This is a genomic window from Humitalea rosea (assembly GCF_003253705.1).
Lineage (GTDB): Bacteria > Pseudomonadota > Alphaproteobacteria > Acetobacterales > Acetobacteraceae > Humitalea > Humitalea rosea.
Window position 1 is genome coordinate 57,672 of the sequence record NZ_QKYU01000017.1, and the last position, 57,361, is coordinate 115,032.

The 57,361-nt window shown below is 72.3% G+C and carries 46 protein-coding genes (2 of these 46 only partly in view); 20 read left to right on the forward strand and 26 right to left on the reverse strand.

Going from position 1 to position 57,361, the window contains the following annotated elements:
• The 20 genes from flhA to C8P66_RS15235 all read right to left on the reverse strand — a co-directional run.
• On the reverse strand, positions 1–1,759 hold the 5' portion of the coding sequence (gene flhA / locus C8P66_RS15140; RefSeq protein ID WP_111399119.1) for a flagellar biosynthesis protein FlhA. Its footprint begins 305 nt before the window's first position; 1,759 of the gene's 2,064 nt are visible here — the first part of the coding sequence; its start codon is at positions 1,757–1,759; its stop codon lies off the left edge, out of view.
• Positions 1,756–3,138 (reverse strand): sigma-54 dependent transcriptional regulator, encoded by a 1,383-nt coding sequence (locus C8P66_RS15145; RefSeq protein ID WP_111399120.1) that lies wholly within the window; start codon positions 3,136–3,138, stop codon positions 1,756–1,758. The genes flhA and C8P66_RS15145 overlap by 4 nt, the downstream gene beginning before the upstream one ends.
• Positions 3,135–3,455 (reverse strand): flagellar motor switch protein FliN, encoded by a 321-nt coding sequence (fliN, locus tag C8P66_RS15150; protein ID WP_111399121.1) that lies wholly within the window; start codon positions 3,453–3,455, stop codon positions 3,135–3,137. Before fliN ends, C8P66_RS15145 begins: the two co-directional genes overlap by 4 nt.
• Complete coding sequence (locus C8P66_RS15155; RefSeq protein ID WP_158537262.1) at positions 3,452–4,084, reverse strand: FliH/SctL family protein; 633 nt, start codon at positions 4,082–4,084, stop codon at positions 3,452–3,454. Before C8P66_RS15155 ends, fliN begins: the two co-directional genes overlap by 4 nt.
• A 43-nt stretch (positions 4,085–4,127) precedes the next feature.
• Positions 4,128–5,126, reverse strand: a complete 999-nt coding sequence (gene fliG / locus C8P66_RS15160) for a flagellar motor switch protein FliG (protein WP_245903559.1) — start codon at positions 5,124–5,126, stop codon at positions 4,128–4,130.
• Positions 5,123–6,748, reverse strand: coding sequence for a flagellar basal-body MS-ring/collar protein FliF (gene fliF, locus C8P66_RS15165; RefSeq protein ID WP_245903562.1), 1,626 nt, complete (start codon positions 6,746–6,748; stop codon positions 5,123–5,125). The genes fliG and fliF overlap by 4 nt, the downstream gene beginning before the upstream one ends.
• A 139-nt stretch (positions 6,749–6,887) precedes the next feature.
• The gene (locus tag C8P66_RS15170; protein WP_111399124.1) at positions 6,888–7,598 is read right to left on the reverse strand and encodes a ribonuclease activity regulator RraA; all 711 of its coding nucleotides are present in this window, start codon (positions 7,596–7,598) and stop codon (positions 6,888–6,890) included.
• 52 nt (positions 7,599–7,650) lie between these two features.
• On the reverse strand, positions 7,651–8,973 hold the full coding sequence (gene cysG / locus C8P66_RS15175; RefSeq protein WP_111399125.1) for a siroheme synthase CysG: 1,323 nt from the start codon (positions 8,971–8,973) through the stop codon (positions 7,651–7,653).
• Between the two features lie 5 nt (positions 8,974–8,978).
• Positions 8,979–11,540: a molybdopterin oxidoreductase family protein gene (locus C8P66_RS15180; protein ID WP_111399126.1), complete on the reverse strand. Its 2,562-nt coding sequence runs from the start codon at positions 11,538–11,540 to the stop codon at positions 8,979–8,981.
• A gap of 1 nt (position 11,541) precedes the next feature.
• Complete coding sequence (locus C8P66_RS15185; protein WP_211314160.1) at positions 11,542–13,080, reverse strand: sulfite reductase subunit alpha; 1,539 nt, start codon at positions 13,078–13,080, stop codon at positions 11,542–11,544.
• Positions 13,077–14,792: a NirA family protein gene (locus tag C8P66_RS15190; RefSeq protein ID WP_111399127.1), complete on the reverse strand. Its 1,716-nt coding sequence runs from the start codon at positions 14,790–14,792 to the stop codon at positions 13,077–13,079. The genes C8P66_RS15185 and C8P66_RS15190 overlap by 4 nt, the downstream gene beginning before the upstream one ends.
• Positions 14,792–15,949 (reverse strand): NAD(P)/FAD-dependent oxidoreductase, encoded by a 1,158-nt coding sequence (locus C8P66_RS15195; RefSeq protein ID WP_111399128.1) that lies wholly within the window; start codon positions 15,947–15,949, stop codon positions 14,792–14,794. Before C8P66_RS15195 ends, C8P66_RS15190 begins: the two co-directional genes overlap by 1 nt.
• The gene (locus C8P66_RS15200) at positions 15,946–16,746 is read right to left on the reverse strand and encodes an ABC transporter ATP-binding protein (protein WP_111399129.1); all 801 of its coding nucleotides are present in this window, start codon (positions 16,744–16,746) and stop codon (positions 15,946–15,948) included. Before C8P66_RS15200 ends, C8P66_RS15195 begins: the two co-directional genes overlap by 4 nt.
• A 16-nt stretch (positions 16,747–16,762) precedes the next feature.
• On the reverse strand, positions 16,763–17,623 hold the full coding sequence (ntrB, locus tag C8P66_RS15205) for a nitrate ABC transporter permease (RefSeq protein ID WP_111399130.1): 861 nt from the start codon (positions 17,621–17,623) through the stop codon (positions 16,763–16,765).
• A gap of 4 nt (positions 17,624–17,627) precedes the next feature.
• On the reverse strand, positions 17,628–18,896 hold the full coding sequence (locus tag C8P66_RS15210) for a CmpA/NrtA family ABC transporter substrate-binding protein (protein WP_111399131.1): 1,269 nt from the start codon (positions 18,894–18,896) through the stop codon (positions 17,628–17,630).
• Positions 18,893–19,972, reverse strand: a complete 1,080-nt coding sequence (locus tag C8P66_RS15215; protein ID WP_158537263.1) for a CmpA/NrtA family ABC transporter substrate-binding protein — start codon at positions 19,970–19,972, stop codon at positions 18,893–18,895. The genes C8P66_RS15210 and C8P66_RS15215 overlap by 4 nt, the downstream gene beginning before the upstream one ends.
• 187 nt (positions 19,973–20,159) lie before the next feature.
• Entirely contained in the window at positions 20,160–20,753 is a 594-nt protein-coding gene (locus tag C8P66_RS15220) for an ANTAR domain-containing response regulator (protein WP_245903564.1), read from the reverse strand.
• Between the two features lie 165 nt (positions 20,754–20,918).
• On the reverse strand, positions 20,919–21,875 hold the full coding sequence (locus C8P66_RS15225; RefSeq protein ID WP_111399134.1) for a radical SAM protein: 957 nt from the start codon (positions 21,873–21,875) through the stop codon (positions 20,919–20,921).
• A gap of 19 nt (positions 21,876–21,894) precedes the next feature.
• Positions 21,895–22,380, reverse strand: a complete 486-nt coding sequence (locus tag C8P66_RS15230) for a MauE/DoxX family redox-associated membrane protein (RefSeq protein WP_111399135.1) — start codon at positions 22,378–22,380, stop codon at positions 21,895–21,897.
• A gap of 233 nt (positions 22,381–22,613) precedes the next feature.
• A complete protein-coding gene (locus C8P66_RS15235) occupies positions 22,614–23,345 on the reverse strand; it encodes a TVP38/TMEM64 family protein (RefSeq protein WP_111399136.1) in 732 nt (243 codons plus the stop codon).
• A gap of 107 nt (positions 23,346–23,452) precedes the next feature.
• On the opposite strand from C8P66_RS15235, the gene C8P66_RS15240 reads away from it, so the two are divergent.
• Both C8P66_RS15240 and C8P66_RS15245 read left to right on the forward strand, forming a co-directional pair.
• Positions 23,453–23,830, forward strand: coding sequence for a phosphotriesterase family protein (locus tag C8P66_RS15240; protein ID WP_111399137.1), 378 nt, complete (start codon positions 23,453–23,455; stop codon positions 23,828–23,830).
• Between the two features lie 45 nt (positions 23,831–23,875).
• Positions 23,876–24,601, forward strand: coding sequence for a sulfite exporter TauE/SafE family protein (locus tag C8P66_RS15245; protein ID WP_111399138.1), 726 nt, complete (start codon positions 23,876–23,878; stop codon positions 24,599–24,601).
• A 4-nt stretch (positions 24,602–24,605) separates the two neighbouring features.
• On the opposite strand, the gene C8P66_RS15250 is transcribed toward C8P66_RS15245, so the two are convergent.
• Positions 24,606–25,382: a DUF2189 domain-containing protein gene (locus tag C8P66_RS15250; protein WP_111399139.1), complete on the reverse strand. Its 777-nt coding sequence runs from the start codon at positions 25,380–25,382 to the stop codon at positions 24,606–24,608.
• 158 nt (positions 25,383–25,540) lie between these two features.
• Between C8P66_RS15250 and ccoN the strand changes: the two genes are divergently transcribed.
• Genes ccoN through C8P66_RS15295 form a run of 9 tightly spaced genes read left to right on the forward strand, consistent with a single transcriptional unit; the run spans position 25,541 to position 33,417 of the window.
• On the forward strand, positions 25,541–27,022 hold the full coding sequence (gene ccoN, locus C8P66_RS15255; protein ID WP_111399140.1) for a cytochrome-c oxidase, cbb3-type subunit I: 1,482 nt from the start codon (positions 25,541–25,543) through the stop codon (positions 27,020–27,022).
• A gap of 11 nt (positions 27,023–27,033) precedes the next feature.
• Positions 27,034–27,762, forward strand: a complete 729-nt coding sequence (gene ccoO / locus C8P66_RS15260) for a cytochrome-c oxidase, cbb3-type subunit II (protein ID WP_111399141.1) — start codon at positions 27,034–27,036, stop codon at positions 27,760–27,762.
• Between the two features lie 13 nt (positions 27,763–27,775).
• On the forward strand, positions 27,776–27,931 hold the full coding sequence (locus tag C8P66_RS15265) for a cbb3-type cytochrome oxidase subunit 3 (protein WP_211314161.1): 156 nt from the start codon (positions 27,776–27,778) through the stop codon (positions 27,929–27,931).
• Positions 27,932–27,943: 12 nt separating this feature from the next.
• A complete protein-coding gene (gene ccoP, locus C8P66_RS15270) occupies positions 27,944–28,807 on the forward strand; it encodes a cytochrome-c oxidase, cbb3-type subunit III (protein ID WP_111399143.1) in 864 nt (287 codons plus the stop codon).
• 9 nt (positions 28,808–28,816) lie between these two features.
• On the forward strand, positions 28,817–30,289 hold the full coding sequence (gene ccoG, locus C8P66_RS15275) for a cytochrome c oxidase accessory protein CcoG (RefSeq protein ID WP_111399144.1): 1,473 nt from the start codon (positions 28,817–28,819) through the stop codon (positions 30,287–30,289).
• Positions 30,286–30,753, forward strand: a complete 468-nt coding sequence (locus tag C8P66_RS15280; protein WP_111399145.1) for a FixH family protein — start codon at positions 30,286–30,288, stop codon at positions 30,751–30,753. The genes ccoG and C8P66_RS15280 overlap by 4 nt, the downstream gene beginning before the upstream one ends.
• A complete protein-coding gene (locus tag C8P66_RS15285; RefSeq protein ID WP_111399146.1) occupies positions 30,750–33,089 on the forward strand; it encodes a heavy metal translocating P-type ATPase in 2,340 nt (779 codons plus the stop codon). Before C8P66_RS15280 ends, C8P66_RS15285 begins: the two co-directional genes overlap by 4 nt.
• Positions 33,077–33,241, forward strand: a complete 165-nt coding sequence (gene ccoS / locus C8P66_RS15290; RefSeq protein WP_111399147.1) for a cbb3-type cytochrome oxidase assembly protein CcoS — start codon at positions 33,077–33,079, stop codon at positions 33,239–33,241. The genes C8P66_RS15285 and ccoS overlap by 13 nt, the downstream gene beginning before the upstream one ends.
• On the forward strand, positions 33,238–33,417 hold the full coding sequence (locus tag C8P66_RS15295) for a hypothetical protein (RefSeq protein ID WP_111399148.1): 180 nt from the start codon (positions 33,238–33,240) through the stop codon (positions 33,415–33,417). Before ccoS ends, C8P66_RS15295 begins: the two co-directional genes overlap by 4 nt.
• Before the next feature lie 41 nt (positions 33,418–33,458).
• Here the strand turns inward: C8P66_RS15295 and C8P66_RS15300 are convergent, their stop codons facing one another.
• Both C8P66_RS15300 and C8P66_RS15305 read right to left on the reverse strand, forming a co-directional pair.
• Positions 33,459–34,679, reverse strand: a complete 1,221-nt coding sequence (locus C8P66_RS15300; protein WP_111399149.1) for a DUF1501 domain-containing protein — start codon at positions 34,677–34,679, stop codon at positions 33,459–33,461.
• Positions 34,676–35,983, reverse strand: coding sequence for a DUF1800 domain-containing protein (locus tag C8P66_RS15305; protein WP_111399150.1), 1,308 nt, complete (start codon positions 35,981–35,983; stop codon positions 34,676–34,678). Before C8P66_RS15305 ends, C8P66_RS15300 begins: the two co-directional genes overlap by 4 nt.
• 199 nt (positions 35,984–36,182) lie before the next feature.
• On the opposite strand from C8P66_RS15305, the gene C8P66_RS15310 reads away from it, so the two are divergent.
• The 3 genes from C8P66_RS15310 to C8P66_RS15320 are packed head-to-tail and all read left to right on the forward strand — an operon-like array spanning position 36,183 to position 38,247.
• Positions 36,183–36,506 carry a hypothetical protein gene (locus tag C8P66_RS15310; protein WP_111399151.1) on the forward strand — a complete coding sequence of 108 codons (324 nt, stop codon included), beginning with the start codon at positions 36,183–36,185 and terminating at the stop codon, positions 36,504–36,506.
• Between the two features lie 43 nt (positions 36,507–36,549).
• A complete protein-coding gene (locus C8P66_RS15315; protein WP_111399152.1) occupies positions 36,550–37,887 on the forward strand; it encodes an aspartate aminotransferase family protein in 1,338 nt (445 codons plus the stop codon).
• Between the two features lie 48 nt (positions 37,888–37,935).
• Positions 37,936–38,247, forward strand: a complete 312-nt coding sequence (locus tag C8P66_RS15320; RefSeq protein WP_111399153.1) for a hypothetical protein — start codon at positions 37,936–37,938, stop codon at positions 38,245–38,247.
• 1 nt (position 38,248) lies between these two features.
• Here C8P66_RS15320 and C8P66_RS24725 read toward each other — a convergent pair whose 3' ends face one another.
• Positions 38,249–41,281 (reverse strand): AAA family ATPase, encoded by a 3,033-nt coding sequence (locus C8P66_RS24725; RefSeq protein ID WP_111399154.1) that lies wholly within the window; start codon positions 41,279–41,281, stop codon positions 38,249–38,251.
• A complete protein-coding gene (locus tag C8P66_RS15330) occupies positions 41,281–42,462 on the reverse strand; it encodes an exonuclease SbcCD subunit D (protein WP_111399155.1) in 1,182 nt (393 codons plus the stop codon). The genes C8P66_RS24725 and C8P66_RS15330 overlap by 1 nt, the downstream gene beginning before the upstream one ends.
• Before the next feature lie 83 nt (positions 42,463–42,545).
• Here C8P66_RS15330 and C8P66_RS15335 point away from each other — a divergent pair, with 83 nt between their 5' ends.
• The 6 genes from C8P66_RS15335 (at position 42,546) to coaA (ending at position 54,460) form a co-directional block, all read left to right on the forward strand.
• Positions 42,546–43,271, forward strand: coding sequence for a M48 family metallopeptidase (locus tag C8P66_RS15335; RefSeq protein WP_111399156.1), 726 nt, complete (start codon positions 42,546–42,548; stop codon positions 43,269–43,271).
• 61 nt (positions 43,272–43,332) lie between these two features.
• Positions 43,333–44,775 carry an FAD/NAD(P)-binding protein gene (locus tag C8P66_RS15340; protein ID WP_111399157.1) on the forward strand — a complete coding sequence of 481 codons (1,443 nt, stop codon included), beginning with the start codon at positions 43,333–43,335 and terminating at the stop codon, positions 44,773–44,775.
• Positions 44,775–45,659, forward strand: coding sequence for a polysaccharide deacetylase family protein (locus C8P66_RS15345; protein WP_111399158.1), 885 nt, complete (start codon positions 44,775–44,777; stop codon positions 45,657–45,659). The genes C8P66_RS15340 and C8P66_RS15345 overlap by 1 nt, the downstream gene beginning before the upstream one ends.
• Before the next feature lie 122 nt (positions 45,660–45,781).
• Positions 45,782–48,322 (forward strand): glycosyltransferase, encoded by a 2,541-nt coding sequence (locus tag C8P66_RS15350; protein WP_111399159.1) that lies wholly within the window; start codon positions 45,782–45,784, stop codon positions 48,320–48,322.
• Between the two features lie 40 nt (positions 48,323–48,362).
• Positions 48,363–53,405 (forward strand): glycosyltransferase, encoded by a 5,043-nt coding sequence (locus C8P66_RS15355; protein WP_111399160.1) that lies wholly within the window; start codon positions 48,363–48,365, stop codon positions 53,403–53,405.
• Positions 53,406–53,509: 104 nt separating this feature from the next.
• Positions 53,510–54,460 (forward strand): type I pantothenate kinase, encoded by a 951-nt coding sequence (coaA, locus tag C8P66_RS15360; RefSeq protein ID WP_211314162.1) that lies wholly within the window; start codon positions 53,510–53,512, stop codon positions 54,458–54,460.
• A gap of 9 nt (positions 54,461–54,469) precedes the next feature.
• On the opposite strand, the gene C8P66_RS15365 is transcribed toward coaA, so the two are convergent.
• On the reverse strand, positions 54,470–57,361 hold the 3' portion of the coding sequence (locus C8P66_RS15365; RefSeq protein ID WP_111399162.1) for a glycosyltransferase. The gene runs 429 nt beyond the window's last position; the window shows 2,892 of its 3,321 coding nt (coding positions 430–3,321); the start codon falls outside the window, past its right edge; the stop codon is at positions 54,470–54,472.

Here is a 57,361-nt window from a genome sequence, read left to right on the forward strand (position 1 = left end):
TGGGGCCGCGCGCGGAATCGCTGATCTGGCGCGCGAGGCGCGCGCGCACCGTCGCCGTCATCACCGACAGGCTGCGCCCGCCGGCCACCGAGGATTCCTGAATGCCCTCAAGGATCGTTGGCAGGTCACGGATCGAGACGCGTTCGGAGAGCAGCGCCTGCAACACCCGCTGCACCCCGCCGATGGTGACCTGGGAGGGGATGAGGTCGCCGACGATTTTCTGATGCTCGCGGGGGAGTTCGTCCAGCAGCTTCTGCGTCTCGGCGTAGGACAGGAGTTCGGCCATGTGCTCGCGCACGATCTCGGTCAGATGCGTCGCCAGCACGCCGGCGGCATCGACCACGGTGCAGCCGCGGGCCAGCGCCTCCTCGCGCTTCGCATCCTCGATCCACAACGCGGGCAGGCCAAAGGTCGGCTCCTGACAGCGTTCGCCCGGCATGTCGGGCGCGGTGCCGGAGGGGTCGATCGCCAGCAGCAGCGGCGGGCGCAAGCGGCCGCGCCCGGCCTCGATCTCCTTCACCCGGATCGCGTAATGGTCGGGCGGCAGTTCCAGATTGTCCTGGATGCGGACGGAGGGCAGCACGAAGCCCATCTCCTGCGCGATGGTGCGGCGCAGGCCCTTGATCTGTTCGGTGATGCGCGGCGCATCCCCCGCCGCCAGCGACAGCAAGCCATAGCCAAGCTCCAGCCGCAGCGGATCGGTGCGCAGCGTCTCGGCGATGGGCGCCTCGCCCGGGGCGACCGTGGGCGCCACCGCGGCGATCTCGGCGCGCTGCCCCGACTTGCGCGCGGCCCAGGACGCGGCCCCGGCGCCGCCGGCAATCGCCAGGAACACCAGCATCGGCATGCCCGGCATCAGCGCCAGCAGCACCGCGGCCCCGGCGGCGAGCATCAAGGGCTTCTCGCCCCCGCCCAACTGCGCCATCAGCACCTTGTCGGCGGTGCCCTCGGTGCCGCCCTTGGTGACCACGATGCCGGCGGCGATCGAGACCAGCAAAGCGGGGATCTGCGACACCAGCCCATCGCCGACGGTGAGGAAGGAGAAGGTGGACACGGCCTCGCTGAACGGCAGCCCATGCCGCAGCACACCGATGCCGATGCCGCCGACGAGGTTGATGCCGGTGGTGATCAGCCCCGCGATGGCATCGCCGCGCACGAATTTCGCGGCACCATCCATGCTGCCGTAGAAGCCGCTTTCATCCTCCAGCGCCTTGCGGCGGGCGCGGGCCTCATCCTCCTGGATGGTGCCGGCCGAGAGATCGGCGTCGATCGCCATCTGCTTGCCCGGCATGGCATCGAGGCTGAAGCGCGCCGCGACTTCGGCGATGCGGCCCGAACCTTTGGTGACCACCATGAAATTCACGATCAACAGGATCGCGAAGACGATCAGCCCGACCAGCACATCCCCACCCATGAGGAATCCGCCGAAGGCGGAGACGACATGCCCGGCCGATGACGTGCCCTCATGCCCCTGGGTCAGGATCGCCCGCGTGGTCGCGACATTCAGCGCGAGGCGCAACAGTGTGGACAGCAACAGGATGGTCGGGAAGGACGTGAAATCCAGCGGCCGCTTCAGGAACAGCGCGACCATCAGCACCAACACCGACAGCGTCACGGAAAACGCGAGCCCGGTATCCAGCAGGAACCCCGGCAACGGCACCACCAGCACCACCACCAGCCCGATGACGCCAAGCGCGAGCCCGACGTCGCTCCCCGGCAGCGCGCGCGAAACCCAGCCCGGCAGGGTGAAGGATCTCATGCGCCGCGCAAGGCATCCGACGGGAGGGCCGCGAACGGCCCCTGGCCCGGCACCGGCGGCACCGCGAGGCCGGCGGCGCGGTAGTCGTGCAGCTTGTTGCGCAGGGTGCGGATGGAGATGCCGAGGATCTCCGCCGCCCGCGTGCGATTCCCCAGACAATGCCCCAAGGTTTCGAGGATCAGGTCGCGTTCCACCGATTCCACCGTGCGCCCGACCAGGGCGGTGACCGGCGCCCCCGCCAGGACTGGCGCGGCCTCCCCCGCCACCGCATCCTGCCGCCGTGGCGGCGCGAGTTCCAGCGCCTCGGGGCCGATCTCATCCTCGCTGGCCAGCAGCACGGCGCGGTGCACGGCGTTTTCCAGCTCGCGCACATTGCCGGGCCAGGGATGCGTCAGCAGCGCCGCGCGGACCTGCGGCGCGAAGGGGCGCGCGGGGAGGCCGTTGGCTTCCGAATAACGGGCGGCGAAATGCTCGGCGAGCGGCAGGATGTCGCCCTGGCGCTCGCGCAAGGGCGGCAGCCGCAGCCCGATGACGTTGAGGCGGAAATACAGATCCTCGCGGAACCGCCCGGCCGCGACTTCCTCCACCAGGTCGCGGTGGCTGGCGCAGAGGATGCGCACGTCGATCTTCACCGGCGCCTGGCCGCCGAGCCGGTCCACCTCGCGTTCCTGGATGGTGCGCAGCAGCTTGGCCTGCAACCGCGGGTCCATCTCGCCGATCTCATCCAGCAGCAGGGTGCCGCCATCGGCCTGTTCGAATTTGCCGCGCCGTGCGGCGACCGCACCGCTGAAGGCGCCCTTCTCATGCCCGAACAGCTCGCTTTCCAGCAATGCTTCCGGCAAAGCGGCGCAGTTCAGCGCGACGAAGGGTCCGCGCGCGCGGCGCGAATGGCGATGGATGTAGCGCGCCAGCACCTCCTTGCCGGTGCCGCTCTCGCCGCCGATCAGAATGGAGGCATCGGCGCGCGCGACCATCGCCGCCCGCGCCAGCAGCGCGACCATCACGGGATCGGCGTGGATCGGCGCATCCGGCTCGCCGGCTGCCGCGGCCAGCATGGCGGCGATCAGATCGGCGTCGGGCGGCAGCGGCAGGAACTCCTTCGCCCCCGCCTCGATCGCGCGCACCGCCGCATCGCCATCGGCATCGCGCCCGCAGGCGACGACCGGGCAGGCGATGCGCTCGGCCGCAAGTGTGCGCACCAGCCAGGGCACATCATGCCGCAGGTCGCAGAGGATCAGGTCCGCCCCCTCACCGCGCGCGATCGCCATGCCGCCGGTCACCCCCTCGGCATGGCGCAGCCGCGCGCCGCGCGCGGTGGCGATGCGGGCGGCAATGCCCAACTCGCCTTCGAGGCCACCGATGATCAGCAACCGGGTCATGGCGCGCGATCCGCCTTGACGATCTCGGTCATGGTCACGCCGAGGCGGTTGTCCTCGACCAGCACGACCTCGCCCCGCGCGACCAGGCGGTTGTTGACGTAGATGTCCACCGCCTCGCCCAGCTTGCGGTCCAGCTCCACGACGGCGCCACGGCCGAGTTTCAGCAACTGGCTGACCTGCATCGTGGCGCGGCCGAGCACGGCGCTGACCTGCACCGGAATGTCATAAACCGCCTCCAGGTCGCGGTTGGGGCCGGCGGCGGGGCGTGGTGCCTCGGCCGCGCTGTCCACCGGCTGGAACCCGTCCGAACCGCTCATGCTGATTGCTCCTTGTCGTCGGCGAGCCCGAAGGCGGCCAGAATCTCGTGTATGGCGCGGCGGCGGTCGGCGAGGCGGGTTTCGACGCCGCCATCCTCCCAGACCAGCCGGGCATCGCCCGGGGCCAGGGCGGGATCGCCCTGCACCGGCGGCCCGTGCTCGCCGAGCAGATCCGTGACCGTTGCAACCAGCGCCGTCGCCACCAGGCAGCGCGGCTGCCGCCCGGCGGTCAGCGTCGCGGCCATGCGTGTCGCGGCCCGTGCGGCCTGCGCGGCGCCGTCATGCGCAGCGGCATAAGGCAAAGCCGCATCCAGGGCCGCCAACAGCAGCCCGGCGAGGGCCGCGGCATCTTCCTCGGCACGCGCGACGGCGGCGGTGGCGGCGGCCTCCAGCCCCTGCGCCAGCGCCGCCAGGCTGCGCGCGGCCTGGGCGGCGTCCTCCCCGCGCGCCTCGGCGAGGCCGGCGGCGCGCCCGGCGGAAAACCCGATCTCGCGCGCCGTCGCCCGCGCCTCGTCCAGCAGCGCGTCGAGGTCCTGTGCCGAAGTGTCCTCGGGCGGCGGCGGCGGGGGCGGCGCGTCGAGATCGGGCAGCAGCAGTCCGGTGCGCAAGGTGGCCGTGATCCGCGTCACTGGCTGGCCGGAGCCGAGCGGAGAGGAGATGAACGCCGCCATGCTATTCGACCAGCTCGTCGCGACCCTCGGCGAGGCGGATCTGCCCCTGCGCCGCGAGGTCCTTGGCCGAGGCGACGATGGAGACCTGCGCCTCATCCACATCCTTCAGCCGCACGGGGCCGAGCCCCGCGATATCGTCGCGCAGCATCTTGCCGGCGCGCTCGCTCATGTTGCGCAGGAACAGGTCGCGCAGATCCTGGCTCGCGCCCTTCAGCGCGATGGTCAGCCGGTCCTTCTCGACGCCGCGCATCAGGATCTGGATGCCCGCCGCATCCAGGCGTTGCAGATCGTCGAAGGTGAACATCAGCCCGCGGATGCGTTCGGCGGCATCGCGGTTGCGTTCCTCCAGCGCGCCCAGGATGCGGCTCTCCGAGGCGCGGTCGAGGTTGTTGAAGATCTCGGCCATCACCTCATGCGCATCGCGCCGGTTGGTGCGCGCGAGGTTGGACATGAACTCCATCTTCAAGGTGCGCTCGACCCCTTCCAGCGCCTCCTTCTGCACATTCTCCATCCGCAGCATCCGCATCACCACCTCCATGGCGAAGGATTCCGGCAGCAGCGACAGCACGCGCGCGGCGTGGTCGGGCTTCACCTTGGAGAGCACGACAGCGACGGTCTGCGGGTATTCGTTCTTCAGATAATTCGCCAGCACCGCCTCGCTGACATTGCCGAGCTTCTCCCACATGGTGCGGCCGGCGGGACCGCGGATCTCCTCCATGATCTGCGCCACCCGTTCCTTGGGCAGCGACTTCATCAACATGCGTTCCGTGGTCTCGAAGGAGCCGGTCAGGCTGCCGGCGCTGCCGAGGCTGCAGGCGAATTCCTCGCAGAGCTGCTCCACCGTATCGGCGGTGATGGTGCCGAGGCCGGACATCGCGATGGAGAGGTCGCGCACCTCATCCTCATGCAGCCGCCCAAGCAGGGTCACGGCATGCGCCTCGTCGATCGCGAGCAGAAGGGCCGCGGCCTTCTGCGGCCCGGTCATGCCGTTCAGGCTCATTGGGGTGTCTCCGCATGCAACCAGCCACGGATGACGCCGAGCGCCTCCTCTGGATGCGCATCAAGCAGTTTCGCCAGCCGGGCCAGTGAGGAGGCCCGCATCTGGCCGGCGATATTCGCCAGGCTGACCATGCCGTCCTCCCCTTCATCGGTCAGCGCCAGCATGGTGCCGGGGGCGCCCAGCGCGGCCGGGTTCGGCGTGCCATCGGGCAGCAGCGCCGGCACCGCGGCGCCCGCCTCGGCCGAGGCCAGAACGCTCCGCGTCGTCAGCGCCGCCACGAGCTTGCCCGCCACCGGCCGCGCCACGGCCAGCAGCGCGACCAGCGCGACCAAGGCAAAGACCGAACTTTCGATCAGCCGCGCGACGGTGGCCGGCGACAATCCAAGCAGCGCCGGCGCTTCCTCCATCCCGGCACCCGGCGGCTCGGCGAAGCGCAGCGACACCACCTCGACATGGTCGCCGCGCCGTTCGTCGAAGCCGACGGCGCCGCGCACCAGCGTGACCAGGCGTTGCAACTCCTCCGGGGTGCGTTCGCGGAAGGTGCGCGGCTGCCCCTCCCAGACCCCATCGACCAGCACCGCGACGGAGAGGCGCTTCATCACCGGATGCTCGCGCTGGACGTTGCGCGTGGTGCGGCCGATCTCGAAGTTGGTGGTCTCCTCCTGCCGGCTCTCCTGGGTCTGCGGCCCGGCGGCGGCCTCGGCGCCCGGCAGTTGCGTGGCGACCGAGGCGACGCCGCCTTCACCGCTGCGGTTTTGTTCATTCACGGTCTGGGTGCTGCGCGGAACCTGATTGTCGGGGTCGAAGCGTTCCTCGACTGTGGTGACACGCTCGAAATCCATCTCGGCCGAAACCTCGGCGCGGACCCGGCCCTGGCCGAGGCTGCGTTCGAGCATTTCCTCGACGGCACGCGCGAGGCGCATTTCCAGCGCGCGGCGCGCTTCCTCCTGGCTCGCCGCCCCGGCCGGCCCATTCAGCGCCTGCCCGCCGCGCGCCAACAACTCCCCCCGGCTGTCCACGATCGACACGCCCTGCGGCCGCAGCCCCGGCACCGCCATCGAGACGAGGTGCAGCACCGCCTGCACCCCCTCGCGATCCAGCCGCTGCGCGCCCTGCATGGTCAGCACCACGCTCGCCTGCGCCTCGCCCCGTTCGCGGGAAAAAGGTTCGCGGCGTGGCAGCACCAGATGCACCCGCGCCCCGCGCACGCCCGACAGGCCACGGATGGTGCGGGCCAGCTCACCCTCCAGCGCCCGCAGCCGGTTCACATCCTGCTGGAAGGGGGTGGTGGTCAGGGATTCGCCGCGATCGAAGATCTCGTAGCCGACGCTGCCGCCGGCCGGCAGGCCGTCACGGGCGAGGGCGAGGCGCAGCCGCGCCACCTGCTCCTCCGGCGCGAAGACCTGGGCGCCGCCGCCGCCCAGCCGATAGGGGACGTGCTGGCGTTCCAGCGCCGCCACCACCTGCCCCGCGTCCCGCGCGTCCAGATCGGCGTAAAGCAGCGCCATCGCCGGCTGCCCGGCGCGCAGCGCCAGCCAGAGCACCAGCCCCAGCACCGCAACACCCACCCCGGCCAGCCCGGCCAGCCGCGCGGTGCCAAGGCTGCGAAGCTGGTCGATCACGCCCCCTGCCTCGGGGGCGCCATCGGGCACTCATGCATCAGGCGCGTTCGTCGCATCGGCCACCCCCGTCACGGCGTTTTGCCGCGACCGTCGGCAGAAAATGCCGGGGTGGCCTTGCGAAAGAGTTAAGGTCGCCGGGTCAGCGGCCCTTCTCGGCCCGCCAGGCGGAGAAAACCTCCCGATTGGCGGGATCGGTCATCGGGTAGAGGCCGCGGATCGCATGCCCCGCCGCCACGCGCTCCAGCACGAAATCCTCGTAGATGGTCTGCTCGAAGCCTTCCTTCGCCACGTCATCGGCGATGCCGGCGGGGATCACGACCACGCCCTCGCCATCGCCGACCATGATGTCGCCCGGAAACACCGGCACGCCGCCGCAGGCGATGGGCAGGTTCAGGTCGATGCAGTGATGCAGGATCAGATTGGTCGGCGCACTCGGCCGGGAGTGATAGGCGGGCATGTCCATGGCCGCGATCTCCGGGCTGTCGCGGAAGCCGCCATCGGTCACGATGCCGGCGACCCCGCGCCGCATCAGCCGGGTGACGAGGATGCCGCCGGCGCTGGCCGCACGCGCATCGCCACGGCTGTCGATCACGAAGACGGCGCCGGGCGGGCAGGTCTCCACCCCCTTGCGCTGCGGGTGCTCGGGGTCCTTGAAGGCATCGAGCCCGTCCAGATCCTCACGCGCGGGGATGGTGCGCAGGGTGAAGGCGGGGCCGACCATGCGGGCCGCACCCGGGTTCAGCGGCAGCACACCCTGGAGGAACAGGTTCCGGTAGCCGCGCTTGAACAGCACCGTGGTCAGCGTCGCCGTGGATACGGTCGCGAGCTTGCGCCGGGTTTCCTCGTTCATTGTCCATGCTCCTCCTGGGGTGGAGCTGCATAACGCGGGCCGGCCAAAAGGGCTACGCGGCCGCCGCCGGCAGTCCTGGCCGGCTGCGGCGCCCGACCGCGGCCCCCACCAGCAGCAGCGCCGGGCCGCCGCCGGTCCAGTCGCGGCCCTCGGCGGCGACGCTGGCGAGGCTGCCCTCCAGCACCCGCTGATGCTGGGTGCCGCCGGATTCGATCAGCGCCGCCGGGGTCGTGGCCGGCATGCCCGCCGCGGCCAGCCCCGCGGCGATCCGGGCCAAGGTGGTCACGCCCATGTAGATCGCCAGCGTATGTCCAGGCCGGGCCAGGGCGGCGAAATCCAGATCGACCTCGCCATTCCGGGTGTGGCCGGTCGCCAGCACCAGCGCGCGGGCGGCATCGCGATGGGTCAGCGGGATGCCGGCGGCGGCGGCGCAGGCCAGGGCGGCGGTGACGCCTGGCACGACCTCGAAGCCGATGCCGGCCATGTGCAGGGCCTCGGCCTCCTCGCCGCCACGGCCGAAGACGAAGGGATCGCCGCCCTTCAGCCGCACCACCCGCTTGCCCTCGCCCGCGAGGCGAACGAGCAAGGCGTTGATCTCCTCCTGCGGCAGGCAGTGGTTGGCGCGGGACTTGCCGACAAAAATGCGCTCGGCGTCGCGGCGGGACATGTCCAGCACCTCGGCGGTGCCGAGGCGGTCATGCACGATCACATCCGCCTGCCCCAGCAGCCGCAGCGCGCGCAGGGTCAGCAGGTCCGGCGCGCCGGGGCCGGCGCCGACCAGCCAGACGAAGCCCTGGGGCGCGGGTTCGGCGGTTGCCAGTGCTGCGGCAAAGGCGGCCTCGGCCCCCGCGTCATCGCCGGCCAAGGCCAGGCTGGCGGGCGTCCCGGTCAGCGCCGCATCCAGGAAGCGGCGCCGTGCCGCCAGATCCGGCAGCCGCTGCCGCACCGCCGTCTGGAAGCGCGCCAGCAGGGCGGCGACGGCGCCGAGGCGCGGATGCAGCGCGGCCTCGATCGTCTGGCGCACCATGCGGGCCAGCATCGGCGCGGCGCCGCCGGTGCCGATGGCGATGGTCACCGGGTCGCGGTCCACCACCGCCGGCATGATGCAACTGCATAGCGGCGGCCGGTCCACGACGTTCACCGGAATGCCGCGCGCGATGCAGGCCGCGTGCAGCGCGACCAGCTCGGCCTCCGGCGCATCGGCGCCGATGGCCAGGACGCAGCCCTCCAGATCGGCCGGATCGAAGGCCGGCCGCTGCCGGATCGCCGCCCCGGCGGCGGCGAGCAGCACGGCTTTTCGCTGGGCGACCTCCCCCATGCCGAGCAGCAGCACCGGGCGTCGGTCGAGGTCGAGGAAGATCGGGAATCCGCGCATGACCGTCAGATAGCCACAAGCGGGGCGGCAAGCAGCCCCGCGATTTCGGGGCGGCAGGCGCCACAGCCGGTGCCGGCGGCGCAGGCGCCACCGACCGCCGCGACGGTTTCGGCGCCCGCGGTGATGGCGGCCTCGATCGCCGCCCGGCTGACGCCGTGGCAGGCGCAGATGGTGGGCGAGGGCGGCGGGCCGAGCGCGGCCTGCCCGGCCAGCAGGGCGCGGCGCAGCGCCGCATCGGCGGGGCCGCCGGCAAAGGCGGCGGCGAGCCAGTCGAAGCCCGGCCCGGGGGCCTCCCGCGCCAGCGCGATCCAGGCGGCGGGGGCGCCGGCGGCATCGAAGGCGACGCCGCGAAACAGCCCGGCCTCCGGCGCGGCCAGCAGGCGCCAGACCAGACCGGGCGCATCGAGCGCGCGGCGCAGCGCGGCAAACCCCTCGGCTGGATCGCTCTGCCCGGCCAGATCATGCCGCCACAGCCCGCCCGGCAGCGGCGCGCGGGAGAGCAGCGGCGCGGCGCCATCCGGCAGCCGGACACGGGCCACCACGGCGGCGAACCAGCGCGCCGGCCAGGGCGAAACCCGCACCGGGGCGTGTTTCAGCTCCGGCTGGCCGCTGACCGGATCGACCGCGACCGGCACCAGCGGGTTGGACCGGCCGGAGGGCGCATAGACATCCGACCAATGCATCGGCAGGAAGCCGACCCCGTGCGGCAGGCCCGGATCGGCGGTGACGCCGACCAGCGCGGTCTCGCCCTGGCCCTCGATCTGCGCCACCGCGCCGATGGCGGCGGCCTCCTCCGGGTGCAAGGCGAGCTTGGGCGCGGGGTGCTGCGCCATCAGCCGTGGCACCGGCCCGGTGCGGGTCATGGTGTGCCACTGGTCGCGCAGGCGCCCGGTCAGCAAGGTCACCGGATGGACCGCATCCGCCATGTTCGCGGGCGGGCGCCAGGGGGTCGGTACCAGCCGCGCGCGGGCCGGCGCATAGCGGCGCGGCCCCCAGCGCAGCGGCGCCAAGGCGTCGTATGCGGCATCGCTCAGATCGGCGAGGGACGAGATGTCGAAGATGCGCCCCGCCTCCGGGACCAGCCCGGTCAGCGCCGCGTGTTCGCGGAAGATATCGGCGGGTCCGGTCCAGCCAAACGCATCGGCGCGGCCGAAGCGTGCCGCGACCCCGGCGATCGCCCACCAATCCGGCCGCGCCTCGCCCGGCGGCGTGAGGAAGCCGCGCTGGCGGCTGATGACCCGTTCGCTGTTGGTCACCGTGCCGGATTTCTCGCCCCAGGACAGTGCCGGCAGGCGGATGCGGGCACGGACCATGCTGTCCGAGGCGCGGGTCACGTCGGAGGCGACGAGCAAGGGGGCCCGCTCCATCGCCGCGCGCACGCCGGCGCTGCCGGGCAGCGAGACGGCGGGGTTGGTCGCCATGGTCCAGAGCGCGCCGATGCGGCCCTGGCCGAGGGCCGCGAAGATCTCGGTCGCGATCATCCCGGGCTTGCGCGGCAGCGCGGGCGCGCCCCAGGCGGCGGCGACGGCGGCATGTTCGGCGGGTTCGGAAAACCGCAGATGCCCGGCGAGCATGGTCGCCAGCGCGCCGACCTCCCGCCCGCCCATGGCATTGGGCTGGCCGGTCAGGCTGAAGGGGGCGGCACCCGGCTTGCCGATGCGGCCGGTGAGCAGATGGCAGTTGATGATCGCATTGGCCTTGTCCGCCCCGGCGACGGATTGGTTCACGCCCATGCTGAACAGCGTGACCACGCGCTCGGTCGCGGCGAACATCGTGCAGAAGCGCGCGATCAGCGCGGGGTCGAGCCCGGTCAGCGCGGGGGCATCGATGCGGCGGGCCTCGGACACGGCCTCGGCCGCATCCGGCGCGTCATGGCCCTGGTCCGCAAGATGCGTGAGCAGGGCGGCGAACAATGCCACATCGCTGCCGGGGCGCAGCGGCAGATGCAGTTCCGCACCTTCGGCGGTCGCGGTGCGGCGCGGGTCGATGACGACGATTTGCATCTCCGGCCGCGCCGCGCGGGCCGCGAGCAGTCGTTGGTGCAGCACCGGATGGCACCAGGCGAGGTTGCTGCCGACCAGCACCACGAGATCGGCAAGCTCGATGTCCTCATAACAGCCGGGCACGACATCCTCGCCCCAGGCACGGGTATGGGCGGCGACGGCGGAAGCCATGCAGAGGCGGGAGTTGCTGTCGATATTCGCGGTGCCGAGGACGCCCTTGGCGAATTTATTGGCGGCGTAATAATCCTCGGTGAGCAACTGGCCGGAGACGTAGAGCGCGACACCCTCCGGCCCGCGTTCGGCCAGCGCCGTGCGAAACCCCTCGGCGACGGCATCCAGCGCCGCATCCCAGGAGGCGCGCTTGCCATCCACCTCGGGGAAAAGCTGCCGGTCGGGCAGGTCCAGCGTCTCGCCCAGCGCCGCACCCTTGCTGCACAGCCGCCCCTGGTTGGCCGGATGCGCCGGATCGCCCGCGATCGGCCCCGAGGGCCGCGCCAGCACGCCGCAGCCGACCCCGCAATAGGGGCAGGTGGTGCGCGTGGCGGGGAAGGAGGTGCCGTCCATCTCAGTAGACGTCGCGCTGGTAGCGATTCTGCCGTGCGAGGCCGACGATCCAGTTGCGCGCGGCATCGGCATCCATGCCACCCTCGCTGATCGCGACCTGGCGCAAGGCGCCGTCCACATCCTTCGCCATGCGGCTGGCATCGCCGCAGACATAGATATGCGCGCCATCCTGCAACCAGCGCCAGAGGTCGGCCGCTTCCTCCGCCATGCGATGCTGCACATAGGTCTTGCTGGCACTGTCGCGGCTCCAGGCCAGGGACAGGCGGGAGAGAGAGCCATCGCGCTGCCAGGCCACCAGTTCATCGCCGAACAGGAAATCACTGGCGCTGCGCTGGTCGCCGAAGAACAGCCAGGCGCGCCCTTTTGCCCGGGTGGCGGCGCGGTGCTGGAGGAAGGCACGGAAGGGCGCGATGCCGGTGCCGGGGCCGATCATGATGATGGGAACGGCGGAATCGGTGGGCAGACGGAAGTGGCTGGTGGTGACGCTGGCGGAGATCAGCGCGCCCGGCTCCGAGCGATAGGCGAGGTGGCAGGAGGCGATGCCATCCCGCGCCCGGCCGCGCCGCGTCGCCGCCACCACGCCGACACAGAGATGCACGCGCCCAGGATCGGCGAGCGGCGAGGAGGCGATGGAATAAAGCCGCGGCTTCAACGCCGGCAGCGAGGCGCAGAGATCGACCAGCGACGGGCGCGCGGAGGGGAAGGCCTCCAGCAGGTCGAGCAGATCGGCATCGGCGGGCTCCGCCCCATCATCGCCATCGGAGAGACGGCGCAGCGCCGCGGCCTCGGCCGGATCGCGCGCGGCACCGGCCAGCAGGTCCAGCGTGCGGTCGAGCGGGCGGGCGATGTCGAGGACGGCCGAGAAGGCCTCGCGCAGCGGTTGCGGACCGGCGGGGGTGGGCACGCTCTCCTCGCCGCTCGCGCCAAGTGCGGTGATCGTCGCCGCGACCAGCGCGGGATCGTGCCGCGCGGTGATGCCGAGGCTGTCGCCGGGCTCATAGACGAGACCGGTGCCGTCAAGATCGATGACCACATGCCGCACATCCTTGGCCGAGGCTTCCCCGGTCAGCCGCGTGGCGGAGACGAAGCGCGCCTGCATCGCGCGTGGGGCGGCGGCAGGTGTGGCGGCGGGCGCGGCCACGGGCTTCGGCGCCTCGGCCATCAGCGCCTTCAGCGCGCGCTGCGTCGCCTTGCCGCCGGGCACGCAAAGCCCGGCGGAGGTCTCGCGCCCTTCGGCCAGCGCCTCCGCATAGGTCTTGCAGAGGTAGCCGCATTGGCCGCAGTCGAGCTGCGCCATCGCCGCCATCAGCCGGCGCGCGGGGGCGCGGCCCTCGGCCAGCGTCAGGCGTTCGTCGAGTTCGATCGCCGGATCATGCCAGGGGAAGTCCTCGGCCGGTGCGGGCGGGGCAAGGGCGCTGGCGGGTGCGGCATTGGCGTAGAGCCCGGCAAGAAAGCCGTTCAGCCAGGCACGCTGCGGCGCGGTGAAGGGGGCGCTGTCGGGGATCATCGGCGCCCCCGCCACACGGGTCACCGCGTTCATGCCGTCACCAGGCGGCGCAGGGTGTCGTCGTCATGCGCGGCGCAGAAGGACTGGAAATTTTCGCCGGGCGCGGTCTCGGCCCAGGCCAGCAGCAGCGCCTGGACGGCGGGGCCGAGATCCTCGGCCGCGACTTGCGGGACGATCAGGCGGCCGATCTTCTGCTCAGGCCCGGCGCCGCCGCCGACATGCAGGTCGTAGCCCTCGATCGTCTCGTCGCCACGCTCGATCTTCGCGCCCAGCAGCCCGATGTCGGCGACCAGATGCTGCGCGCAGGAATGGTGGCAGCCGGTGAGATGGATGTTGACCGGCCCCGGCGCAACGATGCGCGCATCGAGCCAGTCGGCCAGCTCCGCCGCATGGCGCTTGGTGTTGCTGGCGGCGAACTTGCAGCCGGCATTGCCGGTGCAGGCGACGAGGCCACCGCGCACCGCGCTGGCGCCGGTGGCGCAGCCGATGGCGGCCAGCGCGGCGACGGCCTCGGCCGCGCGTTCCTCGGCGATGCCGGAGAGCAGGAAGGTCTGCCAGACGGTGAGCCGGATATCGCCATCGCCGAGGGTATCGGCGATACGCGCGACCTCACGCCAGGCCTCGGTCGTGAGGCGCCCGACCGGGGTGGTGGCGCCGATCCAGACCCGGCCCGGCTGGCGCTGCGCGCCGATGCCCAGATGCGCATGTTTTTGGGCGGAGGGCGGGAAGCTCAGCGCCGCATCGGGGACGCGCGTCATCGGATGGCCAAGCAGCGTTTCCGTCTCGGCGAGGAAGCGCTCGACGCCCCAGGCATCGAGCAGGTATTTCAACCGCGCGCGGCGGCGGTCGGTGCGATCGCCATGGGCGATGAAGACGCGCAGCATCGCATCGGCGACCGGCACGCAGTCCTGCAATGGGATCACCACGCCGGCGGATTTGGCGAAGTCGCGATGGCCGGTGATGCCACCCAGCGCCACGCGCCAGACCGGCGTGCCATCGGCGAGCCTCGCGGCGGTGAAGGCGATGTCGTTGGTGTCTTCAAGAACCGCGACGGCGCCGCCGCCCTCGAAGGCGATGTTGAATTTCCGGGGCAACGCGTAAAGGTCGCGCGTGGCGAGGATGTGGTGATGCAACGCGCGCACATGCGGCCGAGGGTCCACCCATTCATCGGGATCGATCCCGGCGGTCGGGCCGGCCGTGATGTTGCGGATATTGTCCGCCCCGGTGCCGCGCGGCAGCAGGCCGATATCGCCGAGGCGCATCACCACCTCCGGCCCCTTGGCCGCGGGGATCTCGCGGATCTGGAGGTTGGCGCGGGTGGTGACATCCATGTAGCCGCCGCCGCAGTCATCCGCGATCGCGGCCACGCCGCGCAGTTGGTACGCATTCATGATGCCGCCCGGAATCCGCAGCCGGCACATGAAGCTGTCCTGCGCGGGCGCCACGTAGAACAGGCCGTGGAACTTCGTCATCAGCACATCGGTGCCCTTGGGGAAGACCCCCTTGGCCGCGCGCGCCGACACCTCATCCCAGCGATCCAGCGGGTGCTTCTCCCGCTTGGCTTCCTCCTCCGCGGTCAGCGTGCCGCCGGCGGCGATGGCCGCGTCCTGCGCCGCGCGCAGCGCATCGGGCGGCGCGCCGCTCGCGGGGGCATCGGGCAGCAACGTGCCACGACGCGCCTCGACGCCCGCGAAAAAACCCTTGAGGTATTCCGCCTGTTCCGGATTGAACGCCTGGTCATTCATCACGCGGCCGCCTTGTGCCAAGCGGGGCCGAGGGCGAGGGCGGCGCGATCGCCGATCGGACGCCCGAGCATCCCCTGGTAGAATCCGCTATCCGCCGCATCGCCGCAGAGCACCGCGCCGACCAGCACCCCGTCCCGCAGCCAGAGGCCACGGTATTCGCCATAGTCCGCGTCCTCGACGGTGATGGGCTCGGCCCCTTCGGGGGCGATCTCGCCGAGGCTCCAGACCGGCAACCCCGCGATCTTCAGGGTCGCGGAGAGCGTGGGCGGGACATAGCGGATCGGCACACCGGCCAGATTGGCGGCGGCGACATCGGCCATCGCGAGCGCCGGGGTCACAAGTCCGCAGACCTGGCCATGATGTTCGGCGCATTCGCCGATGGCGAGAATATCGGGATCGGTGCTGCGAAGATAATCGTCCACGATGATCCCCCGCTTCACCGCCAGGCCGTCGCCGAGCGCGACGTTTGGCCGCACCCCGACCGCGAGCACGACGATGTCCGCCAAGATGCGTGTGCCATCCTTCAGCACGACGGCATCGGGCTCGATCGCCGCGGTCGCGGCGGGCATCACGAAGCGCAGCCCGCGCGCCTCCAGATGCCGGCGCAGGGTCGCTGCCGCTTCGGCATTCAACTGGCGTTCCATCAACCAGGGCATGGCGTGCAGCACGGTGACGGCGCAGCCGAGTGCCGCGAGCCCCGCCGCCGCCTCCAGCCCCAGCAACCCGCCGCCGATCACCACCGCTGGCACGCTTGCCCTGGCCAGCGCGCGCATCGCGGCGACATCGGCGAGCGTGCGGTACAGCAGCACATGCGGCTGGTCGGCGCCGGGCAGCGGCAGGCGCCAGGCATGCGATCCGGTGGCGAGCACGACACGATCATAGGCGAGGCTGCCGCCATCGGCGGTGATCGCGTGGCGCGCGGCGCGGTCCAGCCGCGTGATTCTCGTATCCGGCTGGTATCGGATGCCGCGCGCCGCCGGATCGGGCAATGCAAGCACGGAGGGCGCGGCGCCGCCCAACACCTTGCCCAGCGCCACGCGGTCATAGGGCAGGCCGGGCTCGGCGCCGACGAGCTTGACGCGCAGGCCGCGCTCGGCGCAGGCCTGCGCGCAGCGCGCCCCGGCCGGCCCCGCACCGATGACCAGGATCTGGGTCATGCCGCGGTCAGCGTGGGGGCGGCGTGGCGGTCATGCAGGAAGGTCAGCACCGCCTCGCGCGCCGCGAGGAAGCGCGGATCGGCGCCGAGCGCGATGCGGCTGCGCGGGCGCGGCAGGCCGACCTCAAGCACCTCGCCGACGCGGGCGTTGGGGCCGTTGGTGAGCATCACGATCTGGTCGGAGAGCAGTACCGCCTCCTCCACATCATGGGTGATCATGATGACGGTGCAACCAAGATCGGCATGGATGCGCATCACCTCATCCTGCAGATGCGCGCGGGTCAGCGCATCGAGCGCGCCGAAGGGCTCGTCCAGCAGCAGCACCTTGGGGCGCATCGCCAGCGCCCGGGCGATGCCGACGCGCTGCTTCATGCCGCCCGAGATTTCACCGGGGCGCTTGTCCTTGGCATGGGTCATCTTGACCAGCGCCAGGGTCTCCAGCGTCCAGGCCAGGCGCTCGGCCTTGCTCATCTTGCGCCCGACGGTCAGCTCCACCGCCATCAGCACGTTTTCCGTGACGGTGAGCCAAGGCAGCAGCGAATGGTTCTGGAAGACCACGGCGCGGTCGGGCCCTGGGGTGTTCACCTCCTGCCCTTCCAGCAGCACGCCGCCGGCGGTGGCGGGCAGCAGACCGGCCACGACATTCAGCAAGGTCGATTTGCCGCAGCCGGAATGGCCGATGACCGAGACATACTGCCCCTTGTCGATCCGCAGCGTCACATCGCGCAGCACCGGCACCGGCGACTTCGGGAACTGGATCGAGAGGTTCGAGATCTCAAGATAGGCATGCGCGGTCATGGAATGTCCCTCCGGGTCAGGATGATTGCGTGCCGCGCGTGGCCAGCTGGCCCAGCGCGGAGACGATCCGGTCGAGCACGAAACCGGTGATGCCGACGTAGAAGAGGGCGACGAAGATGTCGGACAGATGCGAGCTGTTCCAGGCATCCCAGATGAAGAAGCCGATGCCGACGCCGCCGATCAGCATCTCCGCCGCGATGATCGCGAGCCAGGCGAGGCCGATGCCGATCCGCAGCCCCGTGAAGATATAGGGGGCGGCGGCCGGCAGCACGATCCGCCAGAAGAAGGCGGGCCCGCGCAGCTGGATGACCGCGGCGACATTGCGATAGTCCTGCGGCACGTTCCTGACGCCGACAGCGGTGTTGATGATGATCGGCCAGATCGCGGTGATGAAGATCACGAAGATCGCCGAGGGGGTGGCTTCCCGGAATGCCGCGAGCGAGAGCGGCAGCCAGGCCAGCGGCGGCACCGTGCGCAGCACCTGGAAGATCGGATCAAGCCCCTTCATTGCGAAATCCGAGGTGCCGATCAGCAGCCCGAGCGCGATGCCCGCGATCGCCGCCAGCACGAAGCCCAGCGCCACGCGCTCCAGCGAGGCGAAGAGATGCAGCCCCAGCCCGCGATCCAGCCCGCCGCGGATATAGAAGGGGCGCAGGATCAGCTCCGAGCTTTCGGCCCAGACCTGGGACGGCGGCGGCAGGTTGGAACCCGGGCCGCTGCACAGCGCCTCCCATGCGAGGAAGAACAACAGGGTCAGCAGCAGCGGCGGCAGGATGTTCGCGGCATAGGGCCGCAGCCTCGCCACGCGCGAAGGCTGCGGCAAAGGCGCCGAGGCGAGGATCGGTGCCGCCTCCGGCCGCGTGACGAGCACGTTCATCGGCTCAGGCCCCCACCAGATTCTTGATGCCCTGGCTGGCGAGATAGGCCGCCGGATCGGCCGGATCGAAGACCTTGCCATCGAAGAAGGTTTCGCGCCCACGGCTGGTGCCGGACGGCACCTCGGCATTCGGCACGCCGGCGCGGGCGGCGGCGGCACGCCAGATGCCTTCCTTGTTGACCTGGGCGATCATCCTCGCGGTATCGGTATCCGGCGCGAAGATGCCCCAGCGGATATCCTCGGTCAGGAACCAGAGGTCGTGGCTCTGGTAGGGGTAGGAGGCGTTGTCGCGCCAGAACTTCATCATCAGCGGCGACTTCTCCGCCGTGCGGCCGTCGCCGTAGTCGAAATTTCCGAGGCTGCGCGGATAGATGTCCGCGACCGGCACGTTGAACCAGGCGCGGCGGCTGAGGATGGCGCACATCTCCTGCTTGTTCGCATCGGTGTCGCACCAGCGCTGCGCCTCGATCACCGCGGCGGTCAGCGCCTCGGCGGCGCGGGGATTGGCCGCGACCCAGTCGGCGCGCATGCCGAGCGACTTCTCCGGGTGGTTCATCCACAACTCGCCGGTCTCGGTCGCGGTATGGCCGACGTGCTGGTGCACGGCCTGGTCGTTCCAGGGCGCGCCGACACAGAAGGCGTCCATGGTGCCGACCTTGATGTTCGCCACCATCTGCGGCGGCGGCACGACGATGGTCTGCACATCCTTGTCCGGGTCGATGCCGGCGGCGGCGAGCCAGTAGCGCAGCCACAGATCATGCGTGCCGCCGCGGAAGGTCATCGCGACCTTGCTCTCCTGCGTCAGCACGGGCTTCAGCGGGGAGGCATCGACGGTGGCGCGCAGCCCCTGGTGCTTGGCCGCGACCGAGATGCCCTGGCCGTTGATGTTCAGCCGCGCCAGGATTACCATCGGTACCGGCTGGTTGTTCTGCACCACCTTGCCGGCGTGGATCATGTAGACCATCGGCGTCAGGATATGGGCGCCGTCGATGCCGCCCGAACCGCCGCCGAGCACGAGGTTGTCGCGCGTCGAGCCCCAGGACGCCTGCTTGTCGATGATCACATCGGGCATGCCGTATTTCGCGAAGATCCCTTTCTCCTTCGCGATGATCAGCGGTGCCGCATCGGTCAGCGCGATGTAGCCGAGCTTGGCGCCCTTCACCTCGGGCGTGGTCGAGGATTGCGCGAAGGCGCCGCGCGGCGTGGCGGCGCGGGCCGCGGCGAAGAGGCTGGCCGTCGCCACAAAGGCGGTGCGGCGGGAAAACTCGGTCATGCGGCGGACTCCGTGGGAAGGGGTGTGGGGGCGTGCAGCGGCTCGCCGAGGGCCGAGGCCGCCCGGAGGAAAAGGTCGTTGTTCCAGGGCGCCAGCGCCTGCGCCTGGTCGATCTGCGCCGGCAGATGGCCGCCGCGCCGCATGCAGCTCAGCCAGAAGGCGGCATGGGCCATGTGCGGCGGCAGCGCCTCGCGGAAGCTGAGCGGATGGGAGAGCCTGCGCGTGCCGCCATCGGGCTCCGGCACCCAGCCGCCGAGACCGGGCGTGATCGCGGCGAGGTCCAGGCTGGGGAAGGCATGGCGGGCCAGGATGGCGGCGGCCTGCGGATGGTTGGCGGGCTCGTCCAGCCAGCGGGCGGCGGCGATGATCGCGGCGGTGGCGGCGATGGCGGCCTGGGGCTCGGCCGCCGCCGCGCTGGCGCGGAAGACGAAGACTTTTTCCGGGTGGTCGGGCCAGATGTCGCCGCTCGCGACCACGGCACGGCCGGCGCCGGCGAGGACGGCGGCGCTGCCCCAGGGCTCGCCGACGCAGAAGCCGTCGATGGCGCCCGAGGCCAGTGCGGCGGGCATCGCCGGCGGTGGCAGCACCGACATGGTGACGTCGCGGTCCGGGTCCAGCACGCCGGATTCGAGCCAGTGGCGCAGCAGGTAATTGTGGGAGGAGACGGGGTGGACGACCGCGAGGCGCAGGTTCCGGCCCCGCGCGACCTCGGCGAAGCGGAGGGCGGCGAGCGGCATCGGCGCATCGCCCATTTCCTGGGCCAAAGCGGTGGAGAGCACGATGGTATTGCCGTTGCGGCCGAGCCCCGCCGCGACCGTCAGCGGCATCGCCGGCCCGACCAGGCCAAGCGCCGCGGCGATCGGCATCGGGTAGAGCATGTGCGCCGCGTCCAGCGCGCCATAGGCAACCCGGTCACGCAATCCTGCCCAGGAGGCGGCGGGCGAGAGCGCGACCCGCAGCCCGTGGCGCGCGAAGAAGCCGAGGTCCTCGGCAACGACGAGCACGGCGGCATCGGTCAGCGGCACATAGCCGATGCTGAGCGATGCGGTGAGCAGGGCGGGGGAGCTGAGGTCCATGCGGCGCATCCGGCGCCCCTGTTGAGGGGCGACATGCCGGCCCGCCATTGGGACGACGCAGGGAATGGGATGCGCTCGCTGCCCGGCATCGTTGCCGAACGAGAGCAACTTATGCCGGCAGATCGCGTGGCGTAAACAGAAAAAAGCGGAAAATGAAGGCAGAGAATCCGGTTATGCCCGAAGGTGCCTAAATTTCGCGCTGTGTTGGTGCATCATTAGGCAGAAGACCGCGTGCCGCCTCCACGAGGCGCTGCCCCCGGTCCATCGCCATCCGGCGCAGCGTCGCATGGGCCTCGGCCTCGGTCAGCCGGCGTCCCCGCATCAGATGGCCCTTGGCGCGTTCGATGATCTTGCGCTCGGCCAAGGTGGCGCGGGTTTCCGACAATTCGCGTTTCAGCGCCTCATGCGCGCGGAAGCGGCGGATGGCGACCTCCATCACCGGGCGCACGCGGGCCGGGGCCAGCCCCTCGATGACATAGGCGGCGACGCCCGCCTCCAGCGCCGCCTCGATCTGCGCCTCGCCGCCGCTTTGCGCGAACAGCACCACCGGGCGGGGCTCGTTGCGGTTCAGCAGGGCCATGGCCTCGATGGCGTCGCGGGAGGGATCGTCGAGCGCGCAGACCAGCACATCCGCGCCGCAGGCGCGGACGCGAGCCACCAGGTCGAACAAATCGGCGAGCAACCCCACGACCTCGCAGCCGCTGGCCTCCAGCCCTTCCCGCACGGCGGCCGCGCGATCGGGGTCGCCATCCACCAACAGCACACGCAAAACCTGTCGCAACCCTTTCGCCCGGTGGTCCGCACGTGGGCTGGCGCCTTCCCTGTCCCCATTGTGCAGCGCAGCGCGAGGGGAGCAAAGCCAATTTGCGCGCCGGGGCTGTGTGTTGGCCGAGGACCGCGCGGCGCAGGGGCATGCCGGCCGACACGGTCTGGGCGGCGGCTTGGCTCAGCCCGAGCAGGACGCCCCGCCCAGCACGCAGAACTTGGCGCAATGCGGATGGTTCAGCGCCACCGGGCGGGCGGCCTCGGCCAAAGTGCCGCCCATCTCGAACTGCGGATCATGCGGCAGCAGCGTGCAGGCCACCACCACCGGGACGGCGTCGCCGCGCCGCTTCACCACCATGCGGGAGGAGGCGCACATCATCGAGTCCGGCCGCTTGTGCAGGATGGACCAGCAGGCGGTGGTGATTTCCGGGACATCGACGCTGGCATCCATCTCCGGGAACAGCATCAGCGCCACGGGATCGGCCGCATCGATGGGGATGGCATGTTCGGCGAAGAGCCGCGCATAGCCCGCGCGCAGCGCCGCCTCATCCTCGCCGCCGAAACCGGCGCGCCCGGCGACATGCGCCGCGAAGCCGTTTTCCGCCAGCCAGGCGAGGCCCGACATCGCCGGGGCGAAGCTGCCCTCCCCGCGTTCCAGATCGTGCAATTCGGCGCCGTAGTGGTCGAGGCTGACCCTGAGCGTCAGCCGCGCGCCATGCGCCGCGCGCAGCGCCAGCAGCCGGGCCTCGTGGTGGCGCATCGGCTTCATGGCATTGGTCAGCACCAGCGCCCGCATCCCGCGCCCCAGCACATCGGCCAGCATTTCGGGCAATTGGCGGTTGAGGAAGGGCTCGCCGCCGGTGAAGCCAACTTCGGTCGCGCCCAGGGCCTCGGCCTCGGCGATGAAGGGCGCCATCTCGGCGGCGGTCGGATAGACCAGCGCGTCGTTGCGCGGGCTGCTTTCGATGTAGCAGTTGACGCAGGCGATGTTGCACAGCGTCCCGGTATTCACCCACAGCGTCCGCAGCGGCCCGGGCTCGACCACCGCCCGCGGTTCCCCGCGCGCGGTCAGGCGCGGGTCGCGGAACTTGCCCGGCGCCAGGGCGGGGGGGCGGGCAGGGACGTCGAGCAGGGTCATGCAGCAACTCCGGTAAGGGTCATGTGGGGCGGCCGGGCCGCCAGATGATGAGCGTCAAGGCAAGGCCGGGCAGCACGAACGCGTCGAGCGGAAAAACCACGGTCGAGGGTTGTGCCAGGAACACGCCCAGGCAGGCGCATTTCGCAAGCGGTATTCCACGCAGCAGCGTCACGGAGAGCAGCACGCCGCTGCTCATCGCCATGACGACGACGCCATGGGCGGCCGCCTGGCGCAGCCGCGGCAGCAACAGGCCCAGCGCGATCGCAAGGTCCACCGCCGGCAGCAGTGCCGCGGCTGGCCGCAGCAGGGCGGGTGGCAGCATCTGATATCCCGCGAGGAAATCGGCGAATCCCGCCAGATCGGCAAGCTGGCCCAGGGCCCTGGCCGCCAGGCACGCCGCCAGAAGCGTGGCCAGGGCCAGCGTCCGCCCCGCCTCCCGCCGTTCCAGCATGGGGGGCAAGGCCGGGCGGATGCCGTCCCAGTGGCGGTGATCGGCCGGCTTCATGGCGGACCAGACCTGGGCGCCATGGCAGGCGCGTCAAGGAGCAGGTAAGGGCGGATGCAGGCCACACAGGCTGCTTCGCCGCCGGCTCCCCGTCGGTTACGCAGCATCCGCCGCGGCGACCCGCGCCACCCCTCCGTCCGGCCACCGCCATCCCGTTTCATGCCCCACCCTCCGTATCGCCTGAGCAGGAAGGCTACGGGCGGGAGGGGCCCGCGGATGCGAGACAGGCCGAATTACCGGGCGAAGCGGGCCTTGAGCGGAATGGCGAGCAGCGACAGCGCGGCGAGGCCAAGCAGCGCCCCGATGATCTGCGGCGTCAGGATGCTGCCGAGGTCGAGGCTGCCGCCGGCATCCAGCACCGAGCCGAGCCCCGCCCCGGACAGGCTGAACACCGCCGTCCCCGGCAGGATGCCGAGGCAGGTGGTCAGCGCATAGACCGGCAGCCGCACGCCCACGAAGGGCGGCACCAGATTGACCAGGAAGAAGGGAAACAGCGGCACCAGCCGCAGCACCAGCAGATAGGACCAGGCATTGCGGCGGATGCCCTCCGCGAGCCCGGCCGCGCGCGGGCCGAAGCGGTCGAGCGCATCCGGCCCGAACACCGCCCGTGCCAGCAGGAAGACCAGCACTGCCCCGATCGTCGCCCCCACCACCGCGAGCAGCGTGCCGAGCAGCGCCCCGAACAGGAAGCCGCCGGCCAGGGTCAGGATCACCGCGCCGGGGATGGAGAGGGCGACCACCACCACATAGACGAGCGTATAGAGGAGGGCTGCGACCAGCCGGTGCTCGGCGACCAGCCCGCTGAGCCAGGCGCGATGGGTCCGCAGCGTCTCCAGCGACAGGATGTCGCCAAGGCCGGTCGCGCGCAGCCCGAGCAGCACCGCCACGACCGCGACCGCGATCCACAGCCGCCGGTCGCGCAGCAGCCGGGCGCCGCGCGAGGGCGCAGGGGCGGGCTGGGTCATGGCAGGGCCTCCGTTATCCGCGGCCTCGCCGGGCGCGGCCGGGCCGGTTGCCGCGGGCGCGGGCTGCCGCCATCCTCGCCCGGCTTGCCGGGGCAGGGCCGCATCGCATGACCGAGACACCTAGGCCAGGCGGCCGGATCCAGACCGTGCCCGGCCCCATCGCGCCGGAGGCGCTGGGGGTCACCTTGATGCATGAGCACCTCCTTTGCGACATCACCCCGCCGGCCCTGCGCGGCGCGCCGGGGCTGGATACGCCGATCACCCTGCATTCCCGCTACGACATCGACTATGGCCGCCGCCCCCATGCCGGCAAGCCCCGGATGCTGGACCGCCAGCCGGCGGTGGCCGAGGTCTCGCGCCGCGCCGGGCTGATCGGGGAGATCGGCTGCTCCGAGACCTGGACCGCGCAGGAGCAGCGCGTGATGGCCGGCGCCGTGCTGGCGCAGCAGGAGACGGGGGCGGCGCTGACCATCCATCCGGGCTGATCCGGATCAAGGACGGCGCCGGCCCGATGCCGCATAAGGGCGGCGATGATCGCAAGCTGTCTCCACGCCCTCGATGCGTTGGGCGCCGAGGGGCTGCCCGCCCTGATGGCGGCGCTGTTCCTGGCCGGGCTGGCGGGGGGCGGGACCCATTGCGCGGCGATGTGCGGCCCCTTCGTGCTGGCCCAGATCGCCCCGGGGCAAAGCCTGGAGGGCGGCAGGCTCGCGCGGCTCTCGGGGGCGATGCTGTTGCCCTATCACCTCGGGCGCGGGGTCGGGTATTCGGCCCTGGGCGCGCTGGCGGGCGGGCTGGGGGCGGGGCTGGTGCTGGTGCCGGGGCTCGCCTGGGTGCCGCCGGTGCTGCTGGGGCTCGCCGCCTTGGCCATGGCGGGGCAGGCGGTGCCGGCGCTGGCGCGCCTGCTGCCGGCCGGGCTGGTGCGCGGGATGCCGGCGGGGCTGGCCCGACAGGTCGCACCTCTGCTGGAGCGGCCGGATGCGCGGCGGAGCTTCCTGCTCGGGCTGCTGCTTTCGGCGCTGCCTTGCGGGCTGCTCTATGGCGCGCTGGTCGCCGCGGCGGCCAGCGGCAGCGCGCTGGCGGGCGCGCTGGCCATGGCGGGCTTCGTCCTGGGCACGGTGCCGGCGCTGGTGGGGGTGGCGCTGCTGGGCCGGCTCTTCCAGCGCCGGGCGGCGCCGCTGCTGCGCCGGGTGGCCCCGGTGCTCTACGGCTTCAACGCGCTGGTGCTGCTCGCGCTGGCGGCGCGCATGGTCCCGTGACGGCTCAGCGCGCCACCAGATCGCGATAGGCGTGCCAGGTCGCGTGCCCGACCAACGGCATGACGACGACCAGCCCGAGGAAGAAGGGCACCAGCGCGAGCCCGGTCAGCAGCACGATCAGCCCGGCCCAGAGCGTCATCGCCCGCCAGTTCTCCATCACCGCCTGGATGCTGACGGTCGCGGCCTCCAGGAAGGAGATCTCGCGATCCACCAGCATCGGCAGCGACACCGCCGCCAGCGCGAAGGCCATGGCCGCCAGCGCGAAGCCGAAGCCGGTGCCGACCACCAGGAAGGGCAGCAATGACTCCGATTGCAGCATCGCCATCGGCAGCCGTGCGAGCGAGGGCGCGAAGCCGATGCCGAAGAACAGCGCGAACAACAACCCCGCGACCCGGATCCAGAACAGATGGATCAGCAGCAGCAGCGCCCCCATCATCGCGATCTGGGAGCCCGAGACGCGGCAGGCGGCCATGGCATCGGCAAGGGTGCTGGGCAGCCCCGCCTCCATCCGGCGCGAGGTCGCATAGAGCGGGGCGGCCAGCAGCGGCGCGACGATGAAGAAGCCCGCCGTCGCCGGCAGGATCGCCCAGGCGATGCCCAGTTCGAACAGCAGCAACGAAATGATCCAGCCGAACAGCACCAGCGCGGCACCGATGGTCAGGCTGATCGCGCGGTTCGCCATCATGTCGCGCCAGCCCAGGGTCAGCCAGACCCAGGGGCGATCGGTCGCCACATGGCGGATTCGGCTGGTCGGGGGGGCGATGGCGGTCTCGCTCGGCATGATTGTTCCCCTTGGACGGCGCCGCGATACTTAAACGCAATGGCGATGCGCCTCCTTGATCCGGATCAAGGACGCCCCCCGGTGTTTCCCGCATGTATCCCGGCAGGTCCGGGCATTTCCGCTCGCCCGAACAGATGCCCCGCAGGGAGAGACCACGCATGGCCGCAGCCGCCGCCCTGAACGCGCCGAGCCGCATCCTGGACGAACCGGATGTCGAGGCGCCGATCCGCGCCTTCGCCATCGCCACCATGTTCTGGGGGATCGTCGGTTTCCTCATGGGCGTGCTGATCGCCAGTGAGCTCGCCTTCCCACTGCTGAACCTGGACCTGGAATGGACCACCTTCGGCCGTCTCCGCCCGGTCCATACCAGCGCCGTCATCTTCGCCTTCGGCGGCAATGCGCTGATCGGCACCAGCCTGTATGTCGTCCAGCGCACCTGCCGCGCCCGGCTGTTCGGCGGCGAGGAGATGGGGTGGTTCCTGTTCTGGGGCTACCAGTTCTTCATCGTCACCGCCGCGCTCGGCTACGTGCTCGGCGTCACCCAGGGCAAGGAATACGCCGAGCCGGAATGGTATTCGGACCTCTGGCTCACCGTCGTCTGGGTGACCTATCTGATCGGCTACGGCGGCACGATCCTGAAGCGGCGTGAGCCCCACATCTATGTGGCGAACTGGTTCTACCTCGCCTTCATCATCACCATCGCCATGCTGCACATCGTCAACAACCTGGCCCTGCCGGTCGGCGATGGCATCGGCAAATCCTACGGCGTCGCCTCCGGCGTGCAGGATGCGATGATCCAGTGGTGGTACGGGCACAATGCGGTCGGCTTCTTCCTGACCGCGGGGTTCCTGGGGATGATGTACTACTTCATCCCGAAGCAGGCCGACCGGCCGGTGTACTCCTACCGGCTGTCGATCGTGCATTTCTGGTCGCTGATCTTCCTCTACATCTGGGCCGGGCCGCATCACCTGCACTACACGGCGCTGCCCGACTGGGCGCAGACCTTGGGCATGGTGTTCTCGATCATGCTGTGGATGCCGTCCTGGGGCGGCATGATCAACGGGCTGATGACGCTGTCGGGCGCCTGGGACAAGCTGCGCACCGATCCCGGCCTGCGCTTCTCGGTCACCGCCGTCGGCTTCTACGGCATGAGCACCTTCGAGGGCCCGGTGATGTCGATCCGCGCCGTCAACAGCCTGTCGCATTACACCGACTGGACCATCGGCCATGTGCATTCCGGCGCCATGGGCTGGGTCGGCTTCATCACCTTCGGCGCGCTCTATTACCTGTTCCCGGTGCTGTGGAAGAAGCAGCGCCTGTATTCGGACCGGCTGGCCTCCTGGCACTTCTGGGTCGCGACGCTCGGGATCGTTCTCTACATCACCGCGATGTGGGTGTCGGGCATCATGCAGGGGCTGATGTGGCGCGCCTATGACGAGCTGGGCTTCCTGCAATACGCCTTCGTCGAAACCGTCGCCGCGATGCATCCCTATTACGTCATCCGCATGCTTGGCGGGATGCTCTACCTCAGTGGCGCGCTGATGATGGCCTATAATCTGTACATGACGGTGACGGCGGTGGAGGACCTGCCGACAGCGCAGCCCGTGCCCGCCGGCGCCCTGCCCGTGCCGGCCGAGTGAGGGGACGCGCCATGAAACGCTTCAGCCATGCCATCATCGAGAAGAACCTGCTCCTGCTCGGCGTGCTCACGCTGATCACCGTCGCCATCGGCGGGCTGGTGCAGATCGTGCCCTTGTTCCTGGTCGAGACCACGATCGAACGTGTGGAGGGCATCCGCCCCTACACGCCGCTCGAACTGATGGGCCGCAACATCTATGTGCGCGAGGGCTGCTACCTCTGCCACAGCCAGATGGTGCGCCCCTTCCGCGACGAGGCGGAGCGCTATGGCCACTACAGCCTGGCGGCCGAGAGCATGTACGACCGCCCGTTCCAATGGGGCAGCAAGCGCACCGGGCCGGATCTGGCCCGCGTCGGCGGGCGGTATTCCGACGACTGGCATGTCGCGCATCTGCGCAGCCCGCGCGAGCTGGTGCCGGCCTCGGTGATGCCGCCCTATGCCTTCCTCGAACGGCCATTGCCGATGGATGAGATCGCGGCCCACCTCAGGGCGCAGCGCAGCCTCGGCGTGCCCTACACCGATGAGATGATCGCCAGTGCCGCGGCCGATCTGCGCGCCCAGGCCAATCCGGAGGCCGACGGCGCCGGTTTCGCCGCCCGCTACCCGCGTGCGCGGCAAGGGCTGTTCGATGGCAATGCGCGCGACGTCACCGAGATGGATGCCGTCGTCGCCTATCTGCAGATGCTCGGCACGCTGGTCCATTTTTCGGACGTGACGCCCGAACAACTGCTGCAGCCGTAAGGAGGGACGCGACATGGACATGATCCGCATGCATGAGATCCTGTCGGCCATCTGGGTCGTCTGGTTCTTCCTCATCTTCACGGGAATCCTGGTCTGGGTGCTGCGCCCGGGCTCGCGGGAGGCGGCACGCCGCCATGCCCAGATCCCCTTCCGCCACGATCCGAACTGAGGGCGCCGCGACATGGCCGACAAGCGCGAGACGGATGCCATCAGCGGTGTGAGCACCACCGGACATGAATGGGATGGCATCAAGGAACTCGACAATCCGATGCCATCCTGGTGGCTCTACACCTTTTATGCCTGCATCGCCTTCGCGGCGCTCTGGGTGGTGCTCTACCCTTCGCTGCCCTTCGTGCGTGGCGTGCTCGGCTATACCACACGCAATGATTTCACCGGGGTGATGCGGGAGCAGCAGGCCCGCGCCGAGCCGATGCTGGCCCGGCTGCGCGCCGCGACGCCGGCCGAGATCGCCGCCGATCCCGAGCTGCGCGGCTATGCGCTCGCCGGCGGCCGCATCGCCTTCGCCACCAATTGCGCGGGCTGCCATGGCTCGGGCGGGCAGGGCGCCACCGGCGGCTTCCCCAGCCTTGCCGATGACGACTGGCTCTATGGCGGCACCTTCGACGCCATCCACACCACCATCAGCGTCGGCGCCCGCAATGGCGAGAACCCCGAGGCGCGTGGCGTGCAGATGCCGGCCTTCGCCGCCGCCGGGCTCAGCATGGCGCAGGTCGACGATGTCGCCGAATACGTGCTGTCGCTGTCGGGCACCGGTGGCGACGCCACGGCCGCGGCGCGCGGGGCGCCGCTCTATGTCGAGAACTGCGTCGCCTGCCATGGCGAGACCGGCGAGGGCAATCGCGACCTTGGCGCGCCACGGCTGAACGATCGCATCTGGCTCTATGGCGGGGACAAGGCTTCGGTGGTCCGCACCATCGCCTATGCCCGCGCGGGCGTGATGCCGTCCTGGTCCAGCCGTCTGGATGCGGCGACGATCAACATGCTGACCGTCTATGTCCATGCCCTTGGCGGCGGGGAGCGCTAGGCCGCGGCCATGCCCGACACCACCAGCCCGGCGGCACCGTCCTCGCTCTATGCCCCGCACCGGAAGGTCTATCCGCGCGCGGTGAAGGGGCGGGTGCGCTCGATCAAATGGATCGTCCTCGCGGTCCTGCTCGGCCTGTACTACATCGTGCCCTGGCTGCGCTGGGATCGCGGGCCGGGCGTGCCGAACCAGGCGGTGCTGGCCGACATCAGCAATGCGCGGCTGTTCTTCTTCTGGATCGAGCTCTGGCCGCAGGAAATCTACTTCCTCACCGGCTTCCTGATCCTGGCCGCGATCGGGCTTTTCGCCGCGACCTCGCTGTTCGGCCGCGTCTGGTGCGGCTTCACCTGCCCGCAGACGGTCTGGACCGATCTGTTCATGTGGGTGGAACGGCGGATCGAGGGCGACCGCAATGCGCGGATGAAGCGCGATGCCGGCCCCCCCTCCCGCGACCGCACCCTGCGCCGCATCGCCAAGCATGCCGCCTGGATCGTGATCGCCGTCGCCACGGGCGGCGCCTGGATCATGTATTTCCAGGATGCGCCGACCCTGGTCAGGCAACTCGCGACCGGCAGCGCCTCGACCGAGACCTATTTCTTCGTCGCGCTGTTCACCGCCACGACCTATATGCTCGCCGGCTTCGCGCGGGAGCAGGTCTGCACCTACATGTGCCCCTGGCCGCGCTTCCAGGGCGCGATGCTGGACCAGGACAGCCTGGTCGTGACCTATCGCGAATGGCGCGGTGAGCCGCGCGGCAAGCTCAAGGGCGCGGGCCATGGCGATTGCGTCGATTGCGGCGCCTGCGTGCATGTCTGCCCGACCGGCATCGACATTCGTGATGGGCAACAGCTCGAATGCATCGGCTGCGGGCTGTGCATCGATGCCTGCGACGAGGTGATGGGCAAGGTGAACCGCCCCGACGGGCTGATCAGCTTCGAGACGCTGGCCAATCTCGCGGCCAGCACCGCCGCCACCGCGCGCTTCGCGCCGGGGCCGGAGCGGCAACAGGCCGGCATGGCGGCGCGGACGCGGCTGCATCTCATCCGGCCGCGCACGATGATGTATGCCGGCGTGCTCGCCTTCGTCGTCGCGGTGATGCTCGCGGGCTTCCTGCTGCGTGACACGCTGACGCTGACGGCGCTGGCCGAGCGCGCGCCGCCCTTCGTGCGCCTGTCGGATGGCGGCATCCGCAATGCCTATACGCTGAAGCTCGCGGACAAGACGCGGGATGCCGGCCATTATGTGCTGACCTTGCAGGGCCCGCCGGGGTTGCAACTGCTGGTGCAGGATGTGGAGACGGATGCATCGGGGCGCCCGATCCTGCCGGCCCGGCCCGATGGCGTCGCGACCTTCCGCGCGCTCGTCACCGCGGGGCCGGAGCTGCCGCTGCGCGAGCATGCCGAACTGCGCTTCCGCCTGCTCGATGCCGAGGGACATGTCGTCGCCTCGGGCAAGAGCGTCTTTCTCGGACCAGAACGATGAGACCCTTCGATCCCGCCCGCGGAAAATGGATCCCCTGGATCTTCGCCGGGATGATGACCCTGGTCGTCGCGGTGAATGGCGGGCTGATCTTCGCGGCGCTCTCCACCTTCACCGGCGTCACCACCGGCCGGGCCTACGATCAAGGCCGCGTCTACAATCATGTGATCGAGGAGGCCACGCGCCAGGCCGCCCTCGGCTGGACCGCGCATGTGGCGCTGGCCGCCGGGCGGCTGTCGGTGGTGGTCACGGATCGCGAGGGCCTGCCGGTCGCGGGGCATATGGATGGGCTGCTGCAACGCCCGCTGGATGGTCGGGAACTGCCGCTCAGCTTCGCCGCGCCCGCTCCGGGCCGCTGGTCCGCCGAGGCCGTCCCCCCGGCCGCGGGCCAGTGGGAGGCGCGGCTGACCCTGACCGGCCCCGCCGGCCGGCATCTGGACATCCGCGAGAGGATCATCGCGCCGTGACTGCGCGCCTGGCCGCCAATGCCGCGCCGGTTGCCTGCGCGCATTGCGGTGCCGCGGTGCAGCCGCCGGCACTGTTCTGCTGCGGCGGGTGCGAGGCGGCCCATGCGCTGGTGGCCGGGCTGCATCTGGATGCCTTCTACCGCCGCCGCTCTGCCCCGGATGGCGCGCTGCGCCCGGACCCGACGCCGCCCGTGACCCTGGCCACCGCCGCGGAGGCGGAGGCGGGCGACGTCTGGCGGCTGGAGCTGATGCTCACCGGCCTGCATTGCGGCGCCTGCGTCTGGCTGGTGGAGCAGGCGCTGGCGGCCGAGCCGGATGTGCTCTCCGCCCGCGCCGCGCTGACCACACGGCGCCTCACGCTGCGCTGGCGCGGGCCGCGCGACCGCGCCGAGGCCTTCGCGAGCCTGCTCGGCCGCCTCGGCTTCCGCGCCGTGCCCTTCACCCCCGCCTGCCTGCGCGCCGCCGATGATGTGGAGACGCGCATGCTGGCGCGTTCGCTCGGCATCGCGGCCTTCGGGGCGATGAATGTGATGCTCGTCTCGGTCGCCGTCTGGGTCGGCGGCGACATGGGCGAGCAGACGCGGGCGCTGATGCATTGGCTCGCGGCGCTGATCGGGCTGCCGACGATCGCGGTGGCGGGGCTGCCCTTCTACCGCTCCGCGCTCTCGGCGCTGCGCGCGCGGCGGCTCAACATGGATGTCGCCATCAGCATCGGCGTGCTGGCGACGGGCGCAATGTCGCTGTCCGAGACTTTTCGCAACGGGCGCTTCACCTGGTTCGACGGCGCGACGACGCTGCTCGCGCTGCTGCTGGCGGGGCGGTTGCTGGACCGCATGGCGCGCGGCCGCGCCGGGCGGGCCATGGCCGAGTTGCTGGCCTTGCAGGAGGGCGTGGTCCGCCGCCTGAACGCCGCGGGCCAGGCCGAGGAGGTGCCGGTCGCGGCGATCCGCCCGGGCGATCTGGTGATGCTCGGCGCGGGCGAGCGTCTGCGGCTGGATGCCACGCTGCTGGCGGCACCGGGGCTGTTCGACCTCAGCGCCACCACCGGCGAAAGCCTGCCGCGCGCCATCGCGGCCGGGGTCGCGGTGGCGGCGGGCGCGGTGAACATGGGCCGTGCCATGGTGTTGCGGGTGACGGCGGCGGCGGCCGATGGCTCGCTCGCGGCCATTGGCCGGCTGTTGGAACACGCGGCCCAGGCGCGCGGAAAATTCGTGACCTTCGCCGATCGGGCCGCCTCGCTCTACGTGCCGGTGGTGCTGCTGGTGGCGGGGGCGACCTTCCTCGGCTGGTGGCTCGGCATGGGGCTGCCCTGGCAGGCGGCGCTGGTGCCGGCCGTGGGCGCCTTGATCGTGACCTGCCCCTGTGGCCTGGCGATCGCGGTGCCGGCGGTGCAGGTGGTGACGGTCGGCGCCCTGTTCCGCCGCGGCGTGCTGGTCGCCTCGCCGACCGCGCTGGAACGGCTGGCCGAGGTCGATCACGTCGTGTTCGACAAGACCGGCACACTGACCTCGGGGCGGCATGAGCTGCACCCCGGCGCCTGGACCGCCTCCGACCTTCGCGCCGCCGCCGCCTTGGCCCGCGCCAGCCGCCACCCGCTGGCGCGCGGCCTGGTCGCGGCCTGCGCCGCGGTGCCGCTGCGGCTGGATGTCGAGGAGCATCCGGGCGAGGGGCTGGAGGCCGGCGGCGCCCGCCTCGGCCGCGCCGCCTTCTGCGGTATGGTGGACAGCACCGACCAGCCGACGCTGTGGTTTACCCGGCCCGGGCGGCAGCCGGTGGCCTTCCGCTTTTCCGACGCGCTGCGGCCGGATGCCGTGGCTGCGGTCGCCGCCCTGCGCGCGCTGGGGTTGAGCCTGGAGATCGTCTCGGGCGACACCCAAGGCGCGGTTGCCGCGGCGGCCAAGGCCGTGGGGATTGCCGATATCACCGCCGGCGCCATGCCGCAGGCCAAGGCCGCGCGCATCGCCGCCCTTCGCGCCGCCGGGCGCCGCCCGCTGATGGTGGGCGACGGGATCAATGACGCAGGCGCGCTCGGCCTCGCCTATGCCGCCGTGGCCGCGCCCGGCGCGCAGGATCTGGCGCAGGGTGCCGCCGACCTCGTGCTGCGGACGGAGGCGCTGATGGCGCTGCCCGAGGCGATCCGTGCCGCCCGCCGTGCCCAGGCGCTGGCGCGGCAGAACATCGCCATGAGCCTCGTCTACAACGTCATCGCGGTGCCGGCGGCGGTGTTGGGGATGCTGACCCCGCTTGTCGCGGCGGCGGTGATGGCAAGCTCCTCGCTCGCCGTGATCCTCAATGCGCTGCGCGCCGAACGGATGGGGGCGGCATGGACGCGCTGATCATCCTGGTGCCGGCAGCGCTCGTGCTCGGGCTGCTCGGCCTCGGCGGCTTCCTCTGGGCGCTGCGATCCGGCCAGTACGAGGATCTGGACGGCGCCGCCAGCCGCATCCTCTTCGACGACCCGCCACCCCCCAAGGAGCCCAAGCCATGATCGGCAGCCGCGTTTTCTTCATGATCCTGTCTGTGCTGACCGCATTGGTCGGGCTGCTCGCCGCCGCCACCGCGCATGACTACCTGCAGGTGTTCGGCCTCGGCCTGTTCGGCTTCGGCGTGCTGTATGCCTTCAGCTGCATCAAGCGGCACTATGATGAAAAGGACGCGGCCTGAGCGGTCAGCCCAGCCGCCAGGGGTTCAGGCCCGGATAGGGTTCAGGCCCGGAGCAGCCCCGTCTCGGGTGCTACGGCGCCGCTGTCGGGGAAGGCCGCCGCCACCGCATCGGGGTGCAGGCGCAGGTGGTCGCGCAGCAGCCCCTTGGCGATGGCCCGCAGGTCGCGGGTGGGGCGCAGGTCGCGGTTCTCGAACAGCGCGTCGCGGGTCAGCCCCGGCCAGTCGGCCAGCACCCGCCCGCCCGCCACCGCGCCCCCGGCCAGGAAGGCGGCGCCGCCGGTGCCATGGTCGGTGCCGCCATTGCCGTTCACCGCCGCGGTGCGGCCGAATTCGGTGATGCAGAGCACCGCGGTCTGCGCCCAGGCCTCGCCCAGCTGCGCCCGAAGGGCGGCCATGCCGCGATCGAGCTGCGTCAGCACCGGGGTCATGCGTTCGGTCTGGGCGTTGTGCGTGTCCCAGCCGCCGATCTCCAATGCCGCGACGCGCGGCCCATTGGCCTGCGCCAGCATCCGCCCGCCGGCCGCCGCCAGGCGCATGAACCCGCCTTCCATCTGAAGCGGGGCGCCCGTGGCCAGGGCCTCGGCGGCATAGCCGCGGCCCTGCAGCCCATCGATGACGTTGGGCCCGATCACCGGGTCATCATGCAGCATCTCCGCGATGCGGGCGTAGAGGTCGGGCTCCGGGCGCGCGGTGCGCGGCGGCGTCCACATGCCCACCCGCTCCGGCCCGCGCATCAGCAGCGGCAGGTCGAGGCCGAGCACGAGCCCCGCGCGGGAGGCGCGGCCGGGCGCCTCGAGCGGGGCGAGGGCGCGGTTGAGCCAGCCGGAATCCAGCCGCTCCAGCCCGCCGCCCTCCATCAGATCCTGGGCGTCGAAATGGCTGCGGGTGCGATAGGCCCCGGCGATGGCATGGATCGGCAGCAGGCCGCCCTCGCCATAGAGGCGATGGAAGGTCGGCAGCGCCGGATGCAGCCCGAAGCGGCCGCCGAGGTCGAGCACCCCGCCCTCCTGCCCCGGCGCCGGCAAGGCGATGCCGCCACGCAGGGTGGCGTAGTTGGGGTCGGCATAGGGGACGAGCGCATGCATCCCATCCATGGCGCCGCGCAGCAGGATCACGACCAGCCGCCGGTCGCCGGCGCCGGCCGCGGCCGGCGCCCTCGTATCGGCCACCGCCAGCCGCGAGCCCCCGGCCGCCGCCAGCGCGGTCAGGCCGAGCAGCAGCCCGCGCCGGCCGATCCGGGGCAAATGCGAGGAGCGGCTCATCGGCGTTGCATCTCCCGGCTGGCGAAGAGGAGGGTGAGCGCGTCCCGCCGGCTGCCGCTGCGCTGCACCGCGCTGCGGGTTTCGGCGCGGGCCAGGGGGCCGAGGGCGCTCTCCAGCACCAGCATCGGGTCGTTCCGCGCGCTGCGCGCGGCGAAGTCATAGGCGACGTCGATGCGCTGCATCATCGGCTCGGGTCCGCTCCAGCCGGCGGCCGTGTCGGGCCAGCCATTCGGTTGCGCCGCATTCCACATCTGCTGGCCAAGGATGATCGTCCCGCGCTTGAACTGCCCCGCATCGGTGCCGCCGACGGCGCGATGGATCGCGAGGACATAATCCTGCGGCGAGCGCAGCTTGGTCAGCGGCGGGGCCCAGGCCTCCGGCAGCCGCACCAGCGCGCGGGCGGCGGCGCCGAGATCGCTGCCGGTGTCGCGCAGCACCCCCTCGATCTTCGCCACCGCCGCCGGTGGCGGGTTGTCCGCCACGAAATGGCGCACGAGCTTGGTCGCGAGGTGGCGCTGCGTCGCGGGATGGGTCGCGAGCATGCTCAGCGCCGCGGCATAGGCCTCGCCCCCCTCGGGGAAGCGACGGCCAAGCACCGTCTTCTCGCCCGGCTCATGGCTGGTGGGGGTGAAGACGACGTCGAAGGGCTCGCGCTTCCGCTGGACCCCCCAGCCGGTCATCAGCCGGGCCATCTCCGTCACATCCGCCTGGGTATAGCCGCCGGCGGGCGAGAGCGTGTGCAGCTCCAGGATCTCGCGCGCCAGATTCTCGTTCATCCCGCGACGGCCGTGCTTGCCCAGGGTGCTGTTCGGCCCGACCGAGGCATCCTGGTCCAGGTAGTAGATCATCGCCGCGCTATGCGAGACGGCGTTCAGCATGTCCCCGAAGCGTCCGCCCACATGCGGCCGGATGGCATCGCGCAGCATCGGGCCGACGCCCACCCGCGGGCCGAGGCCGCTGAGCAGCGAGACGGTGAAGTGGTTGAGCCAGAAGCTCGTCAGCCGGTCGCGGAAGGGTTCGTCGCTGCGCAGCTGATGGCCGGCCCAGGCGAGTTGCTCGGCGCTGAAGAGCAGGTTCACCGGGCTTTGTTCGCCCGGCTTGGGCGGGTTCGCCTCCTGCGCCATCCAGATGGCAAAGCCGACCGCCAGCGTGGGCGGGGTGTCGTAGCCCTCGGGCCAAGGCAGCGGCGGGCCGGCACCGACGGTCTGGGCGTCGAGCCAGGCGAGGGCATCGTCGGGCAGGGGCTCGCCAAGCCGGCGGCCATTGCCGAAGCGGATCGCGGCAACAAGGGGCGGCGTGTCCATGGCGATGATCTCGGACCGGGATTGTGGCGGAAGTTTAGCGCAAATTTTCACCACTTCGCGAACCCGTCCGCACCAGACGCACCGCCTCGACCGCGAGGCTCAGCAGGCGGCCAGCCCCGCCGCGGGGCTGCCAGAGGCGCTGGAATCCCGCGCCTGGGTGGCGCAGCATGCCGCTTCACGAACCGGAAAGTCCTGCGCCATGGTCCGAACCTTCCTGCGTGCCCTCGGCCTTGCCCTGGCCCTGGCGCCGGCCGCGGCCCTCGCGGATTCCATCGACGGCTTCTGGTGCAGCGAGGCCGGGCTGCGGCTCAGCATCCAGGGCCCGGCGCTGGTCTCGCCAGGGGCGGCGCGGCTGTCGGGCAACTACAGCCGCCATGCCTTCACCTACCAGGCGCCGGCGGGCGAACCCGGCGGCGGCGGCGAGGTCCGCATGCAGCTGCTCGGCGAGGACATGGTGCGGGTCGATGCCGCCACCGGCGGCATGGAGCCGGTCTGGCGCCGCTGCGGCCCACCCGTGAGCTGAGCGCGGATGGACGCACCGGCGGGGCCGTGAAATCCTCGCCGGCATGACCAGCCATATCCTGCACCGCAGCCTGCGGACCGACCCCGCCATCGCCGTCTCCGGCCACGGCATCATGCTGCGCGACAGCACCGGGCGGGAGGTGATGGACGGCTCCGGCGGGGCGGCCGTCGCCTGCCTCGGCCACGGCCATCCCGTGGTGATCGCGGCGATGAAGGCGCAGATCGACCAGCTCTGCTACGCCCATACCAGCCTGTTTTCCTGCGAGCCGGCCGAGGCGCTGGCCGATCTTCTGGTCGGCCATGCCCCGGGCGGGCTGACCCATGCCTATTTCGTCTCCTCCGGCAGCGAGGCGATGGAGGCGGCGATGAAGCTCTCCCGCCAATACATGCTGGAGATCGGCCAGCCGCAGCGCAGCCGCTACATCGCGCGGCGCCAATCCTACCACGGCAACACGCTGGGGGCGCTGGGCCTGGGCGGCAATGCGGCGCGCCGCGCGCCCTATGCGCCGATCCTTGCCGACATCTTCAGTCATGTCTCGCCCTGCTACACCTATCGCGAACGCGGCGAGACGGAGAGCGACGCGGAGTATGTCGCCCGTCTGGCCGCCGAGCTTGAGGCCGAGTTCCAGCGCCTCGGCCCCGACACCGTCATCGCCTTCTGCGCCGAGACGGTGGTGGGCGCGACCCTCGGCTGCGTCACCGCCGTGCCGGGCTACTTCCCCGCGATGCGCGAGGTCTGCGACCGCCATGGCGCGCTGCTGATCCTGGATGAGGTGATGTCCGGCATGGGCCGCACCGGCCGCACCCATGCCTGGGAGGATGAGGGCGTGACGCCGGATATCCAGGTGATCGCCAAGGGGCTCGGCGGCGGCTACCAGCCGATCGGCGGCATTTTGGTCGCGGGACGGGTGGCCGAGGCGCTGCGGGCTGGTTCCGGCGTGTTCAAGCATGGCCACACCTATCAGGCCCATCCCGTCGCCACCGCCGCCGCTTTGGCGGTGCAGCGGGTGATCCGGGACGAGGATCTGCTCAGCAACGTCCGCGCCATGGGCGCGCATCTCGCGGACCGTCTGGTCGAGCGCTTCGGCAACCAGGCCCATGTCGGCGACATCCGTGGCCGCGGGCTGTTCCAGGCGATCGAGCTGGTCGCCGACCGCGCGACCAAGGCGCCCTTCGACCCCGCGCTGCACATCGCCGACCGGATCAGGGACGCCGCCTTCGAGGCGGGGCTCGCCTGCTATCCGATGGGTGGGACCATCGACGGCACGCGGGGTGACCATGTGATCCTCGCACCGCCCTACAACGTCACGGCCGATCAGGTTGATAGGATGGTGGACCGGCTGGCTGCCGGGGTGCAGAGGGTGCTGGCTGCGGTCCGTTAACCCTGCGGCGTCCAAACTCGCTCCGACGCACCCCTAGGACCCTCAAGCATGAAGACCCTGTTGCTCGCCTCCGCTGTGTCCCTCTGCGCGCTTGGGGCCTCGGCCCCCGCCTTCGCGCAGAAGGAGGCGATGGTCATGTTCTACCAGATGCAGATGGCGCCCAGCGTCTGCCGCTGGACCAATGCCGCCGCCACCACCCGCCTGGACGCCACCATCGCGGCCCAGGAGCAGGGGCTTCGCGTCTCGGCCACCGAACGTGCCACGATGCGCCGCGAGGCCGAGGCCGATCTGCGCGCCGACCCCAGCACCTGCGCGGCCGATGGCATGCTGCGCATGATGTACGACGAAGCCGCCAAGTAGCTTAGCCGAACCGGAACACCGCGGTGCTGCCGCGGCGTCCCGGGGTGACCTCCAGCCGGGCCGGGATGCGGTCGCGCAGGCTGTCGACGTGGCTGACCACGCCGACCAGCCGATCGCGTCCCGGCAGGCTCATCAGCACCTCCATCGCCGTGTCCAGCGATTCGGCATCCAGCGTGCCGAAGCCCTCGTCGATGAACAGCGCATCGATGCGTCGCGCCCCCGCATGCGCCTGCACGGTATCGGCGAGCCCCAGGGCCAGCGCGAGGGAGGCGCAGAACCCCTCGCCGCCCGACAGCGTCGCGGCCGGGCGCAGGGTGCCGGTCCAGTCGTCCTGCACCTCCAGGTCCAGCCCCACGGCGGCGTTCCTGCGCTCCGGCTCCTCCCGCGCGCGCAGGCGGTAGCGGCCGCCCAGCATGCCTGACAGGCGGCGGTTGGCGGCGGCCAGGCTCTCCTCCAGCAGGCTTTTCAGCACGAAGCCCTCCAGGCTCAGCCGCTGCGGGTTTTGCCCGGCGGTGAGGTCGGAGAGGGATTTGCGCGTCTCGAAGGCCTGGCGCGCAAGGATCAGCTCGGCCTCGGCCTTCCGCAGCCGGGCCAGCCCCTCATCCATGCGGCCGAGGTCGTTGCCGGCCATGGCGGCCTCGGCCGAGGCGGCCTGCGCCGCCCCTGCGGCGATGCGGGCGGCGAGGTCCAGCGCCGGCAGGTCGGGCGGCGAAAGCCCCTCGGCGCGGGTCATGGCCTCGGCCTGCATCGCCTCGGCGACGGCCATGGCCTGGCCATAGGCGTCGAGGTTCCGGCGCATCGCCTCGGCCTCGGCGGCCGGCAGGCTCGCCTCGGCCAAGGCGGCGGCATCGGCGAAGCCCGCCGCCTGGGCCGCGCCATCCAGCCCCGATTGCGCGGCCAGGGCGGCGGTGGCGAGGCGCGCGGCCTCGGCGGCCGTGGTCTCGGCCCGGGCGGCCCCGGCGGAGGCGGCGCGGCCGGCGGCGGCCGAAACATCCCGGCCGGAGCGCAGCGCGTCCAGCGCGGCACGCCCGGCCTGCTCGGCGGCCTCGGCGCGCAGGATCAGCGCCGCGGGGTCGGCCGCTTCGGGGGGCAGGTCGCCGGCGCGTTCGCGGGCGGCGGCCTCGGCGCCGGCACGGCGCAGGGCTGCGGCGTTCAGCGCGGCCTCGGCCTGGGCGGCGGCGTCGCGGGTGGCGGCGGCGAGGCTGGCGGCGCGTTCGGTGGCGCGGGTCAGATCCGGCAGCGCCCGCTGGGCCGCCTCGGCCGCGGGCAAGGCGGCGCGGGCGGCGGCCAGGGAGGAGGCCAGGGGGGCGGCATCGGGGCCCGCCCCGGCCCCGGCGCGGCCGGCAAGCTGCTGGCGCCGCGCCTCGGTCGCGGCGGTCTCGGCGCGGGCGGCGGCATAGGCCTCGCGCGCCTCGGCCTGCTCGGCCAGGGCGCCCGCCTCCTCCCGCCGCAGCAGCGACAGGTCGGGGACGGCATTGCCGCTGGCCCGGGCCGGGGTGGGGTGGTGGGTGCTGCCGCAGACCGGGCAGGGCGCGCCCTTGGCGAGGCCCGAGGCCAGCGCATGCGCGGCATCCGCCCGCCAATTGGTCTCGGCCTCGGCCAGAGCGGTGCGGGCGGCGGCGACGCGGCGGTCGGCGGCAAGCTGCGCCTGGGCGGCGCGGGCCTGGGCGGCGGTGTGGCGGCGATGCGCCTCGGCCAGCCCCGACAGGTCGGCGGCATCCCGCGCCAGGCTGGAGCCGGCGGCGATCACCAGCCGGTGGCGCTCGGCCTGGGCGGCGGCCTCGGCGGTGGCGGCGCGGGTGGCGGCGGCGGCCGCGGCCTGGGTGGCGGCGGCCTCGGCCTTGGCGCGGGCACCGGCGGCGGCGCGGGCGGCGAGGCCATGGGCGGCGGCGGCGGCCTGCACCTCCTGGTTGATCGCGGCGGCGCGGCGGGCGGTTTCGGCCAAGGCGCGCAGGGCCTTGGCCTGTTCCAGCCGCGCCTGGGCGGTGGCCTCGCCGGCCTCGGCGGCCTGCAAGGCGGCGGTGGCGCGGGCGAAACCGGCGGCGCTGCGCTCGGCGGCGGTGGCGGCCTCGGCGGCCTCGCGCGCGGCGCGGGTCGCGGCCTCGCGGGCGGCCAGCGCGGTCGCGCCCTCCGCCGCCAGCCCGGCGGCGCGGGCGGCGAGCGCGAGCCGCGCCCGCATCGCCTCGGCCTGCGGCGCCTGGGCGGCGAGATGCGCGACCCGCTCCCGCGTCTGGGCCAGGGCGGTCAGCCGCGCCTGGGCCTCGTCGCCTTCGCGTTTGCGGGCGGCGGCGGCGGCCTCGGCGGCGCGGGCGGCCTCGGCGCGGCCTTGTGCCTCCGCCACGCGCAGCGCCACGCCCTGGCGCAGCGCCTCGGCGGCGGCGAGGCTCTCGGCGCCGAGGTCGGCGAGGCTGCGGAGGCGGATCGCATCCTGCACCCGCAGGCTCTGCTCGGCCTCGGCCGTGGTGCGTTTCAGCCCGGCCTCGATGCGCTGGTAGAGGGTGGTGCGGAACAGGGTGCGCAGGATCGATTGGCGCTCCCCAGGTGCGGCGGTGAGCAATTCGCGGAACCGCCCCTGCGGCAGCACCACGACCTGCCGGAATTCCTCGGCGCGATAGCCGAGCAGCCCGTGCACCGCCTCATTCACCGCGCGGACCTTGTCGGCCAGCACCACGGGCCCGGTCGTGGTCAGGCGCCAGAGCACGGCCTCGGCCGGGATCGCGCTGCTGCGGCCGGGGCGGGGTTGGGCGGGGTTGCGGCGGATGCGGTAGAGGGCCTCCCCGAGGGCGAAATCCAGCTCCGCCGAGGTTTCCTGGCCGGGCTCGGCGTGCTGGCTGCGCAGATGCGCATCGGTGCGTTCGGCGCCGCTGCTCTCCCCGAACAGCGCGTAGCACAGCCCGTCCAGCACGCTGGTCTTGCCCGCCCCGGTCGGGCCGGTGATGAGAAACAGCCGCTGCACGCCAAGGGCGGCGAAATCGATCATTTGCCGGCCCGCGTAAGGGCCGAAGGCGGTCAGGGTCAGCCGGTCGGGGCGCATCAGGCCTCCGCCGCTTCGGCGGCTTCGATGGCGGCGCGGGCGATGGGCAGCGCCGCCTCCGGCAAGGGGCCACGGCCGGTGGCGAGGTGGAAGGCGCGCAGCAGTTCCAGCGCATCCACCGCCGGCGCGGCCGGGGTGGCGGGGCCGGGGGGCGCATCCAGCGCGGCATGGCGGGCGAAGGCCAGTTCCAGCAGGTTCGGGAAGGCCTCGCGCAGCCGCGCCATCGGCTCCCAGACCGCGCCCGGATCGGTCAGCACCACCCGCAGCCAGTCCCCGGCCGTGGCCGGGTCGCGCTCGGCGAGCAGGGTCTCCAGCGGGCCGTTCAGCACCCGCAGCCGAGAGCGGGGGATCAGCGGCAGGGCCTGGCTGGTGATGCCGCCGGTCGCATCCATCTCGACCAGCGCCACGGATTTGGGCTGGCCGGCCTCGGCGAAGGAATAGGCCAGCGGGCTGCCGGAATAGGCGATGCGTCCCTCCGCCATGCTTTGCGCCCGGTGCAGATGGCCGAGGGCGACGTAGTCGAAGCCCGCGAAGCGCGTGGCGGAGACGGGCCGGGCGCCGCCGACCGCCAGCGCCCGCTCGCTGCCGCTCTCCTCGCCGCCGGCGACGAAGCCATGCGCGACCATCACCCGCCGCGCGCCCTCGGGGATCTGCGCCTGGAGCATCCGGCACAGCACGGCAAAACCCTGGTCATGGTCCGGCAGCGCCGGGTCGCCCAGCGCCGGGTCGCCCAGCACCGGGTCGCCCAGCACCGGGGCCAGCAATTGGGCCAGCAGCGGCGGCGAGGCATAGCCCGAGGGCGCGATCCAGACCTCGCCATGGGCATCGGCCAGGGGAAAAGGCACGCCCAGCGCGCTATCGGCGATATGCAGCCCGGCCGGGCGCAGCAGCGAGGCGGCGAAGGACAGCCGCGCCGGATCGTCGTGATTGCCCGGGATGAGCACCACCGGCACGCCCTGCCCACGGATGATGCGGGCCAGCAGATCGTCCAGCAGCCGCACCGCATCGGTCGGCGGCACCGAACGGTCGAAGATATCGCCCGCGATGATGACCGCATCGGGGCGCGTGTCCCGCACCATGTCCAGGAAGGCGCCGCACAGCAGCCATTCCTGCTCCGGAAGGAACGGGGCGCCGCCGAGGGTGCGACCAAGATGCCAGTCGGCGGTGTGGAGAAAGCGCATCCAGGGCGAATGCAGCCATGTTGCAGCCGTTGCAAGAGGCGGAACATTGATTTGGAGGCCCTGGTATGGTCAGGGTCCATTCCATGGCCGAACCGCTGCTGCGCGAAACATTGAGCCTGCTGCCCGACCCGCTCGCCCCGCCGGAGCAGGTGGCGGTGGTCTGGCAACGCAGCGTGCGGGCGCGCCGGGTGTCCCTGCGCATCGACGCGGCGGAGGGCGCGGTGCTGATCACCCTGCCGCCGCGCGGCAGCCGCAAATCCGGGCTCACGCTGCTGCAGGCGCATGCGCGCTGGATCACCCAGCGGCTGCGCGCCCTGGCCCCGGCGCAGCCCTTCGAGCCGGGCGGCGTCGTGCCGATCGGCGGGCTGCCGCATCTGATCATCCATGCGCCGGAGGAACGCGGCGGCGCCTTCCTGCATGGCCAGACCCTGGTGGTGACCGGGGCCGCCGAATTCCTGCCGCGCCGGGTCGCGGATTTCTGCCGGGCCGAGGCCGGGCGGCGGCTGTCGCAGCGGGTCGCGCATCACGCCGCGCGCATCGGCGTCGCCCCGCGCACGATCCGGCTGAAGGACACCCGCAGCCGCTGGGGCTCCTGCGCGCCGGATCGCACGCTCGCCTTCTCCTGGCGGCTGGTGCTGGCGCCGGATTGGGTGCTCGACTACGTCGCGGCGCATGAGGTCGCGCATCTGCGCCACATGAACCATGGCCCCGATTTCTGGGCGCTGCTGACCGAGATGTCGCCGCATCGCGCTGTGGCCGAGACCTGGCTGAAGCGCCATGGCCCGGGGCTGCTGCGGGTCGGGGTCTGAGGGCGAACCCCGGCTGGCACGGGGATCGCTTGACCGCAGGCACCGCGCCAAAAGGTCAGCCATGCCAGCCCCATTCGCCTCATCTTCCCCGGACCCGCTGGCGCGCCTGGCCGACCAGGCCCGGCGGGAGATGGAGGCCCTCGCCTATCCCGCCGCCCCCTGGGTCGAGCCGCGCCGGGCGCCGGATGGGACGGAGGCGCTGGACTGCGCCATCATCGGCGGCGGGCAATACGGGCTGACCATCGCCGCGGGATTGCGGCGGGAGCAGGTGCGGCGCATCGCGGTCTTCGACATGGCGGCGGAGGGGTTCGAGGGGCCCTGGGCCACCTTCGCCCGCATGACCATGCTGCGCACGCCGAAGCATCTGACCGGCCCCGAGCTTGGCCTGCCCGGCCTCGGCTTCCGCGCCTGGTGGGAGGCGCAGCACGGCGAGGCCGGTTGGGAGGCGATGTTCCGCATCCCGCGCGAGGCCTGGATGGACTATCTGCGCTGGTATCGCCGCGTGCTGGAGCTGCCGGTACGCAACGGCTGGCGGCTGGCCGCGCTGGAGCCGGTCGCGGGGGGTGAGATGCTGCGCCTCGGCTTCGCCACCGATGCTGGGCCGCGCGAGATTTTCGTCCGTTCCTGCGTGCTGGCGGCGGGCTCGTCCGGCGCCCATGGCCATCCGATCCCGGCGGCGATCGGCGGCGGCCTGCCGGCGGGGCGGGCGCTGCATGCCAATGACGTCTTCGACGTGGGCATGCTGAAGGGCGAGCGGGTCGGCGTGCTGGGCGCCGGGGCGACTGCCTTTGATCTTTCCACCGTGGCCTTGCAGGCGGGGGCGGCCAGCGTGGACCTCTGCCTGCGCCGCGAAAGCCTGCCGCTGAACAACCCGCGCCGCTGGATGGAGACCGCGGGGTTCCTGGGCCAGTACGCCGAGCTGCCGGATGCCATCAAATGGGCCTATGTCCACCGGCTGGGCGTGATCGGCCAGCCGCCGCCGCAGCCGACCTATGACAAGGCGATGGCGCAGCCGGGGTTTCGCATCCAGCCCGGCAGCCCGTGGGAGGATGTCTCCTGGAACGGGCAGGAGGTGGTGGTGCGCGGGGCCGGGCGGCGCTTTGCCTTCGACCGCGTGGTGGTGGCGACCGGGATGCATGCGACGCTGCACGACATGCCCGAATATGCGGCCGTGGTCGCCGCGGCGGCATGCTGGCGCGACCGCTACACCCCGCCCGAAGCGCTGCGAAATGCCCGCATGGGCGCCAACCCCTACCTCGGCCGCCATGCAGGCTTCGTCGAGCGGGAGCCCGGCGCCGGCCCTTGGCTCGATCGGGTGATGATGGTGATGGGCGGCGCGGGGCTGAGCCTCGGGCCCATCGCGGCCTCGGTCAGCGGGATGAAATACGTGGTGCCGAGGGTGGTGGAAGGGGTGAAGCGCCGCCTGTTCCTGGACCAGCAGGACGGCGACTGGGCGCGGTTTTGTGCCGATACCCATGCCGAACTAAGCATCGGCGCCGCCTGATGCGGCAGCATGGCCGCTACCCCTATTCCGCCATCGTGCAGCGCCCGGTCTGGGACTGGCCGGGAGGCCGGCGGCTCGCGGTGCATATCTCGGTGAACCTGGAGGTGTTTCCCTTCGCCGAGGGGCTCGGCGTGCCGCTGGCCAATCCGCTGCCGGAGCCGGATGTGCTCAACTTCTCCTGGCGCGACTGGGGCAATCGCGTCGGCGTCTGGAACCTGCTGGAGGCGCTGGACGAGCACCGCCTGCCCACCGCCGCACTGCTGAACACCGCGATCTACGACCTTTGCGCCCCCGTCGCCGAGGCCTTCCGCGTGCGGGGCGATGAGGTGGTGGGCCATGGCCGCAGCAATGCCGAGCGCCAGTCCGGCATGGCCGAGCCGGAGGAGGCGGCGATGATCCTGGCCTGCCGTGAGCGCATCGCGCGCGAGGAAGGCCGCGCGCCGCGTGGCTGGCTGAGCCCCTGGGTCGCCGAAACCCATGCCACCCCCGACCTGCTGGCCGAGGCGGGCTTCGATTACGTCATGGACTGGGCGCATGACGACCAGCCGACCCTGCTCGCGACCCGGTCGGGCCGCAGCCTGGTCGCGGTGCCCTATGCGCGGCCGAACAACGACCTGCCGGCGCTGCATGGCGCCAAATGGCCGCCCTCGGTCTGGGCCGATACGGTGCTGGACCAGTTCGAGGAGATGCTGCGGCTCTCGGCGCGCCGGCCGCTGGTGTTCAACCTCTCGCTGCATCCCTTCCTGGTCGGCTGGCCATTCCGGCTGCGGCATCTGCGCCGCGTGCTGGCGCGGCTGGATGCGGCGCGGGAGCAGGTCTGGCTCTGCCGGCCGCGGGAGATCGCCAGCCATGCGCGGGCCGTGCTGGAAGCGCCTGTGGCCTGAGGGCTACACGCGGCGATGGGTGCCTGATAGGTTGCGGCGCAGCGTTGGCAGACGTGGCTCCGGCGTCCTCTTCCCGGCGGCCCGGCGCGGATTTTCCGGGCGAGTGAACTGGAGCTGACTGGATGAGGGCACGCCCGCGCATCGCCTATGTCTCCTCGGATGCGATCCTGCCGCCGAACCGGGGCGGGCGTATCCGGGCGCATCATCTGTGGCGGGCCATGTCGGCCTATGCCGAGGTGGTGCCGATCATCATCGGCGATGCGGGCGACCCGATGCCCCGCAGCCAGGCCCGCCATGCCGGCGCCGTCATCATGCCGCGCCGCCGCTACCACACGAAGGCCTTGCAGCGCAGCCTGCGGGACGGCGGCCTGCCCTCGCACATGCCCGGCCTGTGGGAGGCCCTCGGCGCCGGCGACCTGCCCGAGGAGGTCTGGGCCGCGCTGGCCGATGAGGCGGCGCTGACCCGGCACTGCCTGAACCCGAACCGCATCGAGCGGCTGCTGATCCATCTGCGCCGGCTGCGCCCGGACCTCATCGTGCTGAACGATGCGGCGATGGGCGCGATCGCCCCCTATGCCCGCGCGCTCGGCGTGCCGGTGGTGGTGGGGCCGTATAATTACGACAGCGACCTCTATGGCACGATCGCGGCCCTGGTGCCGGATGAAGCGCGGCAGCGCTGGTTCTCGGCCGCCGCCACCGCCTTCGCCGCGGCCGAACGCGGCTTCGTGCGCCATGCCGACCAGCTTTGGGTCTGTTCCCGCGCCGATGCCGCGCGCTTCGCCGCGCTGGCGCCGGAGGTGCCGATCCGCGTGGTGCCGAACGTCTTCGACATCGGCATGCCGACGCCGCTGCCGCAGACGCGCGACCTCGTCTTCGTCGGCCAGGCCTCCTACTACCCGAATGAGGATGCCGCGCTGCGGCTGATGGAGGTCTCGCGGGGCCTGGACCGGCGCGGCGTCGAGCACCGCATGCGGATCGTCGGCCGCACCAATGCGGTGCTGCGGGAGGCCGCGGGCGCCTATCCCTCCGTCGAGGTCACGGGCGAGGTGCCGCAGGTCGGCCCCTATGTCGAGCAGGCCTTCCTCGTGCCCATCGCGCTGACCCTCGGCGGCGGCACCAGGCTCAAGATCCTGGAGGCGTTGTCGATGGCCCGCCCGGTGCTCTCGACGCCGGTGGGGATCGAGGGGATCGAGGTCGAGAGCGGCGTGCATGCCATCGTCGAGCCCGACCTGCATGCCTTCCCCGAACAGATCGAGGCCTTGCTGAACGACCGCGACCGCGCCCAGGCGATGGCGCTGAAAGGCTGGGAATTCGCCCGCGACACGTATTCGCACGAGGCGCTGGTGCGCATCGTCGGCGCCGCGCTGCGCGACCTTGGCCTTGGTGCCGCGGCACCGGGTGCCGCCTGCTTCGCCGCGAACATCGGCGCCAGAGTCACCGACGATGCGATCTCCTTCAACCCGCATACCCGCCTGCTGAGCTGGAGCTTCCTGCTGCGGCTGAGCGCGGGGTTCGAGGCGCTGACGGCGGAGTTCGACGCGGAGGGCGCGCCCGACCTGCCCAATGCCTTCGTCACCCTGAAGCCGCGCCGCCGCGGCTACGTGCTGGTGGAGGCGAATGCGGTGCTGCCCGCCGATGTCGCGCCGGAGGCGCTGGCGATCCAGATCCATGCCTGGGGCCGCCCCGTGCTGCGCCATCCCGTGCCGGCGGTGATCCCGGAGGAACGCGCGGGGCTGCTGAGCCTGGAGCCGGGCGTCGAGGGCGTGACCCTGCTCGGCTGGACCATGGACCCGGACCCCGCCGTGCTGCCGGAACCGCTGAGTCTCGACGAGGTCGGCGCTGGCGGACTCCCGCGCATCTTCCAGGCCAGGCTCGACATCACCCAGGCGACCCCGGCGGTCAGCGTGACCCCGGCGGATGGCATCGGCCAGAGCCTGACACAGCCCTTCCTCTGGACCGCGCCGCGGCCGCCCTCCAGCGCCCGGCTGCGCGCGCTGGCCGGCCGCCACGCCGGGGAGACGGCCTGGCTGGTCGGCAATGGCCCCAGCGTGCGGATCGAGGATCTGGACGCGCTGGCCGGCAAGCTGACCTTCTGCTTCAACCGCTTCCACCTCGCGCATGACCGCACGAAGCTGCGCGCAAGCTACACCGTCAGCGGCGACCGCCAGATGATCGAGGATTTCGGCCAGGAGATCGTCGACCGCTCCGGCGGCACCGTCTTCGTCGCGGATGAGCATGCGCCGGAGCTGCTCGGCGGCTACATCTGGGTGCGCCAGGCCGCGATCTACCCCTCGGTCTTCTCGCGGCGGGCGGATCATCTGGTCTCCCCCGGCGGCTCGTCGCTCTATGTCGCGATGCAGCTCGGCTATCTGATGGGGGTGCGGAACTTCTACATCTACGGCGCCGACTTCGAGTTCCGCTTCGAGAAGACCTTTGCCAATGACCCGTTCCGCATCGCCTCCGGCGAGGGCAACCACTTCATCGCCGATTATCGCGGCGGGCGGCCCTGGTGCCCGCCCAGCCTGCGCGACATCGGCGCCGGCTTCCACATCGCCCGGCGGGTGATGGAGGCCGAGGACGGCTTCGTGCGGAACGCCAGCCGGGGCGGGCGGCTGGAGATGTTCGCGCGTGAGGAATTCGATGCAGCCGTGGCAGGTAGCTGACGCGATGCCCCGAGACGCAGTGTTGCGGGAAAAACCGCCGATGTCCCCTCTGCCGCTGCGTGTCGCGGTGATCGGCACCAATGATCCGCGGAATTATTCCGGCGGGCGCTACCACAGCGCGATGCTCGCCTATGCCGTGGCCGCGGCGGGGGGCGAGGCGCATCTCGTCACCGATCACATCCCGAGCTTCGTCGCGGATATGGAGCCGCTGGTTCCGCCTGGGGCGCCGCACGGCGTCACCATCCACCGCAGCGCCGATTTCCTCGCGGGCCTGCCCGGCGGGCGGTTCGACTGGGTGATCGTGGTGCCGACCGGCGTGTTCCTGCCTGACTTCTACGAGAACTGCCTCGATTTCGCGGCCGGCGCCGGCGCCCGCGTGGCGCTGCTCAACTTCGAATCCGCGAACTGGTTCAACCAGGGCGCGCCGGTGCCGCGCGATCCGCTGATCTGGGACTATTGGCGCCGGATCTGCCTCGACGGCGGCGTGGTGCTGTCCAGCGCGCGCACCTCCGATCGCCATGCACGCGACTACTACCACGCGGCCCAAGGGCGGCTGCGCTTCGAGGTCTGGTCGCCGCCGGTCAATTCCGCCGCCGCCCACCGCTTCGACGGCATGCCGAAGGATGGCAGCCTGCTTGCCTTCGTCCGGCCGCAGGACGGGCACAAGGGCTCGAACGAGCTGACGCGGATCGACCCCGCGCTCTTCGCCGGGCGGGTGCTGCGCCTGGTCGCGGGGCGCGAGGTGCCGCCCGAGTTCGAGGCCACGATCCGCGCGCATCTGGCCACGGCGCCGGGCGCGCGGCTGGAGGTGCTGTCGCGCATCTCCGACGTCCACAAGTTCCGCCTGCTGACGGTGGCGCAGGCGGTGCTGTTCCCCTCGCGCTTCGAGGGCTTCGGCTACCCGCCGGTGGAGGCCGCCTTCGCCGGCACCGAAAGCGTCTGCTTCCCGCTGCCGGTGCTGCGCGAGACGGTCGGCGGCATCGCGCATTTCGCCGAGGATGACAGCATGGCGGGCTTCTCCGCCGCCCTCGCCCGCGCGCTGGCCATGCCGGAGCGGCGCGAGGCGCTGCGCGCGGCCGTGGCGCCCTTCGCCGATTTCACGGCCGCGGCGCCGCTGCTCGGCGATGTGCTGCTCCGCAGCGCGGATACCGTCGAACCGCTGGCCCCCCGTCGCTGGCGCGTGGCCCTTGGCCCCTGGGCGCGGACCGCGCCGCGCGCGGCGGCGCTGGTGGATCGCGACGCCGCCCTGCCGCCGCTGCCGGCGCATGTGCTCTCCGCGGTGCGCACCACCGCCGGGGAGGTGCTGGTCAGCGCGCGCGGCTATGTGCGGGACGGTCTGGACGAGATGGTGGCCGTCAATCCTGGCGGCCCGGCCTTGCCGTTGGTCTGGCGGGGCGGGGCGCCGGCCGGCGAGGTGACGCCGGTGGAGCTGCATATCGTCGCCCCAAGCGGCATCCTGGGCAAGCGGATCGCCATCACCGCCTGGCGCGACGGGCAGCCCTGGGGCGAGCCGCTGGAATTCCAGGTCGATCGTGTGTCGCCCGCGGCCGCCGGCCGCCCGGTGCTCTGCGGCATCAGCGAGAACGCCATCAAAGGCGAACGCCGCGTGATCCGCGGCTGGGTGCTTGCCAGCGCGCCGCTGTCCGAGGTGATGTTCAGCCCCGATGGCGTCGTCTGGTACGCCTGCGACAGCCTGACCGAGCGGCGGGACGTGCTGGCGAAGAACCCGGGCTATCCCTCCGCCCGCTGCGAATTCCGCTTCAGCCTGCCGGAGGGCGCCGCACCCGATCCGCGGGCCGCCCGGCTGCTGTGCTTCGCCGATGGCGTGGCGATCGATCTGCTGGTGCGCTGGCCGCTGGCGGCGGTGTCGCATTTCGCGCCGGATGTCGTGCTCGGGACCGGGGCGGCGTCGGCCAGGCCGATGCTGCCCGCCGCCGCGGCGCGGCTCACGGCGCCGGTCGCCCGGCCGCTGAGGGCTCCGCTCCGCCAGCAGCTTGGCATGCTGGACATCCAGGATGTCTCCGACGCGGTCTGGACCCGTGGCGTCGCCCATCGCGGCGATCGCGGGCGCCTGGGCGCGGTGCTGGTGGCCAAGGGGGATGCCCTGGCCGCCGTGGCGCCGGGCGTGGTGCTGCGGTTCGCCACGGGCGTCGCCCGGCGCGTGACCAGGACCGAGCCGCGTGGCGGCGGCCTGGTGCTGGTGCTGAACGGGCCGGTGCTGGCGGCGGGGAACGGCCACCCCGCCCGCATCGCGCTGCACGCCGCCGGGGACCCGGAGCTGGACGCCGCGCGGCCGGGGTTTCAACTGCACGACCATTCCGACGCGCTCTGGCTGCGCGGGGTCTGGAACGTCGATGACGGCCGCTTCCGCCGCGTCTTCTTCCTCAAGACGGCGATGGTCGAGAAGCACGGCATCGCGCTGGGCACCCGGCTGCGCTTCCCCGCCAGCGGGCTGCGTATCGTGACCGCGATCACGCCCCATGGCCGCGATGCCCGGATCGAGGTCGACGACGTGATCCGCCCCATGGCCGATGGCGCCCCGCGGCTGGTGACGGTGCTGACGCCGGACCGGTCGGGGCAGCCCGGCGCGCTGCCGCTATCCCTGGCGCGGGAGGCGGAGGGCTGGCCGCGCGGCATCTTCCACGCCGATGCCGCGGCCGGGCATGGCCGCATGCTGCTGCATCCCTCCGCGGCGCCGCTGCTCGCGCGCGGCATGGCGCTGCGGCTCGCGGATGGCGCGATGACGCGGGTGCTGCATGCCGCCGCCGCCGGGGATGGGACCGAGGTCACCGTCGATCGCGCGCTGGACCCGCAGCACCATGGCGACCCGGCGGTGGTCTTCATCGTCGAGCCGGCCGATGTGCCGGATGGGCTGCGCGCGCCCTTCCTGCATCCCGATGCGGGCTACAGCCACAGCGATCCGCTCCATCTGGACCTGCAATCGAGCCTGCGGGCACAGGGCCAGGTGCTGCGCGCGGTGCCGGCCCCGCGCGCGGCGGCGCGGCCGCGCGCGCTGTTCCTGACCCTGGTGCCGCCGATGCCGGCCACCCAGGGCAACCGCGTGGTCACCCGCAACCTGATCCGGCACCTGCTCGATCTCGGCTTCGATGTCGATGTGGTGCTGCAAGGCTGGCTCGAAAGCTTCGAGGCGATCCGCGAATTCGGCGATCGGGTGCGGATCCTCTCCGTGCCCTTCCCGCGCTGGGAGGACTGCGAGGCGGTGCGCCAGCGCGGGGCGGTGAAGGCCGCCGCCGCCGCCCTGGCCGCCGGCCCGCCGCAGGATGCGGCGCTGGCCGAGACGCTCGCGGCGGCCGCCGACCACTTCCACCCCGGCTTCATCGTGCGCGACGCCACCGTGGAACTGGCCCGCGACCTCTTCGCCGCCCATCGCTACGACACCATCATGTGCAATTACACGCACATGGTCCGCGTGGTGGAGGAGCTGGCGCGGATCGCGCCCTTGCCGCCGGTGTCGATCATCACGCATGACGCGCTGTCGCGCCTGCCGCGCGACTTCGCCGGGCAGAAGCTCGACACCAGCTACCGCGCCTGCCTGCCCGACGTGGAGGCCGGGGTGCTGGATGCGGTGCCGGGGGCGGTGGTGGTCGCGATCTCCAGCAGCGAGGCCACGTATTTCCGCGGGCTCGGCATCACCAACAGGGTGGTGCTCTGCGAATACGATGCGGCCAAGGAGATGGCGCCGGCGATCGTGCCCGAGACGGGATTCGCGCGCCGCACGATGATCTTCTACGGCAGCGGCAATCCGATGAATGTCGCCGGCATGGACTGGTTCCTCGATGAGTGCTGGGGCCCGATCGTGGCGGCGGTGCCCGACGTGCGGCTCGTCGTCTGCGGCAAGGTCGGCACCCGGTGGAACCCACGGCTGCCGAACATCCAGGTGACCGGGGAGCTGGACCGGGAGGCGATGATCGCGCTGTGCGGCGGCGCCAGCCTGTCGATCAACCCCTGCGTCGCCGGCACCGGGCTGAAGATCAAGACGGTCGAGGGCGTCTGCCTCGGCCTGCCATCGGTGTGCCTGCCGGCGGCGCTGGATGGGCTGGAGGATATGGCGGCACGCTTCGCCCTGGTCGCCAGCGATGGGCCCGGCTTCGCCGCGGCCTGCATCCGCCTGCTGACGGAGGAGGCGGACTGGCTGCGGCTGCGGGCCGGCGCGCTGGAGGTCGCGGGCGAGCGGTTCTCGGCCGAGGCGGTGTATCGCGCGCTCGATGCCGCGATGGGCTGGCCGTTGCCGGCCCACACGGCCCCGCCGCCCCCGCCGCCCCCGCCAGACGAGCCGGCGATGCCGCTGTTCGATCTGGGCACCCAGCTCGCCGACGCCGGGCAGGCCGAGCTGGGCTGGAGCCTCGTGGAGCGCGCCGCGCGCGAACGCCCCGGCGACCCGGCCGCGGCGGCCAAGGCGGCCCGCTTCGCGCTGGAGCATGGCCAGCCCTGGGCGGCGGTGCTGCAAGCCAGCGTCGTCATCGGCCAGCGCCCGACCGAGGCCGAGGGCTACCTGCTCGCTGGCCTGGGCCTGCTGGCCCTGGAGATGCGCGACGCCGCCCTGCCGTGCCTGACCCAGGGCGCGCTGCTGGCGCCGCACCACGACCTGTTGCTGGGCGCGGTGGAGCAGACGCTGGCGGGGCTGGGGCGTGGGGAGGAGGCCGCGCGCTGGCGCGCGCTGCGCCCGAGCGGGCTCGGCCTTGGCGCGTATCTGCCGCTCGATGCGGCGCGGCTCAGCGCCGCCTCCCATGACGGCTGGCAGGTCGGGGCGGATGGGACGCTCAGCCTCGCCGGGGGTGAGGCGTGGCTGCATCTCGCGCTCCCGGCCGAGGCGGCGCAGGCGGTGGTGCTGACGCTGGACCTCGCCCTGGCCGCCGGCGTGACCGGCCCGGTGCGGATACTCCTGGGGCTGAACGACGGGCTGGCCGAGCATGTGCTGGATGGCGCGCGGCGCATCCACAGCCTGCAGACAGGCGCCATCCTGGCGTCCCGCGACGGCTATGTCCCGGCGCGGATCAGCGTGACGGTGGCCGAGGCGGCACAGCCCGTCACGGTGATGGGGCTGACCGTGTCGTGCCTCTGACGGCGCGGCGCGGGGGGGGTGGACAGCCCGGCGCTGTTTCGATCAAAGCTCTGGGCCCTTGGCTTGGAGGTGCTGCTGGGCCGTCGCCGGTGATCCCTTCGTCCTTGGCAGACCAGCAGACGGAGGCCCGGCGCCAGGTGACGCCCTATCATGTGTTCAACCGGCAGCAGTGGTCCGCCTTGCGCGCCAATACGCCGTTGCTGCTGTCCGATGCCGATCTGACGAGCCTGCGGGGCTTGAACGAACCCGTCTCGCTGGCCGATGTGGCCGAGGTCTACCTGCCGGTGTCGCGCCTGCTGAACCTGCATGTCACCGCGGCGCGCAACCTCGGCAGCGTGGTGGAGAGCGCCTTCCTCGGCCGCCCGGCGGCGGCGACGCCGTTTGTCATCGGCGTCGCGGGCAGCGTCGCGGTCGGCAAGAGCACCTTCGCCCGCGTGTTGCAGGCGACGCTGTCGCGCTGGCCCGACCATCCGCGCGTCGAACTCGTCACCACCGACGGCTTCCTGCACCCGACCCGGTTCCTGGAGGAGCGCGGCCTGATGCGGCGCAAGGGCTTCCCCGAAACCTATGACCTGCGGCGGATGCTGGCCTTCCTGGCGTCGATGAAGGCGGGCGAGCCGAACCTCCAGGTCCCGGTCTATTCGCACGAGACCTATAATGTGGTGCCCGGCCGGTTCCAGATCGTCGACCGGCCGGATGTGCTGATCTTCGAGGGGCTCAATGTCCTGCAGACGGTGCCCGGCGCCTCGATCGTCGCCTCCGATTTCTTCGACTTCTCGATCTACCTCGATGCCGACCCGGTCGATATCGAGCGTTGGTATGTCGATCGCTTCCTGCTGCTGCAAAAGACCGCGTTCGAGCGCCCGGCCTCCTACTTCCACCACTACAAGGACCTGCCGGTCGAGGAAGCGAGGACCGTCGCCAAGGGCATCTGGCAGGAGATCAACCTGCCCAACCTGTTGCTCAACGTGCAGCCGACGCGGGACCGGGCGCGGCTGGTGATCCGCATGGGCCAGACCCATGCGGTGGAGGAAGTCCGGCTGCGGCGGACCTGACCGCCCAGCCTAATCCGCCCAGGTCGCATGGGCCTGTTCCCAGGCCGCGAGCCGGGCCTGCCCCGCCTGCACCAGCCGCGCCCGCAGCCCGGCATCGGCCAGCAGCCGCGCCGGCCCCTCCGCATCCGCCCCGAGCGCATCGCGGGCGAAGGGATTGCCGGCATCGGCCGCGACCGGCACCCCCACCGACCAGGCCAGGGCGATCAGCGCGCGCTCATCCGCCACCGGGTCGGGCAGCCATAGCCCGAGGCACACGGGGGCCGCCGCACAGAGCAAGGCGGCGAAGGCGATGGGCGCGGATTGCGTCCGGCCGGAGGGCGCGATCCGCAGCGCCTGGCCATCGCCCGCCAGCACCAGATCCACCCCCGCCGCCGCCGCCAGCGCGTGCAGCGCCTGCCCCGCCGGCATGCCGCCGGTCAGATGCGCGGCCAGCAGCCAGGGCCGTTCCAGCCCCAGCGCGGCCCGCGCCGCCGCCAGATGCCGGGCCGAGGCCGCCTCCTGCCGCAGCGCCGCGAAGCCGCGCAGCACCCCGCCCCGCGCCACCGGCCAGGGCCCCGGCCGGGCCAGCAGCGCGCGATCGGTATGGGCGAGCAGGCTCGCCTCGGCTTCCGGCAGGATGCCGCCCCCGGCATCGGCCGCCAGGGTCAGGCCAAGCCGGCGCGGCCGCGGCGATCGCGCGGGGTCCAGCAGCATGGCGGCGAGCGCGCCCGCCTCCAGCGGCACCAGCACGGCGACGTAGCGGCCGAGGCTCTCCGCCAGCCAGGGCGCCAAAGCGGTGGGGGCGGGGGCGCCGCGCAGCAGGCGGCGCTCCGCCTCGCCCCGCGCCGCCGCCACCTGGCGGGCGGCGGCCAGCCAGGCCTCCGGCGACGCGGCCCGCGTGAGGCGGGTCGCGTCGGTGTCGAGCGGCATGGCCCGGATCGGGCCGCCGCCGGCAGCACCGCAGACCAGCCGCCGCAGGCGCAGCCCCGTGGCCGGCGCCGTGCCATCGGCGGCGAAGACCTCGCCCTGGAGCAGCAGCGGCGCGCCGGGCGGGCCGGGCCGCAGCTCCAGCTCCAGCACCCGCCCCGTGCCGGGCAGGTCGAGGAGGCCGAAGTCCTGCGCCGCCACGGCGAGGCGCAGCCGCAGCGGCGCCGGGGCGGCGAAGGCAAGCTGCACCCAGCCGGTGCCGGGCGGCAGCAGCAGGGCGAAGCCGGGGGCGAGGCCACGGCCCTCGGCCGCATCCGGCGGGAGCAGCCCGCTGAGCCCGAGCGGCGCGGCCCCGGCGAGGCCGGGGACAAAGCCGCGCAGGATCGCCGCCTCCTCCCGCGCGACCAGCATCTGGCGCGGGGGCACGGGCGGCGGCGGGGGGCCGGACGGCAGGCGCAGGCTGCGCGTGGCGGCGGCGCAGAGCATGGCCTCCAGCCCCGGCGGCAGATCGGCGGGCAGCAGCACATCCACCGCGTCGAAGCCGGGCCGCAGCCCGTCCAGCGTGCCGGCCAGGACGGCGGCCTCGGCCTCGGTGGCGGCGCTGCCCAGCACCAGCAGATGGCGCGGCGGGCGCGGCGGGGGGGCGACCGCCAGCAGCGCGGCCAACGCCTCCTGCGCCAGACGCAGCGGGGCGGTCCGGGCGGGCGAGGCCCACCAGGCGCGGGCCGCCGCCGCCAGCGTGTCGCGGCGCGCCGGGGCCTCCAGCAGCGCCGCCAGGACCGGCACGAAGGCCTCGCGCTCGGCGAGGATCCCGGCCCCGGCCGCCGCGATCATGCTGCCCCGCGCGCCATGCGGCGTGCTCACCACCGGCAGGCCCTGGGCGAGGTAATCCGCGAGCTTCACGCTGGAGCCGCCGCCGTGCGCGACCGGGTTCAGCGCGATCCGCCAGCCGCCGAGCACGGCGCGCATCGCCTCCGGCGCCAGGACCCCATGCAGCCGCAGATTGGGCGGGCCGCCGGGGGGCAGGCTGTCGCAGACGCCGCCGACGATCTCGAAGACCGCATTGGGCAAGGCGGGCGCCAGCACATCGCGGATGAACCGCGCCGCGTCGCGATTGGGCGGGTGGGGGGAGCCGATGAAGCCGATGCGCGGCGGGCCCTCGGGCGCGGGCATCTCGGGCGGGCCGTCGTCCAGCAAGGCGTCATGCGGCACCATCAGCACCTGGGCCTGGCCGCCCAGGGCGCGCAGGGCCGCCGCATCCTCCTCGCTGCAACACAGCACCAGATCGGCGGCCAGGGCCAGCTCTCGCTCAAGCCCGCCCGCGGCCTCCACGGCGACCGCGGCGAGGGGATGCGCGCCGAGCAGGTCGCGCTTCAGCGCCGCTTCGAGGTTGTGCGCGTGGTAGATCACCGGCACCGGGCCGGCGGCGCGGCGCAGCGGCGTGAGCAGCGGCGCCATGTAGCATTGCTCGAAGACCAGCGCCTCGGCCCGTGGCGCCAAGCTGGCGAGCAGGCGGCGCAGGGCCGCATCGCCCCCGACATGGGCGGCGGCCAGGACATCCTCCATCGGTGCCGGGGCCAAGGCGCGCAGATCGGCCATGGCGACGCGCTGGGCGGCGCCACGCGGCACCACCACCTCCAGCAGCCGCGGCGCCAGCGGCGTGACGGCGGGCTGGTCGCCGAGGGTGAGCAGCAGCGTGTCCCGCCCCAGCCCATCCAGCATGGCGCGGCTGCGGATGGCGCCGCCGCTGCGCCCGCCGCCGATCGCGTAGTCGTTGACCGCGAGGCAGAGGCGCCGCCCCGCCGGCAGCGGCGGGGGCAGGGCCGCATCCTCGGCGCGCAGCCCCAGGGCCGCATCGCGCAGCCGCGCCGGGGGCAGGTCAAAGAGCAGGCCGAGCCCTGCCGCCGCCGCCGCGCCGGGCGCGAGCACCAGCCGCGCGCGACCGCATAGGGCCGCCTCCAACTGCCAGATCCGCTCCCAGGCCTCGCCGAGCCG

What these genes read in the sequence shown, in the direction of transcription:
- C8P66_RS15145 (WP_111399120.1), bottom strand. Translation starts at nt 3,138, where the DNA reads ATGACCCGGTTGCTGATCATCGGTGGCCTCGAAGGCGAGTTGGGCATT.
- fliN (WP_111399121.1), bottom strand. Translation starts at nt 3,455, where the DNA reads ATGAGCGGTTCGGACGGGTTCCAGCCGGTGGACAGCGCGGCCGAGGCA.
- fliG (WP_245903559.1), bottom strand. Translation starts at nt 5,126, where the DNA reads ATGAGCCTGAACGGCATGACCGGGCCGCAGAAGGCCGCGGCCCTTCTG.
- C8P66_RS15170 (WP_111399124.1), bottom strand. Translation starts at nt 7,598, where the DNA reads ATGAACGAGGAAACCCGGCGCAAGCTCGCGACCGTATCCACGGCGACG.
- cysG (WP_111399125.1), bottom strand. Translation starts at nt 8,973, where the DNA reads ATGCGCGGATTCCCGATCTTCCTCGACCTCGACCGACGCCCGGTGCTG.
- C8P66_RS15180 (WP_111399126.1), bottom strand. Translation starts at nt 11,540, where the DNA reads ATGGACGGCACCTCCTTCCCCGCCACGCGCACCACCTGCCCCTATTGC.
- C8P66_RS15185 (WP_211314160.1), bottom strand. Translation starts at nt 13,080, where the DNA reads ATGAACGCGGTGACCCGTGTGGCGGGGGCGCCGATGATCCCCGACAGC.
- C8P66_RS15190 (WP_111399127.1), bottom strand. Translation starts at nt 14,792, where the DNA reads ATGAATGACCAGGCGTTCAATCCGGAACAGGCGGAATACCTCAAGGGT.
- C8P66_RS15195 (WP_111399128.1), bottom strand. Translation starts at nt 15,949, where the DNA reads ATGACCCAGATCCTGGTCATCGGTGCGGGGCCGGCCGGGGCGCGCTGC.
- C8P66_RS15200 (WP_111399129.1), bottom strand. Translation starts at nt 16,746, where the DNA reads ATGACCGCGCATGCCTATCTTGAGATCTCGAACCTCTCGATCCAGTTC.
- ntrB (WP_111399130.1), bottom strand. Translation starts at nt 17,623, where the DNA reads ATGAACGTGCTCGTCACGCGGCCGGAGGCGGCACCGATCCTCGCCTCG.
- C8P66_RS15210 (WP_111399131.1), bottom strand. Translation starts at nt 18,896, where the DNA reads ATGACCGAGTTTTCCCGCCGCACCGCCTTTGTGGCGACGGCCAGCCTC.
- C8P66_RS15215 (WP_158537263.1), bottom strand. Translation starts at nt 19,972, where the DNA reads ATGGACCTCAGCTCCCCCGCCCTGCTCACCGCATCGCTCAGCATCGGC.
- C8P66_RS15225 (WP_111399134.1), bottom strand. Translation starts at nt 21,875, where the DNA reads ATGACCCTGCTCGACGTCCCTGCCCGCCCCCCCGCCCTGGCGCCGGGC.
- C8P66_RS15230 (WP_111399135.1), bottom strand. Translation starts at nt 22,380, where the DNA reads ATGAAGCCGGCCGATCACCGCCACTGGGACGGCATCCGCCCGGCCTTG.
- C8P66_RS15235 (WP_111399136.1), bottom strand. Translation starts at nt 23,345, where the DNA reads ATGACCCAGCCCGCCCCTGCGCCCTCGCGCGGCGCCCGGCTGCTGCGC.
- C8P66_RS15240 (WP_111399137.1), top strand. Translation starts at nt 23,453, where the DNA reads ATGACCGAGACACCTAGGCCAGGCGGCCGGATCCAGACCGTGCCCGGC.
- C8P66_RS15245 (WP_111399138.1), top strand. Translation starts at nt 23,876, where the DNA reads ATGATCGCAAGCTGTCTCCACGCCCTCGATGCGTTGGGCGCCGAGGGG.
- C8P66_RS15250 (WP_111399139.1), bottom strand. Translation starts at nt 25,382, where the DNA reads ATGCCGAGCGAGACCGCCATCGCCCCCCCGACCAGCCGAATCCGCCAT.
- ccoN (WP_111399140.1), top strand. Translation starts at nt 25,541, where the DNA reads ATGGCCGCAGCCGCCGCCCTGAACGCGCCGAGCCGCATCCTGGACGAA.
- ccoO (WP_111399141.1), top strand. Translation starts at nt 27,034, where the DNA reads ATGAAACGCTTCAGCCATGCCATCATCGAGAAGAACCTGCTCCTGCTC.
- C8P66_RS15265 (WP_211314161.1), top strand. Translation starts at nt 27,776, where the DNA reads ATGGACATGATCCGCATGCATGAGATCCTGTCGGCCATCTGGGTCGTC.
- ccoP (WP_111399143.1), top strand. Translation starts at nt 27,944, where the DNA reads ATGGCCGACAAGCGCGAGACGGATGCCATCAGCGGTGTGAGCACCACC.
- ccoG (WP_111399144.1), top strand. Translation starts at nt 28,817, where the DNA reads ATGCCCGACACCACCAGCCCGGCGGCACCGTCCTCGCTCTATGCCCCG.
- C8P66_RS15280 (WP_111399145.1), top strand. Translation starts at nt 30,286, where the DNA reads ATGAGACCCTTCGATCCCGCCCGCGGAAAATGGATCCCCTGGATCTTC.
- ccoS (WP_111399147.1), top strand. Translation starts at nt 33,077, where the DNA reads ATGGACGCGCTGATCATCCTGGTGCCGGCAGCGCTCGTGCTCGGGCTG.
- C8P66_RS15295 (WP_111399148.1), top strand. Translation starts at nt 33,238, where the DNA reads ATGATCGGCAGCCGCGTTTTCTTCATGATCCTGTCTGTGCTGACCGCA.
- C8P66_RS15300 (WP_111399149.1), bottom strand. Translation starts at nt 34,679, where the DNA reads ATGAGCCGCTCCTCGCATTTGCCCCGGATCGGCCGGCGCGGGCTGCTG.
- C8P66_RS15305 (WP_111399150.1), bottom strand. Translation starts at nt 35,983, where the DNA reads ATGGACACGCCGCCCCTTGTTGCCGCGATCCGCTTCGGCAATGGCCGC.
- C8P66_RS15310 (WP_111399151.1), top strand. Translation starts at nt 36,183, where the DNA reads ATGGTCCGAACCTTCCTGCGTGCCCTCGGCCTTGCCCTGGCCCTGGCG.
- C8P66_RS15315 (WP_111399152.1), top strand. Translation starts at nt 36,550, where the DNA reads ATGACCAGCCATATCCTGCACCGCAGCCTGCGGACCGACCCCGCCATC.
- C8P66_RS15320 (WP_111399153.1), top strand. Translation starts at nt 37,936, where the DNA reads ATGAAGACCCTGTTGCTCGCCTCCGCTGTGTCCCTCTGCGCGCTTGGG.
- C8P66_RS24725 (WP_111399154.1), bottom strand. Translation starts at nt 41,281, where the DNA reads ATGCGCCCCGACCGGCTGACCCTGACCGCCTTCGGCCCTTACGCGGGC.
- C8P66_RS15330 (WP_111399155.1), bottom strand. Translation starts at nt 42,462, where the DNA reads ATGCGCTTTCTCCACACCGCCGACTGGCATCTTGGTCGCACCCTCGGC.
- C8P66_RS15335 (WP_111399156.1), top strand. Translation starts at nt 42,546, where the DNA reads ATGGCCGAACCGCTGCTGCGCGAAACATTGAGCCTGCTGCCCGACCCG.
- C8P66_RS15340 (WP_111399157.1), top strand. Translation starts at nt 43,333, where the DNA reads ATGCCAGCCCCATTCGCCTCATCTTCCCCGGACCCGCTGGCGCGCCTG.
- C8P66_RS15345 (WP_111399158.1), top strand. Translation starts at nt 44,775, where the DNA reads ATGCGGCAGCATGGCCGCTACCCCTATTCCGCCATCGTGCAGCGCCCG.
- C8P66_RS15350 (WP_111399159.1), top strand. Translation starts at nt 45,782, where the DNA reads ATGAGGGCACGCCCGCGCATCGCCTATGTCTCCTCGGATGCGATCCTG.
- C8P66_RS15355 (WP_111399160.1), top strand. Translation starts at nt 48,363, where the DNA reads ATGTCCCCTCTGCCGCTGCGTGTCGCGGTGATCGGCACCAATGATCCG.